General features: G+C 58.4%; 58 protein-coding genes and 1 other RNA gene (2 of these 59 cut by a window edge). 32 read left to right on the top strand and 27 right to left on the bottom strand.

All coding sequences use genetic code 11. The features are described 5' to 3' along the window. From GOW40_RS05885 to GOW40_RS05845, 9 genes are all read right to left on the bottom strand, one after another. Positions 1-1093, bottom strand: partial view of an ABC transporter substrate-binding protein gene (locus GOW40_RS05885; RefSeq protein WP_171133545.1) — the 5' portion only. 494 nt of this gene lie to the left of the window's left edge; only the first 1093 of its 1587 coding nucleotides appear in the window; its start codon is at positions 1091-1093; the stop codon falls past the left edge of the window. 124 nt (positions 1094-1217) lie between these two features. Then, a complete protein-coding gene (locus GOW40_RS05880; RefSeq protein WP_171133544.1) occupies positions 1218-3212 on the bottom strand; it encodes a CocE/NonD family hydrolase in 1995 nt (664 codons plus the stop codon). A gap of 116 nt (positions 3213-3328) precedes the next feature. Continuing rightward, positions 3329-3769, bottom strand: a complete 441-nt coding sequence (dtd, locus tag GOW40_RS05875; RefSeq protein ID WP_171133543.1) for a D-aminoacyl-tRNA deacylase — start codon at positions 3767-3769, stop codon at positions 3329-3331. A gap of 62 nt (positions 3770-3831) precedes the next feature. After that, positions 3832-4923, bottom strand: coding sequence for a TFIIB-type zinc finger domain-containing protein (locus GOW40_RS05870; protein ID WP_171133542.1), 1092 nt, complete (start codon positions 4921-4923; stop codon positions 3832-3834). 30 nt (positions 4924-4953) lie between these two features. After that, positions 4954-6102: an SPFH domain-containing protein gene (locus GOW40_RS05865; RefSeq protein WP_171133541.1), complete on the bottom strand. Its 1149-nt coding sequence runs from the start codon at positions 6100-6102 to the stop codon at positions 4954-4956. A gap of 22 nt (positions 6103-6124) precedes the next feature. Continuing rightward, positions 6125-7075 (bottom strand): DUF2927 domain-containing protein, encoded by a 951-nt coding sequence (locus GOW40_RS05860; protein ID WP_171133555.1) that lies wholly within the window; start codon positions 7073-7075, stop codon positions 6125-6127. 23 nt (positions 7076-7098) lie between these two features. Next, the gene (locus GOW40_RS05855) at positions 7099-8289 is read right to left on the bottom strand and encodes a toxic anion resistance protein (RefSeq protein WP_171101843.1); all 1191 of its coding nucleotides are present in this window, start codon (positions 8287-8289) and stop codon (positions 7099-7101) included. 31 nt (positions 8290-8320) lie between these two features. Further along, positions 8321-9223: a 5-bromo-4-chloroindolyl phosphate hydrolysis family protein gene (locus GOW40_RS05850; protein ID WP_171136693.1), complete on the bottom strand. Its 903-nt coding sequence runs from the start codon at positions 9221-9223 to the stop codon at positions 8321-8323. 174 nt (positions 9224-9397) lie between these two features. After that, entirely contained in the window at positions 9398-10276 is an 879-nt protein-coding gene (locus GOW40_RS05845) for a pseudouridine synthase (protein ID WP_171133539.1), read from the bottom strand. Here GOW40_RS05845 and GOW40_RS05840 point away from each other — a divergent pair. After that, positions 10275-10736 (top strand): nucleoside deaminase, encoded by a 462-nt coding sequence (locus tag GOW40_RS05840; protein WP_171133538.1) that lies wholly within the window; start codon positions 10275-10277, stop codon positions 10734-10736. The two genes, GOW40_RS05845 and GOW40_RS05840, sit on opposite strands and share 2 nt — an antisense overlap. A 10-nt stretch (positions 10737-10746) precedes the next feature. On the opposite strand, the gene GOW40_RS05835 is transcribed toward GOW40_RS05840, so the two are convergent. Then, positions 10747-11439, bottom strand: a complete 693-nt coding sequence (locus GOW40_RS05835) for a metal-dependent hydrolase (RefSeq protein ID WP_171133537.1) — start codon at positions 11437-11439, stop codon at positions 10747-10749. A gap of 57 nt (positions 11440-11496) precedes the next feature. On the opposite strand from GOW40_RS05835, the gene GOW40_RS05830 reads away from it, so the two are divergent. Further along, positions 11497-12153 carry a ceramidase domain-containing protein gene (locus GOW40_RS05830; protein WP_171101848.1) on the top strand — a complete coding sequence of 219 codons (657 nt, stop codon included), beginning with the start codon at positions 11497-11499 and terminating at the stop codon, positions 12151-12153. Here GOW40_RS05830 and GOW40_RS05825 read toward each other — a convergent pair. Further along, on the bottom strand, positions 12150-12713 hold the full coding sequence (locus GOW40_RS05825; RefSeq protein WP_171133536.1) for a DUF4202 domain-containing protein: 564 nt from the start codon (positions 12711-12713) through the stop codon (positions 12150-12152). The genes GOW40_RS05830 and GOW40_RS05825 overlap by 4 nt on opposite strands. Positions 12714-12845: 132 nt before the next feature. After that, entirely contained in the window at positions 12846-13004 is a 159-nt protein-coding gene (locus GOW40_RS05820; RefSeq protein WP_171133535.1) for a hypothetical protein, read from the bottom strand. 230 nt (positions 13005-13234) lie between these two features. Between GOW40_RS05820 and gatC the strand changes: the two genes are divergently transcribed. From gatC to GOW40_RS05780, 8 genes are all read left to right on the top strand, one after another. Continuing rightward, positions 13235-13522, top strand: a complete 288-nt coding sequence (gene gatC, locus GOW40_RS05815; protein ID WP_171101851.1) for an Asp-tRNA(Asn)/Glu-tRNA(Gln) amidotransferase subunit GatC — start codon at positions 13235-13237, stop codon at positions 13520-13522. 3 nt (positions 13523-13525) lie between these two features. Beyond that, positions 13526-15013 (top strand): Asp-tRNA(Asn)/Glu-tRNA(Gln) amidotransferase subunit GatA, encoded by a 1488-nt coding sequence (gene gatA / locus GOW40_RS05810; protein ID WP_171133534.1) that lies wholly within the window; start codon positions 13526-13528, stop codon positions 15011-15013. Positions 15014-15054: 41 nt separating this feature from the next. Continuing rightward, complete coding sequence (locus GOW40_RS05805; protein ID WP_171133533.1) at positions 15055-15753, top strand: hypothetical protein; 699 nt, start codon at positions 15055-15057, stop codon at positions 15751-15753. Continuing rightward, complete coding sequence (locus tag GOW40_RS05800) at positions 15704-16408, top strand: N-acetylmuramoyl-L-alanine amidase (RefSeq protein ID WP_254444275.1); 705 nt, start codon at positions 15704-15706, stop codon at positions 16406-16408. The genes GOW40_RS05805 and GOW40_RS05800 overlap by 50 nt, the downstream gene beginning before the upstream one ends. A gap of 128 nt (positions 16409-16536) precedes the next feature. Then, an RNA gene (gene rnpB, locus GOW40_RS05795) (RNase P RNA component class A) lies at positions 16537-16934 on the top strand. A gap of 219 nt (positions 16935-17153) precedes the next feature. Beyond that, complete coding sequence (locus tag GOW40_RS05790; RefSeq protein WP_171133531.1) at positions 17154-17858, top strand: DUF533 domain-containing protein; 705 nt, start codon at positions 17154-17156, stop codon at positions 17856-17858. Positions 17859-17984: 126 nt separating this feature from the next. Then, entirely contained in the window at positions 17985-18152 is a 168-nt protein-coding gene (rpmG, locus tag GOW40_RS05785) for a 50S ribosomal protein L33 (RefSeq protein WP_037309480.1), read from the top strand. A gap of 206 nt (positions 18153-18358) precedes the next feature. Continuing rightward, positions 18359-18865: a hypothetical protein gene (locus GOW40_RS05780; RefSeq protein ID WP_171101856.1), complete on the top strand. Its 507-nt coding sequence runs from the start codon at positions 18359-18361 to the stop codon at positions 18863-18865. A gap of 54 nt (positions 18866-18919) precedes the next feature. Here GOW40_RS05780 and GOW40_RS05775 read toward each other — a convergent pair whose 3' ends face one another. The 3 genes from GOW40_RS05775 to GOW40_RS05765 form a co-directional block, all read right to left on the bottom strand. Next, entirely contained in the window at positions 18920-19405 is a 486-nt protein-coding gene (locus GOW40_RS05775; protein ID WP_171133530.1) for a GNAT family N-acetyltransferase, read from the bottom strand. Between the two features lie 66 nt (positions 19406-19471). Next, positions 19472-20248, bottom strand: coding sequence for a Bax inhibitor-1/YccA family protein (locus tag GOW40_RS05770; protein ID WP_171101858.1), 777 nt, complete (start codon positions 20246-20248; stop codon positions 19472-19474). A 175-nt stretch (positions 20249-20423) separates the two neighbouring features. Continuing rightward, the gene (locus tag GOW40_RS05765; RefSeq protein WP_171133529.1) at positions 20424-20642 is read right to left on the bottom strand and encodes a DUF1127 domain-containing protein; all 219 of its coding nucleotides are present in this window, start codon (positions 20640-20642) and stop codon (positions 20424-20426) included. Positions 20643-20766: 124 nt separating this feature from the next. On the opposite strand from GOW40_RS05765, the gene GOW40_RS05760 reads away from it, so the two are divergent. Beyond that, positions 20767-21648, top strand: a complete 882-nt coding sequence (locus GOW40_RS05760; protein ID WP_171133528.1) for a LysR family transcriptional regulator — start codon at positions 20767-20769, stop codon at positions 21646-21648. 6 nt (positions 21649-21654) lie between these two features. Here the strand turns inward: GOW40_RS05760 and GOW40_RS05755 are convergent, their stop codons facing one another. Then, positions 21655-22611 (bottom strand): NADPH:quinone oxidoreductase family protein, encoded by a 957-nt coding sequence (locus GOW40_RS05755; RefSeq protein ID WP_171133527.1) that lies wholly within the window; start codon positions 22609-22611, stop codon positions 21655-21657. Positions 22612-22917: 306 nt separating this feature from the next. Here GOW40_RS05755 and GOW40_RS05750 point away from each other — a divergent pair, with 306 nt between their 5' ends. The 3 genes from GOW40_RS05750 (at position 22918) to GOW40_RS05740 (ending at position 25594) form a co-directional block, all read left to right on the top strand. Then, positions 22918-23289 carry a helix-turn-helix domain-containing protein gene (locus tag GOW40_RS05750; RefSeq protein ID WP_171133526.1) on the top strand — a complete coding sequence of 124 codons (372 nt, stop codon included), beginning with the start codon at positions 22918-22920 and terminating at the stop codon, positions 23287-23289. Between the two features lie 63 nt (positions 23290-23352). Further along, positions 23353-24144 carry a histidinol-phosphatase gene (gene hisN / locus GOW40_RS05745; RefSeq protein ID WP_171133525.1) on the top strand — a complete coding sequence of 264 codons (792 nt, stop codon included), beginning with the start codon at positions 23353-23355 and terminating at the stop codon, positions 24142-24144. A 115-nt stretch (positions 24145-24259) separates the two neighbouring features. Then, on the top strand, positions 24260-25594 hold the full coding sequence (locus GOW40_RS05740) for an 8-oxoguanine deaminase (protein ID WP_171133524.1): 1335 nt from the start codon (positions 24260-24262) through the stop codon (positions 25592-25594). 50 nt (positions 25595-25644) lie between these two features. Here GOW40_RS05740 and guaD read toward each other — a convergent pair whose 3' ends face one another. Further along, positions 25645-26934 (bottom strand): guanine deaminase, encoded by a 1290-nt coding sequence (guaD, locus tag GOW40_RS05735; RefSeq protein WP_171133523.1) that lies wholly within the window; start codon positions 26932-26934, stop codon positions 25645-25647. Between the two features lie 139 nt (positions 26935-27073). Between guaD and mgtE the strand changes: the two genes are divergently transcribed. Together mgtE and GOW40_RS05725 are read left to right on the top strand one after the other, a co-directional pair. Next, positions 27074-28468, top strand: a complete 1395-nt coding sequence (mgtE, locus tag GOW40_RS05730; protein WP_171133522.1) for a magnesium transporter — start codon at positions 27074-27076, stop codon at positions 28466-28468. After that, positions 28465-29022 (top strand): 5-formyltetrahydrofolate cyclo-ligase, encoded by a 558-nt coding sequence (locus GOW40_RS05725; RefSeq protein WP_171133521.1) that lies wholly within the window; start codon positions 28465-28467, stop codon positions 29020-29022. The genes mgtE and GOW40_RS05725 overlap by 4 nt, the downstream gene beginning before the upstream one ends. 2 nt (positions 29023-29024) lie before the next feature. Here GOW40_RS05725 and GOW40_RS05720 read toward each other — a convergent pair whose 3' ends face one another. Continuing rightward, positions 29025-29258: a DUF333 domain-containing protein gene (locus GOW40_RS05720; RefSeq protein WP_171133520.1), complete on the bottom strand. Its 234-nt coding sequence runs from the start codon at positions 29256-29258 to the stop codon at positions 29025-29027. Between the two features lie 90 nt (positions 29259-29348). On the opposite strand from GOW40_RS05720, the gene GOW40_RS05715 reads away from it, so the two are divergent. The 3 genes from GOW40_RS05715 (at position 29349) to GOW40_RS05705 (ending at position 32864) form a co-directional block, all read left to right on the top strand. Continuing rightward, a complete protein-coding gene (locus GOW40_RS05715; protein WP_171136695.1) occupies positions 29349-30164 on the top strand; it encodes a TIGR00282 family metallophosphoesterase in 816 nt (271 codons plus the stop codon). An 84-nt stretch (positions 30165-30248) separates the two neighbouring features. Next, positions 30249-32027 (top strand): SLC13 family permease, encoded by a 1779-nt coding sequence (locus GOW40_RS05710; RefSeq protein WP_171101870.1) that lies wholly within the window; start codon positions 30249-30251, stop codon positions 32025-32027. Between the two features lie 99 nt (positions 32028-32126). Continuing rightward, positions 32127-32864 (top strand): YbaY family lipoprotein, encoded by a 738-nt coding sequence (locus GOW40_RS05705; RefSeq protein WP_171133518.1) that lies wholly within the window; start codon positions 32127-32129, stop codon positions 32862-32864. A 5-nt stretch (positions 32865-32869) separates the two neighbouring features. On the opposite strand, the gene GOW40_RS05700 is transcribed toward GOW40_RS05705, so the two are convergent. From GOW40_RS05700 to GOW40_RS05685, 4 genes are all read right to left on the bottom strand, one after another. Continuing rightward, a complete protein-coding gene (locus tag GOW40_RS05700) occupies positions 32870-34531 on the bottom strand; it encodes an FAD-binding dehydrogenase (RefSeq protein ID WP_171133517.1) in 1662 nt (553 codons plus the stop codon). Positions 34532-34542: 11 nt separating this feature from the next. Next, positions 34543-35400, bottom strand: a complete 858-nt coding sequence (locus GOW40_RS05695; protein ID WP_171230899.1) for a bile acid:sodium symporter family protein — start codon at positions 35398-35400, stop codon at positions 34543-34545. A 73-nt stretch (positions 35401-35473) separates the two neighbouring features. Further along, complete coding sequence (locus tag GOW40_RS05690; RefSeq protein ID WP_171133515.1) at positions 35474-36208, bottom strand: glutamine amidotransferase; 735 nt, start codon at positions 36206-36208, stop codon at positions 35474-35476. Positions 36209-36224: 16 nt separating this feature from the next. Beyond that, a complete protein-coding gene (locus GOW40_RS05685) occupies positions 36225-37997 on the bottom strand; it encodes an SLC13 family permease (RefSeq protein ID WP_171230898.1) in 1773 nt (590 codons plus the stop codon). 110 nt (positions 37998-38107) lie between these two features. On the opposite strand from GOW40_RS05685, the gene GOW40_RS05680 reads away from it, so the two are divergent. Both GOW40_RS05680 and GOW40_RS05675 read left to right on the top strand, forming a co-directional pair. Beyond that, positions 38108-38848, top strand: a complete 741-nt coding sequence (locus GOW40_RS05680; protein WP_171101876.1) for a YebC/PmpR family DNA-binding transcriptional regulator — start codon at positions 38108-38110, stop codon at positions 38846-38848. Positions 38849-38941: 93 nt separating this feature from the next. Continuing rightward, on the top strand, positions 38942-40207 hold the full coding sequence (locus GOW40_RS05675) for a permease (protein WP_171133513.1): 1266 nt from the start codon (positions 38942-38944) through the stop codon (positions 40205-40207). On the opposite strand, the gene GOW40_RS05670 is transcribed toward GOW40_RS05675, so the two are convergent. Beyond that, entirely contained in the window at positions 40204-41091 is an 888-nt protein-coding gene (locus GOW40_RS05670; RefSeq protein ID WP_171133512.1) for a LysR family transcriptional regulator ArgP, read from the bottom strand. The genes GOW40_RS05675 and GOW40_RS05670 overlap by 4 nt on opposite strands. Positions 41092-41175: 84 nt before the next feature. On the opposite strand from GOW40_RS05670, the gene GOW40_RS05665 reads away from it, so the two are divergent. The 6 genes from GOW40_RS05665 to GOW40_RS05640 all read left to right on the top strand — a co-directional run bounded on the left by GOW40_RS05665 (position 41176) and on the right by GOW40_RS05640 (position 46979). Beyond that, the gene (locus GOW40_RS05665) at positions 41176-41775 is read left to right on the top strand and encodes a LysE/ArgO family amino acid transporter (protein ID WP_171133511.1); all 600 of its coding nucleotides are present in this window, start codon (positions 41176-41178) and stop codon (positions 41773-41775) included. A gap of 40 nt (positions 41776-41815) precedes the next feature. Next, on the top strand, positions 41816-42724 hold the full coding sequence (locus GOW40_RS05660; RefSeq protein WP_254444274.1) for a DMT family transporter: 909 nt from the start codon (positions 41816-41818) through the stop codon (positions 42722-42724). Between the two features lie 88 nt (positions 42725-42812). Beyond that, positions 42813-43385 (top strand): transcriptional regulator BetI, encoded by a 573-nt coding sequence (gene betI, locus GOW40_RS05655; protein WP_171133510.1) that lies wholly within the window; start codon positions 42813-42815, stop codon positions 43383-43385. Further along, positions 43382-44890: a choline-sulfatase gene (betC, locus tag GOW40_RS05650; RefSeq protein WP_171133509.1), complete on the top strand. Its 1509-nt coding sequence runs from the start codon at positions 43382-43384 to the stop codon at positions 44888-44890. The genes betI and betC overlap by 4 nt, the downstream gene beginning before the upstream one ends. Before the next feature lie 70 nt (positions 44891-44960). Next, positions 44961-46619 carry a choline dehydrogenase gene (gene betA / locus GOW40_RS05645; protein WP_171133508.1) on the top strand — a complete coding sequence of 553 codons (1659 nt, stop codon included), beginning with the start codon at positions 44961-44963 and terminating at the stop codon, positions 46617-46619. Positions 46620-46739: 120 nt separating this feature from the next. Next, positions 46740-46979 carry a YdcH family protein gene (locus GOW40_RS05640; protein ID WP_171101883.1) on the top strand — a complete coding sequence of 80 codons (240 nt, stop codon included), beginning with the start codon at positions 46740-46742 and terminating at the stop codon, positions 46977-46979. Positions 46980-47063: 84 nt separating this feature from the next. Here the strand turns inward: GOW40_RS05640 and GOW40_RS05635 are convergent, their stop codons facing one another. The 3 genes from GOW40_RS05635 to GOW40_RS05625 form a co-directional block, all read right to left on the bottom strand. Beyond that, positions 47064-48464, bottom strand: coding sequence for a short-chain fatty acyl-CoA regulator family protein (locus GOW40_RS05635; RefSeq protein WP_171133507.1), 1401 nt, complete (start codon positions 48462-48464; stop codon positions 47064-47066). A 65-nt stretch (positions 48465-48529) separates the two neighbouring features. After that, positions 48530-49735 (bottom strand): multidrug effflux MFS transporter, encoded by a 1206-nt coding sequence (locus tag GOW40_RS05630; protein WP_171133506.1) that lies wholly within the window; start codon positions 49733-49735, stop codon positions 48530-48532. Between the two features lie 3 nt (positions 49736-49738). Then, positions 49739-49918, bottom strand: a complete 180-nt coding sequence (locus GOW40_RS05625) for a hypothetical protein (RefSeq protein WP_171133505.1) — start codon at positions 49916-49918, stop codon at positions 49739-49741. Here GOW40_RS05625 and GOW40_RS05620 point away from each other — a divergent pair. The 5 genes from GOW40_RS05620 to GOW40_RS05600 all read left to right on the top strand — a co-directional run bounded on the left by GOW40_RS05620 (position 49917) and on the right by GOW40_RS05600 (position 55212). Beyond that, positions 49917-51449 (top strand): acyl-CoA carboxylase subunit beta, encoded by a 1533-nt coding sequence (locus GOW40_RS05620; protein ID WP_171133504.1) that lies wholly within the window; start codon positions 49917-49919, stop codon positions 51447-51449. The two genes, GOW40_RS05625 and GOW40_RS05620, sit on opposite strands and share 2 nt — an antisense overlap. A 105-nt stretch (positions 51450-51554) precedes the next feature. Next, positions 51555-51953 (top strand): DUF6497 family protein, encoded by a 399-nt coding sequence (locus tag GOW40_RS05615; protein ID WP_254444273.1) that lies wholly within the window; start codon positions 51555-51557, stop codon positions 51951-51953. A 124-nt stretch (positions 51954-52077) separates the two neighbouring features. Further along, complete coding sequence (locus GOW40_RS05610) at positions 52078-52437, top strand: hypothetical protein (RefSeq protein ID WP_171133503.1); 360 nt, start codon at positions 52078-52080, stop codon at positions 52435-52437. Positions 52438-52828: 391 nt separating this feature from the next. Next, positions 52829-53032 carry a hypothetical protein gene (locus GOW40_RS05605; RefSeq protein ID WP_171101889.1) on the top strand — a complete coding sequence of 68 codons (204 nt, stop codon included), beginning with the start codon at positions 52829-52831 and terminating at the stop codon, positions 53030-53032. 116 nt (positions 53033-53148) lie between these two features. After that, positions 53149-55212 carry an acetyl/propionyl/methylcrotonyl-CoA carboxylase subunit alpha gene (locus GOW40_RS05600; RefSeq protein WP_171133502.1) on the top strand — a complete coding sequence of 688 codons (2064 nt, stop codon included), beginning with the start codon at positions 53149-53151 and terminating at the stop codon, positions 55210-55212. Between the two features lie 76 nt (positions 55213-55288). Here GOW40_RS05600 and GOW40_RS05595 read toward each other — a convergent pair whose 3' ends face one another. Next, a protein-coding gene (locus GOW40_RS05595) for a DUF4174 domain-containing protein (RefSeq protein ID WP_171133501.1) crosses the window boundary here: on the bottom strand, positions 55289-55297 show its 3' end. It continues 438 nt past the right edge of the window; the window shows 9 of its 447 coding nt (coding positions 439-447); its start codon lies off the right edge, out of view; the stop codon is at positions 55289-55291.

The following is a 55297-nucleotide window of genomic DNA, read 5'->3' as shown; positions in this document are numbered from 1 at the left end:
CAGACTTCTTATAGTGTTCGGCCGCTTTTTCGATGCTGAACTCGCGCTGCGGAATGGTTTCATCGAAAAGCGGATAGGCCGCGTTGATGGGCATGTCGTTGCCGATCGAGCCATAGCCACGCAGAACTTTTTCAACCAGTTCTTCGCGGTTGATGGCGTATTTCAGCGCTGTGCGCAGCTCGTTGTTGTCAAACGGAGCGGTATCGACATGCATGATGAAGACATAATGGCCACGCCCGGCGGTCGAATGCACCGTCAGATTGGGCGCACGTCCCAACAGGTCTGCGACCTTTGGTTCGACACGGTTGATTGCGTGCACCTGACCCGACTGCAGCGCTGCTGTTCGCGCTGTTGCGTCGTTGATAACGATCACTTCGACACTGTCGAAGTTGCCAAAATCGCTGTTCCAGTGGTTTTCGTTTTTGGTGAACAGGTGGCGCACGCCAGGTTCATCAACCTCAACCTTGTAGGGGCCAGTGCCGATACCTGCGCCCGGGTTATCCATACCGCCATCGGGCTGAATGATCAGGTGATAGTCGGCCATCAGATAGGGCAGGTCGGCGTTGGCTTCGGTCAGTGTGACCTGGAAATTGTCGCCATCGGCCTTCATCGACTCGATACCCTTCATGATGCCCAACGCACCTGACTTGGAATCTTCGTTCGAGTGGCGCTCCATCGTCTTCAGCACGTCTTCGCTGGTCATGGTTTTGCCGTTGTGGAATTCCACGCCCTGACGCAGTTTGAATGTCCAGACCTTTGCATCGGCGCTGCCTTCGACGCTTTCTGCCAGGCGCGGTTCGATGGTGCCGTCGGGTGCAACCTCGACAAGCTGATCGCCCCACTGTTTGCCGTTCTGGAATGGCACCGAGCTTGCATAGGTCGCCGGGTCCAGCGAGTTGGTGGATTCGCCGCCTTGCAGACCAAACTTCAGGTCACCGCCTTTTTTCGGACCAGCAGCACGGGCTGCATCTGCGAACATCGTGCTGGCCATGGCAGCCGAGACACCAAAGGCGGCGGCTTTTCCCATGAACTCGCGCCGGGTCAGTTTGCCTGCCGTCACCTGGCTTGTCATGTAATTGAGCTGTTCGTTCATCCATCTATCTCCCAGTTGATTGGATGTGATCCCGTGTTCGGGCTTTTTGTTGACGCATGAGTCAACTTAGGCGCAATTCGGATAGGTGGGCAAGTTATTATCGTTCGACACATGTACCAGTCACCTACATATGATTGCGCGGAACTTTGTCTTCGATCGTCTCTGAAAAGACCATCTCTGCGTTCTCGAAAGCGTTGAGCGTTGCCGTCAGATGGAAATGGGTGGCATCCGACCACATTGCGCAACTTGCTTCGGTACGCAGGTCGATTTCGCCGCGCCGAAGCTCTTGTGTCCAACGGCATTCGCCGCGCGCCGAAAGCGGATCGTCCGGGTGGATTGACCACTTTTCATAGGCTGTGCTGCCAGTGATCAAACCATGCAGGTCATCGCGGGTCTTGCCGAAGTCGTCTTCTATGACCAAATGGATCTCACCCGTATTCATGTCCGTAACCGCCTGCCGGCTGTTCTGCGATTTGCGCAAAACCGTCTGTGGCTTGGGATCTTCCGTTTCGGGTGGTTCAAAGCTCCATTCGTCATCTTGCCCGGAGGGACGGGTCGGAATGGCGATGTCACCAGCGGCCAAATGCAACTCCGCTGCCTCGGGCGCGGGCCAGATGAGAGGCCAATATGCGGTCGAAATCGCAACCCGCAACCGGTGCCCCTTGGGAACACGATAGGCGATGTGATCAAGGGCCAGTTCCACGTCGAACGTTTCGCCAGGTGTCAGTGCCGATGGCTCGGCGTGGCTGTCGCGATGACAGAGGTTCAGCACGCCATATGTGATACGTGTCGAGGCTCCATCGGGGTGCACATGGTTCAACCTGACAGCCAGCTGAGCTTGTGGTTTGTCGGTGCTCAGGCTCAGACGGATTTTCGGGGCGCCCACAATATCCATATGATCTGCGAGCGGTACGCTATCGAAACACGCAGACAGGGCATCGTCGGCGCGTTGATCCCCGGGCATATCGGGGCCCAGCCAGATGGCGCAGTATTCGCCGCCGTCGATGCCGCAGGTTTGCGGTGAGCGCACCCGGCAATCCAATCCGGCACCGTGCCCCAGGCCCGCGTCGGTCAATGCAAGCCGGGTGACCGGCAGATGTGATGTGGCCCCATCTGTTTCGCAGATCCAGCGCCCTGGGCGCTCGGGATACCACCGGGCCGGGCGCACCCCGTCCATCAGGTAAGCACGATAATCCGGGTCCTCTTCAACGCGGTTGTCTTCTCCCTTCAGCCAATGATCCCACCAGCGCAGCGCTTCCTGAAGAAACCCGATACGCGGCTCGGGCACAGCGAAATGCGGGTATTTGTGAACCCACGGACCTACGATGCCTTTGACCGGGGCATGCAACCGTTCCACCAGCCAAGGCACCGTGTTCTTATAGGCATCGCCCCATCCGCCGACGGCAAGCGTGGCGGCTTTTATAGCGCTGAAATCTTCGCAAACCGAACCGTGCTGCCAATATTCATCCCGTGTCTGATGTCTCAGCCAGGTTGATGGCAGGAAAGGTTGGTTTTCCAGCCGGTCCAGCCATAAGGTCCGCCATGTCTCGCGCAGGTCAGGATCCGGCGGGCGAGAGGAATAGGACCACATGGTCGCGCCCCAGCCCAAATTCTCATTCAGCAGGCATCCCTCCTTAAAGTGAATGTCATCGGCATAGCGATCTGCGGTCGAACATAGGGTAATAATCGCTTTCAAGGGTTCGGGCTGCATCGCCGCCACTTGCAACGCATTGAAGCCCCCCCAACTGATCCCCATCATCCCAACAGCGCCATTGCACCAAGACTGTTCGGCCAGCCAATCGATGACGCTCACGGCGTCGTCCAGCTCTTGCTGGGTGTACTCGTCTTCCATCAGCCCTTCGCTGTCGCCATTGCCGCGCATGTCGACGCGGATGCAGGCATAGCCGCGTTTGGCAAACCACGGATGGGTCAGTGCATCCCGCACCGAGGTGCCGTCGCGTTTGCGATAGGGCAGGTATTCCAGAATGGCAGGTACAGGTTTGTCGCTGGCGTCGACCGGGCGCCAAACGCGCGCCGACAGCCGATGCCCATCCGGCATCATGATCCCCAGATCCGGGATGTCCTCGATCTCTCGCAGAGAAGTCTGGCTGGATGACATGCAGTCAGTCTGCGGGGCGGGTTGGGGATTGAAAAGGCGATTCGCGTCAAAAGGCGTAAGATTCGCGACATTTCTTGAGCTGTTTCAGGCAGGTTGAACGGGGCCAAAGCGCAGGTTCAGTCCGTATCCATCCAGATGGTGACCGGCCCGTCATTGACCAGTTCAACAGCCATATCCGCTCCGAAAACACCGGTTTCAACAGAAATACCAAGCGCGGTGAGGTCTTTCACAAAGCTTTCGACAAGCTGTGCGCCCAGCTCTGGGCCCGCTGCGTTGGAATATCCCGGCCTGTTCCCGCGAGAGGTATCGGCAGCCAGGGTGAATTGACTGACCACAAGGGCCGAACCCCCGGTGTCCAATAGCGACCGGTTCATCTTGCCCGCGTCATCCTGAAAAACCCGCAGCTTTGAGATTTTGGTGGCCAGGTGCCGTGCCTGATCCGTCCCATCCCCTTGCATCGCGCAAACAAGGATCAATAGCCCGGGGCCTGATTGACCCACGACGCGGTTATCAACTGAAACCTTCGCGTGAGAGATGCGTTGAAGCAGCGCGCGCATTCTGGTGTTCCTTTTTATTGAGATCAGTGCCTTAGGCCCAGTTCGCAGCTTGCGGGCGTCAACTATTGTTGCCCGGTGGCCATCATGTAGCCGATACCGGCGGCAACCAGTAAGCCCAGCACGACGGCAATTGTGATCTTGAGGGCCGACCATGGGCGCTCGCCCTGAACGCGTCCTGTGCGCCCGTTCACGACAAAACGATAGGTTTGCCCACGGTACTTGTAGGCGGCCAACCAGACTGGCAGCAGGATGTGTTTGAACGTCACGTCGCGCACCTCGGTATCGACGGCATGTATGCGCTGACGATCCCCGCCGATGTCAAACCGCACGTCCCGCTCGATGACCCGTGCCATATACCCGCGCGCCTGCTGATAGCCGTCCCGCAGTGGCACGGTGTAGGCCTCTGCCCGGAATCCAGCCAGATATTCCGGTTGATAAGGCTCGAGTGCGGGCAAATCCCAGGGTTCCAGCGCATCAGTATAAGACTTTGGCAGCGAGGTAGAGGCCAGCACCAGCACATCATCAAAAAACCGCGCAACCCTGCCCGATTTCGGCGACCATCGCACCTTGGCCACCTGTTGCTGAACCCGTTTGCCATCGCGCATGACAGTGTGCGTTTCGTAATAGACGACGCCACGTTCGCCCCGATATTGCGTCTTGGTGTCTGCGTCGAAGGTCCAATAGGGCACATAAATCCCCTGCATTTTCCGACCCTTCCGCGCATAGTCTTTCAACCCATTTGGCGCGAACCAAAGCCGACCCAGCCAATTGCTCATGGCCTTGTGTGCGGCACGTTCGTCCAGGGCAAAAGGCAGAACGCCTTTGGGTTTGATATGACGGTTTGTGCCGGTATCGGTAACCACCGGCGTGGCGCAAAACGGACATTCGGCGGCATGCGTGTTTGGATCGAACTCTACCTGAGCCGCGCAGTTCGGGCAGCTCAGAACACGGGTTTCTTCGATCTCACTGTCTGGAAGCCGGTCGGCGATCGCTGCATCAAAGTTCAACTCGCGCAGAGTGGCCGCTCCCCAGGGGCCAGAACCCACAGGTTTCGAATGCCCGCAATGATCGCAGGTCAGTGTGCCGATGTCGGGATCGAACCGATAATCCGCGCCACATTGGTCGCAGGGAAAACGATGTTCATCCTTGGCCATACCGTCTGTCTCCGGAGCGATCTAACGCAGTTACGCCCCCGGTGGAGGAGGCGGCAGGATCGTGAACAATTGCGCAAGCTCCTGCACATCGCCGGCCTTTTTCCATCCATCCTGGCCAGCGGTCCAGACGTGGGTGTCACGCGTCAGCTCGCCCTCCGTGGCCATGCGCCCCATCTTGGCCTTGGAAAACGGCCCGCTTGTCTGACCGTCCACGGCGATATGCCATACATGCTCGACAGGAGGTGGGGGCGGCGGCGCCGCCTGCGCTGAGGGCTGTGGGGCAACGGGGGCGGAACTGCCCCACGGGCCGCTCGGTTGACCCGCTGCCATGTTCGCCATCTGGTTGGCCATGGCCATTCCCATACCCATGCCAAGACCGGCGCCCATGCCGCCACCCTGGCCGGGATTATTGGCCGCCGCTGTCATCGCTTCAGCGGCAGAATACTGCGTGAACTTGCCCAAATCTCCGGCAAGCCCCATCGAGGTGCGCTTGTCCAGCGCGGCCTCAACCGCGGGTGGCAACGAGATATTCTCGATATAAAACTCGGGCATCTCCAGCCCATAGCCCTCCAGAACCGGCGAGACTTCGGCGGCAATCAGTTTGCCCAGATCCGCCGTATTGGCGGCCATATCCAATACCGGGATGCCCGAGCCTGCAATCACGCGGCTGAACTCTTGGACGATGATGTTGCGGATCTGAAAGCTGATCTCATCCATCGTGAACTCGCCATCTGTGCCCACGATCTCGACCAGAAACTTGGCCGGGTCTTTCACGCGTACCGTATAGGTGCCAAAGGCCCGGATGCGCGTCGGCCCAAATTCGGGGTCGCGCAGCATGATCGGGTTCTTTGTGCCCCATTTCAGATCATTGAACCGGGTGGTGTTGACGAAATAGATCTCGGACTTGAACGGTGACTGAAACCCGTGATCCCAATGTTGCAACGTCGTCAGGATCGGCATGTTGTTGGTTTCAAGCATATAAAGCCCGGGCGTAAACACATCCGCCAACTGTCCTTCGTGGACAAAGACCGCCGATTGCCCTTCACGCACGGTCAGCTTTGCCCCGTACTTGATCTCGTGGCCCTCGCGCTCGAATCGCCAGACCATCGTGTCTCGGGTGTCATCAACCCAATGGATGACGTCAATAAATTCTCCGGTCAGAAAATCGAAAATGCCCATTTGGGGTCTCCTGTCCTTGGGGTCAGAGCGATTGCCCTGTCAATTCACGTGCAATGATCCGCATCACGGGGCGTGCGTCTTCTATGGCAACACCAGATTTGAGGCGAGGATCGTAAAGCATCGTCAGCAATTTCTCATCATGGCTTGTCAAAAGCGCAAACTCATCATCGTCATTGAAGATCGACGGTCTTGCGGCGGGGCTGTCATTTGACAAGCCCAGTCCTTGCGCGATCTCTTCGTGGATACAGCTGAGCCGCACCAGATCCGGCAATTCCGCCCGGATCAATGTGACGGCACGAACGTAGTTGAACGGGTTCTGACTGGTCGCAGAGGCGAAGACAAAACAATCGAAATTGGGTCTTGGGTTAGCCACCAGTTCGAGCGCTGATTGGCTGATGCCGGGAATCAAGCTTTTCAACCGACTGACCACATAGGCGCTGTCATCCTTGCCGGCAAAGAACACCAGAAAATTGCCCCGCCGGTTGACGGTCGAGATCGGGTGGGATGTCAGTTTGGATAAGCGCTGGGCATAGGCTTCGACCCGGGCCTGATCCTGATCACGCACCTCTGGTGCGACAGTGGGACCAAATTCGGTCTGAAGTCGCACAGGCCCAGACCAGCGGCTAAGCTGCCCATTTGTCTGAATTGTACCAATAGAGATCGAATGATCCGGGTATTCGCTGTAAAACGCGATGGCTTCGAAATTCCGCTCAAGATCGCTGGCGTCATAGGGCGTGTCGGGTCCGCCACCATCGGTGCGCAGCAAACCCCGTGTTAACAGATCCCGTTCGACACGTGCATAGAACCGTGCCAGATCCTGGCTGGCGGCAGAGGGTGGAACATAGGCGTTTGCGGGCACTTCCGCAGGTGAAACTGGCTTTGATTCCGGTTCAAAGGATGTGGTCAAAGCCTCATCACAATTGGCCAGCCCCAGACAAGCGGCCAGCCCAAAGGCGAAATTTCGGTATTTCATCAGCGCCACGTTCCGACCGCCTGTTAGCCTGGTACGGCTGTTCCGGCTGTGTCGCCGGTGCCATCCTGGCGTGCCTTGGCTGAGGCCAGTGTGTCGCGCAGTTCGGCTTCCATCTTTTTCAGATCCTCTTCGGCGGCTGCGCGTTTAGCCTTGCCTTCATCTGCGATCGCCAGGCTTTCGTTGATTGTTCCGATCAGATCGGCATTGGCCTGTTTGACTGCTTCGATGTCAAACACGCCGCGTTCCATTTCCTCGCGGATCATCTTGTTGGAGTCTCGCAGATTGGCCGCGTTCGAGGTCAGCAGTTCATTGGTCAGATCATTGGCATCGCGGACCGCAGCCGCGGCCTCGGCGCTGCGCTGAATAGTGACGGCCTGCGCCAGTTGCGTTTCCCACAAGGGCACCGTGTTGACGAGCGTCGAGTTGATCTTGGTCACCAGCGACTTGTCGTTTTCCTGCACCAGACGGATTGACGGAAGCGATTGCATCGTCACTTGGCGCGTCAGTTTCAGGTCGTGAACCCGACGTTCCAGATCGTCGCGGGCGGCACGCAGATCGCGCAGTTCTTGCGCTTTCATCACTTGCTGATCTTCAGGCGAAGCCTGCACCTCGGCTTCTTTCTCGGGGATGTCATGGCTGTCCAGCTCGGTCAGCTTTTCCTCACCCGCCGCGATATAGAGCGCCAGTTCGTCGTAGAAACCCAGCGTCTTTTCATAAAGAAGATCCAAGGACTTGATGTCTTTCAGCAGCGTATGTTCGTGGCCCAGAAGATCGTCCGTGATCCGATCGATCTGGCCTTGTACCTCTTCATACTTTGCGGTGAACTTGGCAAAGGGCGCGGCCTTGCCCAGCAGTTTTTCCCACCAGCTGCGTTCGCGGCGTACATCCAACTCGCTGACCGAAAAGCCGCGGATCGTGGTTACGATGTTGCGCAGGCTGTCCCCCGCGGGGCCTACATCCTTGTTGCGTACATCTGCCAGCATCGCCTGGCTGATTTCCTGCAATTCGGTTTGCGCGCCCGAGCCAAAGGCGATGATCGAATTGGTGTTTTCCATATCAATCTCGGCCATGCGCTTGCGGATCTCGGCGCCGACAGGCTCGTCGGCCTCTTCCAGCGGCACGATGTCCGTCTTCGGTTCAGGCAATGCGACTGCTGTGACTTCCTGCACCAGTGTTTCGGCTTCGACCGCCTTGTTCTTAACTGTATCGGACATGGGGATGATCCTCGCTCAAAAAAATGGCCGGTCAGTCCAACCGGACGCCTTCACGCTGCAGCCTTTCGCGCAGCACATCAATTTCAACTGTCATATCGCTGCGGTCGTCCAGCAGCATCTTACGCGTGCGGGCCGCAAAATTCTGTTCCAGGTCGTCCAACAGGGCAGCGTAATCTGCCAAAGCCTGAGGGTCGCGGGTGCGAGCGTACACGTCTGAAAACTTGATGGTCGCGTCGCGGGCCCCCTGAAGGTAAACCGTCAAATACTTCCGCGCCCCAGCCAAATCGCGGGGGTCTTCCTCGACTGTCCGGAACAGTTCGCGGGCGGTCTCCTGAAACCGTTCCAGGCGCGACTCGATCTGCCGATCGCCCGCGCGTTTTATGGCATCTGTCATTGCCGTCAAATGGGCTTCGGCATCTTCCACGACCCGGGCAACTCGGTCTTGCTGGAAGGTGTCGATCCCCTCCATGCCCTTGTCTTTCATCGGGTCGATACCGAACGAGACGGAATGCAGAACACCAGCGGCAATCCCAAACAGGATCGGAGCTACAAGACCCGCTTGTCCATCAAGGAACTCGGTGCGGTAGGCCGCCAAGGCAATGCCCAGGCCGGTCAAAAGACTGGCGAAAATCTTGCGTGGAAAAGACGGTCGGCGGGCCGTGCGCCGCGCATTATACGCGGCTTCGGCGCGCAGGCCCTCGCGCAACAGAAATGCTGCAGCCGTTAGGACGCCAGCCGCGATCAACCCGATGGTCATGCCAATCGCACCGTCGTTCAGAGACAGAAAAATCAATGGTATTGCAGGTAAAAACAACAGGTTCGCGCGTGCGCCTGCCGGTTCGACGCGGGCGCCCTGGAATTGTCCGCGTTGAGTTTGCGGATCGGATGAGGGCGGACCGTCGGGGCTGTATTTACCGCCAAAGCGCTTGGCCATGGCTCACAACCCTCCCAGAAGGCCGGTGCATACACCGAACATCAGCGCAAGCAGCACCACATAGGTCAGTTTCTGAACTCCGCTTCCGGACATGGCACCCCCCAGCTGTGCGCCTCACAGAAAATTTAGGTGAATCGGAGGCTTGGCGCTAGGGGGAAGGTTCGAAAACTGACCTCAACTGCGAGGTTTCTTGCCGATTTGCGTCCGTTTGCGTTGCGGTCGGGCGGGGCGCTTGGGTTTGTTTTGGGGATCGGTATTGCCATCCAGGCCAAGCTGGTCGCGCAAAACCTTGCGCCGGATTTCTTCAACTTCACCCGGTTTCAGGTTGCCCAGTTGGAACGGGCCATAGGACACACGCAGCAACCTGTTGACCACAAAGCCGATATCTTCAACTGCGCGCCGGATCTCGCGGTTTTTGCCTTCGCGCAGGCCAATGGTCAGCCATGCGTTTGCACCTTGCTGGCGGTCCAGCGTGACGGTCATGGGTTGAAACCGCTCGCCCTCGATCACAAGACCTTTGCGCAGGGGCTCGAAATCTTCATCCTTGGGGCGTCCGTTCACCCGCACCCGGTATTTGCGCAGCCAGCCTGTGGCGGGCAATTCCAGCTTGCGTTTGATGCCGCCATCATTGGTCAGCAACAACAGGCCTTCCGAATTCAGGTCCAGCCGCCCAACGCTCATGACGCGGGGCATGTCCTCGGGCAGTTTGTCAAAAATCGTCTCGCGCCCTTTTTCATCGCGCGCGGTTGTCACCAGACCCGAGGGTTTGTGATAGAGCCACAGCCGCGATGGTTCAGGCTCGGACACAGGTTTGCCGTCGACGGTGATCTTGTCTTTGGTGGTGACATTCAGTGCGGGGCTGCTGATGGCTTTGCCATTCACCGTCACACGACCAGCTTCGATCATGCGTTCAGCTTCGCGACGCGAGGCGACACCGGCACGTGCCAGCACTTTGGCGATCCGGTCGCTGGGAGGAGGGGTATTGGTCATCCCGTGGCCATAGCGCATCCGCACGGCTTGCGAAAGACAGGTTTCTGATGCAGTCAAAGGCATGAGTTTCAAATCGCATATGCATGTGGCCCTGGCCGAGGCCCGCGCCGCTGGTGCGCGCGGCGAGGTTCCGGTGGGCGCGGTCATCGTGGCACCGGACGGGCAGGTGGTGGCCGCAGCGGGCAACCGCACGCGCGAGTTGTCGGACCCAACGGCCCATGCCGAGATTTTGGCCTTGCGCGCGGCTTGTGCGGCGGCCGGGTCCGAGCGTTTGGTGGATCACGACCTCTATGTCACGCTGGAACCTTGCGCGATGTGCGCAGCGGCCCTGGCCGCCGCGCGGATCCGGCGGATTTACTACGGTGCGTCTGATCCCAAATCCGGTGGTGTGGCCCATGGCGCGCGGGTGTTTTCTCATCCCCAGGCGCATCATGTCCCGGAAATTTATGACGGGATCGCGGGCGAAGAGGCGGCAGAACTGTTGCGCGACTTCTTTGCCGCGCGCAGGCCTGCCGCTGACTGAAAGCTATCGGTCAAAGCGTGATCGTCTGCATCACCTCAGGTTCAATGACATCGACCCCCGGCAAGGCATCTGTCAGCTCGTGCGCGGATTGTTCGAGGATCGGGAAGGTTTTGTAGTGACAGGGGATCACCGTTTTGAAGTTGAAATACCGCTTGGCCGCATATGCCGCGCCTTTCATGTCCATGGTAAAGTGACCACCCGCTGACAGGATGCCGATATCGGGTTTGTAATAGTCTCCCATCCAGTCCATATCCGCCATGATGTCAGTGTCGCCCGAAACATAGACTGTGTGCCCCTCGGTGCGGATCATGAAACCTACTTCGGTCCCCCCCGTGCGCAGCCCGTCGGGCGTTGAAAATGTCGAGCTGTGCGAGGCCGGGACCATGCTGACCATCACCCCGTTCAGGTTGACCGTTCCACCCTTGTTGAAGCCGATGGTCTCGATCCCTTCGGCCTCGGCCCAATAGCCCATCAGGTCATATTGCCCGACAACGGGGATCTTCAGATGTTTGGCCAGAGGCAACACATCGACCACATGGTCGAAATGCGTGTGGGTCAGCAGGATATGCGTCGCCCCTTCAACCGCCGTGTCATGGCTGGTTTCCGGTAGAACAGGATTGCCCGTCAGCCATGGATCGATCAGCAGGATTTGCCCTTCTGTTTCAATGCGAAAACTCCCGTGTCCCAGCCAAATGATATTCATAGTTCCACCTCCAACAAATCACTTGGACCCAGCCTAGCATCCGCTATGTAAAAATCTATGGAATGGGCACGACATATCGACGGGTATTGCGAGAGGCTGTCTCCCGATTACTGGTCCGAGCCGGTGAATGCAGTGACAAATGCTGCGTTTCTGGTGGCGGCGCTGATCATGTTTGGCCGTGCGCGCGGCAAGGATGCTCCGCTGGCGATGGGGCTTGTTGCGATATTGGCGGCCATTGGGATCGGCAGCTATCTGTTCCACACCCATGCGCAGGTTTGGGCGGCCATCGCGGATACGACACCAATCCTGATGTTTATTCTGGTCTATATCTACGCCATCAATCGCGACATTTGGGGGATGGGGGTTTGGCCCGCTTTGGGTCTGACCGCACTGTTCATCCCCTATGCTGCAGCCACAGTCCCTTTGTTCCAGTTCATTCCGGGTCTGGGCAGCTCGGCTGGCTATGCGCCGGTGCCGCTGCTCATCTTGATCTATGCCGTCCTTCTGCGCCACCGGACGCCACGCCTGGCGCAAGGATTGACCATCGGCGCCTGTATCCTGATCGCCTCGATCACCTTCCGCGCGCTTGATCTACACGTTTGCAACCAGTTCCCTCTGGGCACGCATTTCATGTGGCACATTCTGAATGCCATCATGCTGGGCTGGATGATCGAAGTGTATTTGCGCGGGCGTTCTGCGCGCGCAGAACCCTAGCTGTCGAACGCAGCGGCCAGCGGTTCTGGTGGCGAGAACTCTTGCAAGACCCGCGCGCGCCCTTCGGCGGACATCTTGCGCGCGGTCTTTTCCACGATGCTTTGTACTTTCTCGTCAGAATGCTTGGCGGCGAAGGGTTCGAAATACCATTTCAGGAAAACGAAACAGATCACATCTTCCAGTGCCTGCACGTCTGCGTTTCGCTTGATGCCCTCTTTCCGCAACATGCTGCCAACGGTTTCAACCTCGGCGCTGTCAAATCCCGCTTGCGACATGAACCCCATGACAACATCGGCGTGATGAACCCCCTGAGCCTTGCGCCAGGCCAGGTAACCAGCGCGGCCCTCGGGGTATTCTGAGCGTTTGAGTTTCCAGCGTTCAACATGTTGTCCGCGCGCCGCGATCTGCAAAGCATCAGAGGCTTGTGGAAACAATCGATCCAGTTCTGCGCTCATGCGCTGCCCATATAACAGTTCGACAGGTTGGCCGTCTTCTTGGTTTGGGTCTTGAGAGTTGGCTGCGTCAATGGCGTCAAGAACCGCCTGTTTGGGTGTGCTCATGTTTCGCTCCGTTGCCGATCCCGCAAACGATACACGGGGGACTTCTCTGTCATGCTAGCGGCAAGTGGCGGCGGGTGCAGCCCCGAAAAACGATTGCCGGGCAGAGGGGGAATGCCCGGCAATCGGACGCGCTCATTTTTTGATCTGCGATTTGTCCTCTGGCTCCGGTTTTGGAGCGGGGTCGGGGAAGGACAGGCTGCGGGTCACGTTCGAGGCGTCAATGTTCTGCGCTACCGCTGGGAAGGAAAGGAAGGCAGTGGATAGGACAAGTGCGATCACAAGCGGTTTCATGTTCGTCTCCATGACTGAAAGGGTCTCTCTGAAAATGAAATGAACAGTACAGTTCACTTTTTCAAGAGCAAAAGTGAACTAATCGGTTTATTTTTTCAAATTCGTATTTGGCAGCAAGTTGTGCAAGGCCGAGACCTTGACTAATGCCTCAAATCAAGAGTGTTGCTCAGCAGTCTTGCGGCTGTTGCGGCAGACGGGTAAACGCCCCCTAACGCTTATGAGGGAAACCGATGTCGATTGACCAAAGTACTGCCGCCAAAGTGGCCAAACTGGCCCGCATCAAGGTTGAAGATGACGCGCTGCCTGCGCTGGCATCAGAATTCAATACGATCCTTGGATTCATCGAGCAACTGAATGAGGTGGATGTCGACGGCGTCGAACCGATGGTTTCGGTGACGCCGATGCGGCTGAAACGTCGTCAGGACGAGGTGACCGACGGCAACCAACAGGACAAGATCCTGTCAAATGCGCCAGATGCCCGCGAAGGGTTTTTCGCTGTCCCCAAAGTGGTGGAGTAAGTCATGAGCGAGTTGAACAAACTGGGCCTGGCCGAAGCCCGTGACGCATTGCGCGCCGGTGATGTGACCTCGGTCGAACTGACCGAAGCGTGCCTGAAGGCCATTGATGACGCGGACGCGCTGAATGCGTTTGTCCACAAAACCCCTGAGATTGCGCTGGAGCGCGCCAAGGCGGCAGACGATCGCATCAAGACAGGCGATGCGCCATCCATGTGCGGATTGCCCATCGGCATCAAAGATCTGTTCTGCACCAAAGGCGTGCCTTCGCAGGCGGCGTCAAAAATTCTGGACGGATTCAAGCCTGAATACGAATCCACAGTCTCGCAGCAATTGGCCGATGCCGGTGCCGTAATGCTGGGCAAACTGAACATGGACGAATTCGCTATGGGCTCGTCCAATGAGACCTCTGTTTACGGCAACGCTGTCAGCCCCTGGCGGCGCGGCAATGACGATGCTCAGCTTACACCCGGTGGTTCGTCGGGTGGGTCGGCTTCGGCAGTGGCCGCCGATTTGTGCCTGGCAGCGACGGGTACAGACACCGGGGGCTCGATCCGTCAGCCTGCAGCTTTTGTAGGCATCACGGGTATCAAACCGACCTATGGCCGTTGCTCGCGCTGGGGCATCGTGGCCTTTGCGTCCTCGCTGGATCAGGCTGGACCGATGACCAAAAGCGTCCGCGATGCCGCGATCATGCTGGAAACGATGTGCGGTCACGATCCTAAAGACTCGACAAGTGCCGAACTCGCTGTTCCGGATTTCGAGGCGATGCTGACCGGCGATATCAAAGGCAAAAAGATCGGTATCCCGAAAGAATACCGCATGGACGGTATGCCCGCCGAGATCGAAAAGCTCTGGGCTGATGGCGCCGAGATGCTGAAAGCTGCTGGTGCCGAAATCGTCGATATCTCGCTACCGCACACGAAATACGCGCTGCCCGCCTATTATGTGATCGCGCCTGCCGAGGCATCTTCGAATCTGGCTCGCTACGACGGTGTCCGCTATGGCCGCCGCGCGCAGCTGGCGCAGGGCGACGGCATCACCGAGATGTACGAGAAGACCCGTGCCGAAGGCTTTGGCCCCGAAGTCCAGCGCCGCGTAATGATCGGCACCTACGTGCTGTCGGCGGGCTTCTACGACGCCTATTACAACCGTGCACGTCGGGTGCGGACGCTGATCAAGAAAGACTTCGAAGATGTCTTCGCCGCAGGCGTCGATGCAATCCTGACCCCCGCCACGCCCTCGGCGTCCTTTGGACTGGGTGAAATGACCGATGCCGACCCCGTTCAAATGTATTTGAACGACGTCTTCACCGTCACAGTGAACCTGGCCGGTCTGCCGGGCATATCCGTGCCTGCCGGGCTTGACGGACAAGGGCTGCCCCTGGGGCTGCAACTGATCGGCCGCCCGTGGGAAGAGGGCGATCTGCTCAACACCGCTTATGCGCTGGAAGACGCAGCCGGTTTTGTGGCCAAGCCCGGGAAATGGTGGTAAGCCTGTCACACAGGCAAACTATTACAAGTCGGAGCAGCCATATGCGCAGATGGATCTTGATCCCCGCTTTTGGAGCGGTCGCGGCATGTAACACAGTGGCCCCGGTGGCCAGCACCGGGTTCAATACCCCAGAGTATCAAGCTCAGCGCGAGGCGCAGCTGTCGGGCCAAGGGCTTGCGGGCAACCCGCTGGACCCTCCGGTGCCGGTTTCGCAACAGCCTCTCTCAGCGCAGGGCACCGTCACACCTCTGCAGGGTGGCTCAAGTGCTGAAGATATTGCCAACCAGACGGCTTTGGCCCTGGCCAATACCTCGGGGCAACCTGTTCCTGCGGCTCCGGTAAGCAATCCCGGTATTTCGGATGAGCAGGATTTCGAGGCCGTGTCCAACCGCCGCAGCATCGAAACTGACGCCGCCCGTATCGAACAGAACCGCCAAACCTACGAGGTCGTCGCTCCCACGGCGGTGCCCGAACGCGGATCCGACGGGCAGCCCAATATCGTACAATACGCGCTCAGCACTTCGAACCCGGTGGGTACACAGCTTTACAGTCGCGCGGGCTTTAACCTGCAGGCCAAGGCCCAACGAAACTGCGCGCGTTTCCCATCCGCCGATCAGGCGCAGATCGAGTTTTTGTCCAGCGGCGGCCCACAGCGAGACCGCAAGGGGCTTGATCCCGATGGTGACGGCTATGCCTGCGGTTGGGACCCGACACCGTTCCGCAGTGCCGTCAACAACTGATCCCCTGACGCCTATCTGGCACCCGTCTCCAAATTTCGGCCCGCGCCGGGATGGGCTGACGCCCACTTTGATTGTTCTGCACTATACCGCGATGGACAGCGCCAATGCCGCGCTGGATCGGCTTTGCGACCCAGAGCACGAAGTCTCGGCGCATTATCTGATCGGAGCAGATGGTGCTTTGTGGCAGATGGTCGAAGAAAAGGACCGCGCCTGGCATGCCGGGGCAGGGGAATGGCAGGGTCAAAGCGACATCAATTCCCGCTCCGTCGGGATCGAGTTGGACAATAGCGGCGCGCAGCCCTTTTCTGAGCCCCAGATGAGTAAGCTAGAAGACCTTCTGCGCCAGATCATGACTCGCTGGTCCATCCCACCCTCAGGCGTCATAGGTCACTCGGACATGGCCCCCGGTCGCAAGACCGACCCGGGCCCAAAATTCGACTGGCTGCGGCTGGAACGCCAACACCTGGCCGAACCGCGCGCGACCAATGCCCCGCTCGAACCCTTTACGCAGGAAGAGTTTCGTCGGTGCGCCAAAGCCGCGGGTTTTTCCGCGCCCACAGACGACCAGACCCTGCTCGACGCGGTGCGCCTGCGATACCGACCCTGGGCCAAGGGCCCGCTCTGCGCCAAAGACTTCTCGGTACTGAGATCTTAAGCCTGATCCCTCTTCTTCTGTTTAGAAATACCTCGGGGTTGAATTGGCCGCAGGCCAAGAAGGGGCTGGCCCCTTCGCACCCCAGCCGCTCTTGACGTCGCTGGGCGTAGCGCATACCCCGCCTCTGCGCGGAGGGCCGGATGGCCGCTGGGGCATCCGCCCGAGAGGAAAGTCCGGACTCCACAAGGCAATGGTGCCGGGTAACGCCCGGGCGGGGAAACCCGACGGAAAGCGCCACAGAAATCAAACCGCCTTTGGCCTTGGCCATGGGTAAGGGTGAAACGGTGGGGTAAGAGCCCACCGCGCTCCTGGCAACAGGGGTGGCACGGCAAGCCCCACCAGGAGCAATGCCTAATAGGGTCCCCGCGCGGGCCGGTCGGCGCCTGCCGATACCGCCGCTAGGCACGCCTTGGCCGAGAGGGACCGGGTTGGCAGCTTGAGCCGCGCAGCAATGTGCGGCCTAGAGGAATGGTCATCAAAGGGGGCAACCCCTGAACAGGATCCGGCTTACAGGCCCTCCGCGCGTCATGTCCCGATGGCTTCCACACAGGCGACGCCCGGTCGCTGATTGATCAGATCTTGAATCTTGCTCTGCCTTCTGTGGACTGTTCGAAAAATGCGGGAAACTGGTATACATCTTGGCACAGACAAGGTGCAGGGCGCTGACACCCGTTTTATTCGCTGCATACTGGGGACGCACGATTGGCGTGACCAAGCGGATGCAGACAAAAGAGGGAGGAACACAATGAGCTTTATGAAAGCACTGGCCTCGGTCGCAGTCGGATTTGCGGCTGCCAAGGGTTTGGAGAAATACAAGCAAATGGGCGGAATGGCCGGTCTGCAGGACATGATGCAGGGCGCCGGTGGTGGTTTCGGCATCGAACAACTCGGTAAGATGGCCGAACAGTTTGGCATGCCCGGCGGGGCCTCGGGCCTGCAGGACATGCTTGGCAACATGGGCATGACCAATGCCGCAGGCGCAGCTGGCTTGGGCGGTCTGATGAATGCGATCCAGGGTGCAGCGCGTACTGGCGGGCAGCATAGCGCCGAGATGATGGACACGGTTATGCGTGGCACCCCTGCTGGCGCCGCGATGGAGGAGCAAGCCAAACTGATGCTCAGGGCGATGATTCAGGCGGCCAAATCAGACGGCGAGCTGGACGCGCAGGAAAAGGAAACCATCCTCGGAGAGCTCGGCGATGACATCAGCGCAGAAGAGCGCGCTTTTGTACAAGAGCAATTGAACGGCCCGATTGATGTGATGGGGCTGGCGGCAGATACCGCGGCTCCGATGCGGACCCAGATCTATGCGACTTCGCTGGCAGCGATTCGTCTGGATAACGCACAAGAGGCAGCTTATCTGCGGCAGCTTGCCACCGCGTTGGGATTATCCAAGATCGATCGAGACCAGATTCACACCTATATGGGGGTGCCAAACCTCAAGGATTAGCCTGGCACGCCATTGTACGTCTGACAGGCGCGAATGTCCTTGACATGGCTGGCGCAGGGCGTAAAAGCGCACGCTCATAGGAATTCAACCGAAAGGCCCCTGCCTTTTCGGACGCAGGAGATAATCATGGCGAAGCCGACGACCATCAAGATCCGTCTGAACTCGACCGCGGGCACGGGCCACTTCTACGTGACCAAGAAAAACGCGCGCACCATGACCGAGAAAATGACCATTCGTAAATACGATCCGGTTGTTCGGAAACATGTCGAGTACAAGGAAGGCAAGATCAAGTAATCTGCCTGTCCGCTTGGACGAATGTACAAAGCCCGGCTGAAAAGCCGGGTTTTTTGTTGCATCAGGTCGACCTTTTGACCGGTCTTGCTGAACTGGGGCCGTTGCAGAGGCGCATCAGGGGTGGAATCATTCTTTTGCGCAGTGGCTTGCTTTTTGACGCATCGTGACTTTACGGTCGGCCCAATCGTTCCAAAATGTTGAGCGTCATGAAAAAACTCTTGATCCCCGTACTCGCCGTTGCGACCCTCGCAGCCTGCGAAGACCCCTTTAATCGTGAAGGTGTTGGTTTTACCGGCATTGATGGTGAGCCGCGCACAATCTCGGATGTCGAAGGCGCCGCAGCCTTTGTGCCACCCGCAACCAACGTTCCCGCCGAATTGGCAGAATTGCCGACCGTCGCGGTAAGCTCTGACCAGACCGAAATGGTCAAGGTCGCTGGCGTTGCGATCGACAATGGCGGTCGTACCCCAGGTGATGCGGTCGAGCTGGTTGGCAGCAGCACACCGCTTTTCCTGAGCACGGTAAGTGTGAACGGGACATTGTTTGGTGTGGTCAGGACCAGCAACAACAGCGTCAAAGTTGACAACACAGTCGGTTCGAACTTTGGCAATTTGACCGAGCAATTCACCGGTTGTCTGCCCGCAGGTGACGTGTTCCGCAAAGGATCATCGTCGCGCAGCTCGGGCTTTGCTGTGCCGCTGAACTGCAGCTGATAAGGCTGCACCCGAGATTTGAAGCACAGGCCCGCGCGATATCGCGGGCCTTTGTCATTTCAGGTAGTCGTCTGCGCGCCACTCTGCAAAATACATAACTGGTTGCAAGCCCGCACGAGACATGAGTTGCGCCGAGGCTGTGTTGAAGGTGGCGAAAGTTGTGGCAAGAACCTGTACGCCTGCAGCGCGCGCTCTTGACCGGGTTGCATTCATCAGCGCCAGGCCAATGCCTTTCCTGCGGTGCGCGGCATCGACGCAGATCTGATGCACCATGGCGCGCGCCTCGGCAGTACGGAACGGGGTCGCAGGGCGGTGTTCGATCTCGTAGACGACATAGCCCAACAGATCACCAGCTTGCAGATAGCCCAAAGCGTACACATCAGGCATCGACAGCCAAGTTTGCATGTGGGCCGCCATCTGCCGATCACCGGGCAGTTTGGCATAACGCGCAGGCTGATGTGCCAGATGCAGATCATGAACCTGATGCAACAAAGGCAGCAAGCGATGGGCTTGGGCGGGGAGTAACCGTCGGACGGGCATATAGCGTCTCGCAAAAAAAGGGCGGGTCTATTCGGACCCGCCCTTTGTCTTGGAAAGTAAGCCGCGTTATTCGCGGTTGCCGAAGAGCTGCAGCAGGAACATGAACATGTTGATAAAGTCCAGATACAAGCTCAGCGCGCCCATGATGGCGGCTTTGCCCAGCCATTCCTGATCGCCCGAATGGGCCATTTGCAGGTATGTGGTCTTGATGTTCTGGGTGTCATAGGCTGTGAGGCCCGCAAAGATCAGAACACCGATCACCGAGATAGCGAAGGCCAGAGCCGACGACGCCAGGAAGATGTTGACCACCATGGCGACAAGCAGGCCGATCACACCCATGATCAGGAAAGTTCCCATCGCCGACAGGTCTTTCTTGGTCGTGTAGCCGTAAAGCGAAAGGCCGGCAAAAGCGATCGAAGTGATCAGGAAGACCTGAATGATCGACTGACCTGTGAAGACGAGGAAGATCCAGCTGATCGACACACCCATAACGGCAGCGAACACATAGAACACCAGCTGTGCGGCGGCAGCCGACAGGCGGTTGATGCTGGCGCTAAAGCCAAAGACAAACAGCAGCGGGGCGAACATGATGACCCACTTCAGGGGCGACGCGAACAGGCTGTATCCAAACGATGTCAGATAGGTATTTGCGTTCAACTGAGCAGCCGCCGCCGACGGGTCGGTCGTTGTCGACAATCCGGCAATGGCCCAGGCCGCTGCAAATGTGATCAGCATGCCCACGGACATCGTGCCGTAGACTTTGTTCATATGGGCGCGCAGGCCCTCATCAATCTCGGCAGCGCGCGCGCCGGCCGCCGTCCGGATCGTGTCGAATTGTGCCATAAAAGGGTCTCCCTTCAAATTGTTCCAGCCCCGCCCGCTTGTGCGACCAGGTTTCTCGATAAATATCGGAGAGTAGGATACATGTTTCAAGGGTTTTAGGTTTAATTCTTACTGAAATGGTGGAGAAATCCGGTGGCAGCGTTCCGGCTGCCACAAGACTGTTTCGATACGCTGATTAATACAGCTCTTTGAGCCAGTTATCCGGCACATCCCAGATGGGACGTTTCGCCTCTTTGCAGGCTTCATCGCGCGTCACGCCAATATCTTCGAGCGCGTGTTCATCCAAATGCGCAAGGGCGCGTCGTTGCCGGGCAAGGCTCAGCAGGCTCCAGAGGCTCTGCAACGTCCATACACGGCGCGCGCGAACGGCTTTTGAAAGCGTAAGTTGTGTCATGGTCTGCTTCCTTTCGTCCTTGTGATATTTTCACCGATTTAAATCAAACCTATTGATGTATATGCGGTGATCTGTGATATATTGAAAACGAATGTTTTTGATGTGACCCATAAAGGATTGTGAAATGAGAAATCTGGATATCACCACCTTGCGCTCATTCGTTGCCGTGGCCGATCATGGCGGTGTGACGCGCGCCGCCGGGTTTCTGCACCTCACACAATCGGCAGTTTCGATGCAGTTGAAACGTCTGGAAGAACTGTTGGGGCTTGAGCTTTTGGACCGCAGTGGACGTACAATTGCTCTGACCGCATCAGGCGACCAACTGCTGGCCTATGCGCGCCGTATGGTCGCCTTGAACGATGAGGTCATCTCAAAGCTGACAGACCAGGCCTTTGAAGGTGAGGTGGTGCTGGGGGTGCCGCATGATATTGTTTACCCAGCAATCCCCCGCGTGCTTCAACGTTTCAACGCAGACTTTCCGCGGGTTCGGGTGCAACTGGTCTCGTCTTATTCTTTGCAACTGAAAGACATGTTCAATCGCGGTGAATGTGACTTGATCCTGACCACCGAGCCAACGTCCGCAGATGGTGCGGAAACCGTTGCCGAACTGCCGTTGCGATGGATTGGTGCTCCGGGCGGAACTGCGTGGCGCAAGCGCCCGATCCCGCTGGCTCTGGGGCGCCGCTGTTTGTTCCGGCCACAGGTAATTGCTGCCTTGGATGAGGCAGGCATATCGTGGGAACTGTCAGTCGAAACCGAAAACGACCGCACTATTGAAGCGACCGTTGCAGCCGATCTTGCGGTCCATGCGATGCTTGACGGGACCGAGGCTGCCCATTTGGAGCAGATCGACTCGGGTGGGATCCTGCCGGATCTGCCCGCCCACAAGATCAACCTCTATGGTGGTGAGAACAAGCGTGGCGCGGTTGTCGATGCTTTGGCCGCTCTGGTGCGTCAGAACTTTCGGATGCTGGGAGGGACTCTGTTGCGCGCCGTCGTTGGGTGATGCTGGTCAGGGAGTGATGACAACTTTGCCTGTCGATTTGCGTTCGGCCAGCAATTGCAGGCCCTGCGCTACCTCTGACAGGGGCAGGACATGGCTGATATGGGGTTTGATCTTCCCCTCGCTATGCCAGCGAAACAGGGTGGCCAGGCTGTCTTGAATGATCTGCGGGCGGAATTTCAGATAGCCGCCAAAATAGACCCCGATGACCGAGAGGTTCTTAACCAGCAAGTGATTGGCCGGAATCTGCGGCACCGCGCCACCGGCAAACCCAATCGGCAAAAGGCGACCTTCTGAGTTGGTCGCCCGAAACGCTGCTTTGAACACATCGCCGCCGATCGCGTCATAGACCACATCTGCGCCCCCCAGCGCCAGGACGCGTTCGCGCAAGTCCTCATCGGCGTCAATCAAGTGATCTGCACCGGCCTGTTGGGCTATGGCAAGTTTCTCGTCCCCGCGTGCCTGAGCGATCACCGTGGCCCCCATCAGCTTGCCGATCTCGACGGCGGTCAATCCGACACCGCCCGAAGCGCCGGTGACCAACAAGGTCTCACCCGGTTGCAATCGCGCACGGTGATGCAAAGCAATGTGACCGGTGCCATAAGCGATCTGGATGGCTGCAGCGTCCTCGAAACTCATCGAATCGGGGATGCGCGTGACCCTGTCGACATCAAAAACCCCAAACTCGGCAAGCCCGCCCTGACCGGAAAACACAGCGACCCGGTCACCAACGCTGAGATGCTCAACCCCAAAGCCAACCTCATCCACCACACCCGAAATCTCCATGCCCAGTGTGAAGGGTGCAGGTGGCGTGTCCTGGTAGGTTCCCTTCTGCATCAGCAAATCTGCGAAATTCAGCCCGCAGGCTTTGATCTCAACCCGCACCTGTCCGTGTTTCGGGCTGGGTGTCGCTAGGGTGCTTAGAGTTGGCGTCTCACCCTGCGCGCTGATCCGATATGCCTGCATCGTGCTCCTCCGGTTGCGCGTATAGGCAGATGACCGCGTGCAAATGTCAATTCCCTCAACTCCTTCCTTGGTGCGCAAGCGGCGATCTGAGGCAGCTTTCGCAAGGTACAACCGCAAACAACTATTCTGTGATTGCGACTCAACCTTCTTGAAAAATATTCAGAATTCGGCAATATTGTAGCGTGGTGCCGAACGGGGGGGTACGTTCCGGGTTTGGACGTTCTTAAGCGGTCGCCTGCATGTTTTGCAGGAGGGGGCTCTGTCGTGTTTGCCGTGCGGTTGTTTGAGTAACAAAGGAGAATACCAATGACCCATCACGTTGATGTCCATGTGGGCAAACGCGTCCGGCATCGCCGCTGGCTGATTGGCATGACCCAACAACAGTTGGCGCAGCAAGTTGGTATTAAGTTTCAGCAGATCCAGAAATATGAAACCGGGGCCAACCGGATAAGCGCATCGCGCCTGTGGGATATTGCCGAAGCTTTGGATGTCCCGGTCAGCTTCTTCTTTGAAGGGCTTGAAGAATCCGCCAAAGATGATTCGCCCAAGAAGTCTGTTCCAGCAGATTTGATGGGTGACAAAGAGGCACTTGATCTGGTGAGGTCCTATTATTCGATCCCAGAAAACCAGCGCCGTCGTCTGTTTGAACTTGCGCGGGTGCTGAGCGACGTCGCCTGATCCTTTTGATCTACGCCGTCTGGCGGGGTTGACAACGCAGCGCGGTCACCGCACGGCTTGTGGATGACGATAGCTCATCCAAACGATCTTGAGATCGCCCATAAAATGGCCGACGCAGCCCGCGCGGCCATTCTTCCTTTCTTTCGTCAGCCAGATCTTGCGGCTGACAACAAACTTGAGACTGGCTTCGATCCCGTCACCGCAGCAGATCGCGAGGCTGAAAAGGTGATGCGCGCGATTCTGGCACAGCATCGTCCAGATGACGGCATTCTGGGCGAGGAATTTGGCGCCAGCGAAGGCACGAGTGGGCGGACCTGGGTGCTGGATCCAATCGACGGAACTCGTGGATTTATCAGTGGCACACCCACATGGGGGGTTCTGATCGCCTTGGGGGACGGTTCAGGGCCCAGCTTGGGGGTGATCGACCAACCCTATATTGGTGAGAGATTCGCAGGTTTTCAAGGGCAGGCCGTTCTGGATGGTCCCGCAGGGCAACGCAGACTTGCCACACGTCAGACGCGGGATCTGGATCAAGCCATTGTGTTCACAACCTTTCCCGAGGTCGGAACACCCGCAGATCGTGATGGGTTTCGTGCTATTTCGCAGCAGGCCAAACTGACCCGCTATGGCATGGATTGCTATGCCTATGCTCTCTTGGCCGCAGGGCAGGTGGATCTGGTAATCGAGGCGGGACTGAACCCGCATGACATTCAGGCCCCAATCGCGCTGATCGAGGCGGCGGGCGGGGTGGTGACAGATTGGCAGGGTAACCCCGCCCATCTCGGAGGGCGCGCACTGGCCGCGGCGAACCCTCAGATCCATGCCAAAGCATTGGAGATCCTGCGTCAATACTGAAGCCATTGCCGACGAAACCGGCACGCGCTACGCTGGCCTAGGCTGGTTCTTACGCCCGTTTTCCACCAGCCACGCACTCCATCTTATGAGGCGGGCACAGCATGGAGCGCGCGAAATGACCGAAATCCTGATCCGAAACGCTGATGTCATCCTGACGATGAATGACGCGCGGGAAGAATTGACCGGCGCGGATCTGCTTTTGCGCGACGGTAAGATCGCGCAGATCGGCCATGGTTTGACCACCAACGGTGAAATCCATGACGCATCGGGTTGCGTCGTGACCCCGGGTCTCGTGAACACCCATCACCATCTTTATCAAACCCTGACCCGCGCGGTGCCGGGCGGGCAGGATGCGCTGCTCTTTGGGTGGCTCAAGACGCTCTATCCGATTTGGGCCAGATTTGGGCCCGATCAGATGTTTACCTCGGCGCAGATTGGATTGGCAGAACTGGCGCTATCGGGATGCACGCTCAGCTCAGATCACCTCTATCTCTACCCCAACGGCGCGCGGCTGGACGACACGATCGCGGCGGCAACCGAGCTGGGCCTGCGCTTTCACCCCACACGCGGCGCCATGAGCATCGGTGAAAGCAACGGTGGTTTGCCGCCCGACAGCCTAGTGGAAGCCGAGCAAGATATCCTGACCGACATGGTCCGCGTGGTCGATGCGTTTCATGATTCAGCAGAAGGATCGATGTGCCGCGTCGGGCTGGCACCATGCTCGCCATTCTCGGTCAGCCGCGAATTGATGCGCGATACAGCGTTACTGGCGCGCGACAAGGGAGTCATGCTGCACACCCATCTGGCCGAAAATGACGAGGATATCGCCTATTCTCAGGCGCAATTTGGCTGCCGACCGGGGCAATATGCCGAAGATCTGGGCTGGACGGGCTCGGATGTCTGGCACGCCCATTGCGTCAAGCTGGACGGGGCCGAGATCGATCTTTTTGCGCGCACCGGTACCGGTGTCGCTCATTGCCCCTGTTCGAACTGCCGCCTGGGCTCGGGCATCGCTCCGGTACGTGCTATGCGTGATCGCGGTGTCAATGTGGGGCTGGGGGCGGATGGTTCAGCGAGCAATGACAATGGCAGCCTCATCACCGAAGCGCGGCAAACGCTGCTGTTGCAACGGGTTGTCAACGGCGCCGATGCCATGTCTGCCCGTGAGGCGCTTGAAATCGCCACCCGTGGCGGCGCCGACGTCTTGAACCGCCCCGACTGCGGCCGCCTGATGCCAGGCAAGCGCGCCGATATTGCGATCTGGGATGTCAGCGGTATCGAAAGCGCCGGCAGCTGGGACCCGGCAGCGCTGCTTTTGGCAGGTCCAACACAAGTCAAACACCTGTTTGTTGAAGGTCGACAGATCGTGCGCGACGGGGCCATAGCCACAATTGATCTGCCCCGCGTGGTCGAAACCCAGAACCGCATGGCGCGCGCGCTGGCCAACTAGCGGGGTTCCTACTTCATCTGGCCAAGACTACTCCCGCCGCAGGCCCGTTTTCACGCCCCAACGCGCGCACCGCCGATCCAGACATCAGAAATGGCCCGATCATCCCCCATCATGATGGTCGGAAACACCGCCTCCCAAAACTCGCTGGCATGGGCCTCGCGTTGGGCAATATCCGGCGTAGAGGCCAGATCCAGAACAACGAGATCCGCTTCCATCCCGACAGCGACATTCCCGATACGATCTTCCATACGAAGGCTGCGTGCCGACCCGGCAGTGCCAAGCCACAGCAACTGCGCGGGATGCAGCGGACGCCCCCGCAGCTGCCCGATCTCATAGGCCGCTGCCATGGTTCGCAACATGGAAAAACTTGACCCGCCGCCGGTATCGGTGGCCAGCCCGATCCGATGGCCGTCTGCGATCAACCCGTTCATGTCGAAAAGGCCCGAACCAATAAATGTATTCGATGTCGGGCAGTGGATCAGCGCCGCATCAACCTCGCGCAACCGGTCTCGCTCTCGCGGCTCCAGATGGATCACATGACCATAGAGCCCGCCGCGCCCCAGCAGGCCAAATTTCTCATAGGTATCCAGATAATCGCGCGCGTCCGGGAACAGGGACCGGACCCATTCGATTTCATCGGTCTGTTCGCTCAGATGCGTTTGCATTAGACAATGCGGGTATTCGGCCCAAAGTGCCCCCAGCGCTTCCAACTGCTCAGGCGTAGATGTGGGGGAAAAGCGCGGCGTGATGGCATAAGACAGCCGGTCGACCCCATGCCATTTCTCGATCAGGGCTTGCGATGCGTCATAGGCGGTTTTCGGTGTGTCGCGCAGCCCTTCGGGTGCGTTGCGATCCATGCAGGTTTTCCCGGCCACCACTCGCTGGCCACGCGCCTGCGCTGCGGTAAAGAACGCATCCACGCTTTCAGGGTGAATGGTGCAATAGCTGCACATGGTGGTGGTGCCATGCGCAGTTGTCAGGTCCAGATACCGGTTGGCGATCATCGCGGCATAGTCGGGATCGCCGAACTTCATCTCTTCTGGAAAGGTATAGCTGTTCAGCCAGTCGATCAGGCGCTTTCCCCAGCTGGCGATGATTGCGGTCTGCGGGTAGTGCACATGCGGGTCAACAAAGCCGGCCATGATCAGATGGTTCCCATAGTCACGGACATCTGCCGTTGGGTGCGCGGCTGACAATGCGTCAATTGTGCCGAGCGCGGCGATACGTCCGTTTTCGATCAGAACTGCCTCGTGAACCCGCGCTGCTGCATCCGGGTCTTCCTCAAAAGGCGACGCCTCGAAACTCAGGATTCGCCCCTTCAGCAGCGTCGATTGCGCCATGGACCGTGCTCTCCGAACAAAATTGAACCGGGCTTTACCATAAGGGTGCGAAACTTGCGGGTAAATCGAAGCATTGTCATTGTTTTCCCGTAGCTGCTTCTTCTATTTAGACAGCAATCACCAACGTAAGGGGCAGCGTATGACGACAGGCAATGACGAAGTCAGACCCGACCTGACCCGAGAGGACGACGCCTATGCGCTGGATCGTCGGACCGTAGCAGCGATTCTCTATGCTGTGGACGTTGAAGATCGCGACAAGCTGATCGAATTGATGGAGCCGCTGCACCCAGCCGACATTGCCGACCTTCTGGAGCAGATCAACCCGTTTGATCGGGCACGTCTGATCCGGCTCTATGATCAGGAGTTCGATGGCGACATCCTGTCGGAACTGGACGAATCGGTTCGCGAAGAGGTCATCAGCGTGTTGCGCCCCGACGTTCTGGCCGACGCGGTGCGTGAGATGGAAAGCGACGATGTCGTTGACCTTCTCGAAGACCTGGAAGAGCCGCAACAGGAAGCCATCCTTGGCGCTCTCGAAGATTCCGAACGGATCGCCGCAGAACAGGCCCTGTCTTACCCGGAAAACTCGGCCGGTCGCTTGATGCAGCGGGAAGTGGTGATGTCGCCCGAGCATTGGACCGTAGGACAAGCTATTGATTTCATGCGGGCCAACGACGATCTGCCGGACCAGTTCTATCATGTGGTTCTGGTGGACCCACGCCTGAAACCCGTGGCGCAGGTCGCGCTGGGCAAGCTGATGGCGACGCGGCGCGAGGTTCCTTTGGTGGATATCGTGGCCGATGAATATCACACCATTCCTGTCGATCAGGATGAGGAAGACGTGGCCTATGCCTTCAACCAGTACCACCTGATCTCGGCTCCTGTGGTGGACCCGGACGGGCGTTTGGTGGGCGTGATCACCATCGATGATGCCATGGCTGTGCTGGATGAAGAGCACGAGGAAGATATCCTCAGGCTGGCTGGTGTCAGCGATGAAAGCTCAATCTCGGACAGCGTGGCCGCCACCAGCCGACGGCGCTTGCCCTGGCTGGCGGTCAACCTGTGCACGGCGATTTGTGCGTCGTTGGTGATTTCTCAGTTCGAGGCGGCCATTGATCAGTTGGTGGCGCTGGCCATCCTGATGCCGATCGTGGCCTCGATGGGGGGCAATGCGGGCACACAATCCCTGACCGTTGCCGTGCGCGCGCTGGCGACACGCGACCTGACCGGCTCAAACGTGATGCGCGTGATCCGGCGCGAACTGCTGGTCGGATTGCTGAACGGTCTGTGCTTTGCGATTGTTCTGGGCACGGTGGGTATGTTGTGGTTCGATTCACCTTTGTTGGGGGTGGTGATCGGCTCGGCTTTGGTGGTGAATATGATCATCGCGGGCTTTGTTGGGACAGTGGTCCCGGTTGTTCTTGATCGCTGGGGCGCGGATCCAGCACTGGCCTCGGGGACCTTCGTGACGACAACCACCGACGTCATGGGCTTTTTCCTGTTCCTTGGGCTGGCCAGCGTGGTGCTGCTGTGATGGACCTGATCGAAATCAAAGCCGCTGCCCGGAAAGAGGCGTTTGCCCGTCGCAAGGCAGCCTTTGATGCGCGCGCGCCCGGAGGAGCAGGGCGCCTGTCCGAAGTTCTGGCGGGCTATCGCGGCGTGCCGCTGTCAGGCTATATTCCCATTCGGACCGAGATTGATCCCTTGCCCGCCATGGCCGAGGCCTCGGCTTATGGGCCCGTTGGCGTGCCCGTTATTCAAGCGGCAGAGCAACCGTTGAAGTTTTCCCGCTGGACGCCAGAGGGGGCTTTGAAAGACGGGCCGTTTGGAGCGAAAGTGCCCGAGCGGGACGACTATTTCGAACCCGAGATTCTGATCGTTCCGCTGGTGGCCTTTGACGCAAGGGGCGGTCGCCTGGGCTATGGCGGTGGATTTTACGACCGCACGCTTGAAGGACTGCGTAACAAACGAGCCACGCTGGCCATCGGCTTTGCCTTTGATGTGCAAGAGGCTGCGGGTTTGCCGCTGGAGCCGACGGATCAGCCCCTGGATATGGTGGTCACCGAAAGCCGAGTGCTGACGTTCTAAAGCTATTGCATGTTTTCGGCGCGGAAAAAGTCCCAGGCGTCCTGCTGTGTCCCATCCGCCAATGTGCAAGTTCCGGTCTGACCGTCTGCGCCGTCCGTGATCTCATACTGACCGCCTTGTTCGATGCAGTAGGTTGCAGCCGGGTTCGCCAGTCCCGTCGCATTGTCATCAGAGGCTGGTTGATCACAAGCGGCCACGGCCAAAAGGGCCAATGTAAGAAGGGCACTGCGCAGCATCGAGGTTCTCCTGAAATACAAATCTGAATACGTATCGGTTTTCAGTATAACGACTTGTGATTGCACAAGACCACACTTAGGACAGTTTCTATGAGAATTTTGTTTTTGGGTGATGTCATGGGCCGCGCCGGACGCGCGGCGGTGCAGCAGCATTTGCCGCGTCTGCGCGACGAATGGCGGCTGGATTTTGTCATTGTGAACGGCGAAAACGCGTCGAACGGGATGGGTCTCAGCGGTGATCACGCCAAGCTGTTGCTGGATGCGGGCGCGGATTGCCTGACCCTTGGCGATCACGCGTTCGACCAGAAAGACATGCTGCAATTCATCGAAAGCGAGCCGCGTATCGTGCGCCCGGTCAACTTTGCCAAGGGCGCACCGGGCCGGGGGCACCGGCTGTATACGGCCCCGGGTGGGCGAAAGGTATTGGTGGTGCAGGTCTTGGGGCAGGTCTTCATGAAGCGGCCCTTTGATGACCCGTTTTCAGCCATCGAGCCGATCCTAAAATCCCATCCGCGCGGCGGTCAGGCGCAGGCGATTATCGTCGATATGCATTGCGAAGCAACGTCCGAGAAAATGGCAATGGGCCATTACTGCGACAAGCGCGCGAGCCTCGTTGTTGGAACACATACCCATGTCCCTACGGCCGATGCTCAGCTCTTACCCGGTGGGACAGCCTACCTGACGGATGCAGGCATGTGTGGGGACTACGACTCGGTTATCGGGATGGACAAGCAGGAACCGATGCGTCGCTTTATCACGGGAATGCCCAAGGCACGGTTCACCCCGGCGAATGGCGAAGCGACGCTCAGCGGTGTTTTTGTGGAAACCGATGACACCAATGGGCAGGCCAAATCTGTTCAAATGGTACGCGTTGGCGGACGATTGCAGCAGGCGGGGCCGGAATAGATCACGCAGGGCTTGCTCTGACATCTGCAATGCAGGACACTATTGGGCAGGCACGTAGGCCCGGGTTTGGACTGAAAACCAAGAATGCAATTCCTTCAACTGACAGAGACAGGCAGCGCAATTCTGGCGCTGGTCGTTGTCGCGGGCATGTTCATCATGTTCCTCCGCGAGGTCTATCCCACCGAGGTCGTTGCCATCGGAGGTGTCGCGCTGATGCTCGTGACAGGGATTTTGCCCTATCAGGATGCTTTGCAAGTATTGTCAAACCCCGCGCCTTGGACCATCGGGGCGATGTTTATCATCATGGGCGCTTTGGTGCGCACCGGTGCGTTGGATGCGTTTACCTCGGTTGCGCAGAAACAGGCGCAGGTGAACCCGAAACTGGCCATAGCCCTGTTGATGAGCTTTGTGGTCTTGGCCTCAGCCGTGGTGTCCAACACACCCGTGGTCGTCGTGATGATCCCTGTGTTCGTTCAGATCGCACGGACTCTTGGTGTGTCTGCGTCCAAGCTTTTGATACCGCTCAGCTATGCGGCCATTCTGGGCGGCACGCTGACCTTGATCGGAACGTCGACAAACCTGTTGGTCGACGGAGTGGCGCGGGCACAGGGCCTGACGGCGTTTTCGATCTTTGAGGTCACACCACTTGGAATCGCACTGGTGATTTATGGCATGTTCTATCTGCGTTTTGTCGCTCCTCGCCTGCTGCCGGATCGTGACAGTATGGCGACGATGCTGAGCGACCGCTCCAAGATGAAGTTCTTTACCGAAGCCGTCATCCCCCCCGACAGCAACCTGATTGGCCGCGAAGTAAGCGGTGTGCAGTTGTTCAAACGTCCCGGCGTGCGTCTGATCGATGTGATCCGGGGTGACGCGTCACTGCGGCGCAATCTCAAGGGTGTGACCCTTGAGGTTGGCGACCGCGTGGTCTTGCGCACCGCAATGACCGAGTTGCTGAGCCTGCAGAGCAACCGCGAACTGAAACGTGTCGATCAGGTGTCAGCGGTCGAAACCAAGACAGTCGAAGTTCTGATCACACCGGGTTGCCGCATGGTCGGGCGGACCTTGGGGGCCCTGCGTTTGCGGCGTCGCTACGGTGTTTACACTTTGGCTGTGCATCGCAGAAACCAGAATATCGGTCGTCAGTTGGATGAGCTGGTGGTTCGGGTAGGTGACACGCTGCTTTTGGAAGGTGCGCCTGCTGATATCCAGAGGTTGGCAGCGGATATGGATATGGTTGACGTCTCGCAACCATCGGCCCGTGCGTTCCGGCGCAGCCATGCTCCGATTGCAATCGCTGCCCTGACCGGGATCGTGGTTTTGGCGGCTATTGGAGTGGCACCGATCCTGTTGCTTTCGATCCTAGCCGTCGCAGTGGTTCTTCTGACCCGGTGCATCGACGCGGATGAGGCGTTTTCCTTTGTCGAAGGGCGGCTGTTGGCGCTGATCTTTGCCATGCTGGCCATCGGGGCCGCGCTGGACGCCTCGGGTGCGGTCTCGTTGATCGTCGAGGCAGTGGCGCCGGGTTTGGGTATGTTGCCCCCGTTCCTGATTGTTTGGGCGGTTTACCTGCTGACCTCGGTCCTGACCGAGCTTGTGTCGAACAACGCTGTGGCCGTTGTTGTCACACCCATTGCGATCGGGCTGGCGCAGGCCGTTGGAATCGACCCCAGGCCGCTGGTCATCGCAGTCATGGTGGCTGCGTCCGCTTCGTTCGCAACGCCCATTGGGTATCAAACCAACATGATGGTTTATGGCCCCGGCGGGTATCGGTTCACCGACTTTCTCAAGGTCGGTGTGCCGCTGAATCTGACCGTTGGGTTGCTGGCCTCGCTTTTGATCCCGCTGATCTGGCCGCTTTGAAACCGGCGCGGAATTGCCGATTTTCGCATCCGGGGGTTGTAGTTCTTCATATCATCACAATCTGTTTGCCATATGTATCGGCAACTGAAGGGTCCAAAGATGAAACGTCCCCTAGCGCAAGCGACAAGCACAGCAGTTTTTGCGGCTTTGGCGGGTTCTGCTTTTGCCGGAACAATCGAAGGTTCGGCATCCTATCGTGAACGCATCGCCACACCCCCGGATGCCACGCTTTATGTCGAGTTGCAGGACATCTCTCGGGCGGATGCGCCGTCAGTTACCCTGTCGGCCAAGCGTTATGCTCTGACCGGAGTACCGGTACAATATGAACTCAGCTTTGATGACGCCCTTATCAAAGAAAACCACAGCTATGCGGTTCGAGGCTCGATCTTTGTCGGCGACCAGTTGTTGTTTACAACAGATACGGTCTATCCGGTGCTGACGAACGACAATGGAACCGTCGCCGACCTGATGCTGGTGCAAGTGCAGGGACAAGAGGTGGCATCGCTCGACAATACGAAATGGTCACTGATCGGGATCGACGGCGTTGCGCTTGAAACTGACAGGCACCCCGAACTTATGTTTGACACGGATGGACAATTCGGCGGCACTGGCGGCTGCAATCGCTTTACCGGCCAGGCTGAGATTTCCGGGCAAAACATCACGTTCCCGGACAACCTTGCCGCCACTTTGATGGCGTGCCTACCCGAACTGGAAGAGGTCGAACGGCAGTTCTTTGTCACCCTGCAAAAGGTCGCGACCTACGCGCAAGCCGGGGACAGCCTTGTGATGCTGGACCGCAGCGGTGCACCCGTGCTCAATTTCGTCCGCATCCCATAGCCCGCTTACGCAATGGCGCGCGACCGGCCCGCGTTGCGACCCGAGAAGATACAACCGCCCAAAAACGTGCCTTCCAGCGCGTTATACCCATGGTATCCGCCGCCGCCAAAGCCTGCGACCTCACCCGCCGCAAACAGGCCGGGAACAACCTGCCCATCAGCACCGATCATCTGACTGTCCAGATTGGTTTGCAAACCGCCCAGGGTCTTGCGGGTCAGGATATGCAGTTTCACTGCGATCAACGGGCCGTTGGCCGGATCCAGGAACCTATGGGGTTTGGCCGTACGGATCAGCCGGTCACCGCGATAGTTTCGCGCAGCCAAAATGGCCATCATCTGCGCATCTTTCGAGAACGGGTTGTCGACCTGAGAATCCCGGGCTTCGATCTGCGCTCGCAGATGGGCTTCATCGATCAGGCCGCCCCCAAGGTGGTTCATTCCATTGACCAACTCGGTCAGTGTATTCGCCACAACGAAATCTTCGCCCTTTTCCTTGAACGCCTCAACCGGGGCCGTTGCTTTGGACCCGGACAGGATGCGCTGGCGGATCACTTCTTTCCAACTGCCCGAGGTGAAGTCGGGGTTCTGCTCTGACCCGGACAAGGCGAATTCCTTCTTGATCACCTTCTGTGTCAGAACGAACCAGCTGTATTCGTAGCCTGTTTTCAGAATCTCGCGCAACGTTCCCAACGTGTCAAAGCCGGGCAGGCAGGGCGGTAGCAGCCGGTTGCCGCGTGCATCGAACCACATGGAGCTTGGGCCGGGCAAAACGCGTATGCCATGCGAAGGCCAGATCGGATCCCAATTGCGCACACCTTCGGTGTAATGCCACATGCGGTCGCCATTGATCACATGCCCGCCCGCCTTTTCCGAGATCGGGATCATCCGACCATCCACATGGAACGGAACTCCCGCGACCATATCCTTGGGCGGTGCGCCAAGCCGCTCGCGCGGCCAGTTCTTGCGCACCATCTCGAAATTGCCGCCAATACCGCCAGAGGTCACGATGACTGAGGGTGCATAAACCTCGAACTCGCCGGTCTCATCGCGGTTGGTCTTGGCACCCTGCGGGGCGGTATCGTCCGCCAGAACCTCGCCCGAGACGCCTTTGGCCGCACCGTTTTGCATTATGATGTGGCTGACCTGATGACGAAACCGCAGTTGGATCAGCCCGGCACTGACATGTTCACGCACGCGGCGGATGAAATGTTCCAGAACACCCGGACCCGTGCCCCATGTGATGTGAAACCGGGGCACCGAGTTTCCGTGACCGTTGGCATAGGATCCACCCCGTTCAGCCCAACCCACAACTGGGAACCAGCGCAGGCCCATCTGGTGCAGCCAGGGGCGCATTTCGCCCGAGGCAAACTCGACGAAGGCCTCGGCCCATTTGCGTGGCCATGCGTCTTCGTCGCGATCAAACTGTGCACTGCCCATCCAGTCACGCAAAGCCAGATCCTGGCTGTCGCGAATACCCATGCGGCGTTGTTCGGGCGTGTTTACCATGAACAGGCCGCCCAGGCTCCAGAACGCCTGACCACCCAGAAAGTGTTCCGGCTCTTGATCGACGATAATCACCGACTTGCCGCGATCCCCAAGCTCGGCAGCGGCAGCCAGCCCGGCCAGTCCAGCACCAACGACAATCGCATCTGCAGAGTTATTGGTCATCGCGTGTCCTTTCAGCGATTGCGGAACCAGGCAAGGAAAGGCAACACGACCACATACATGGTTATCCCGTAGACCGCCGAGGGCAGCGCCAGCGGGCTGAACCCGCTTTCGGTGCCCGTTATCAGCGCGGCCAGTGTTATGCCCAGCGTCGAGTTTTGAATCCCCGTTTCGATCGAGATTGTTTTACTCTCGGTCCACGACAGTTTTGCGGCACGTGCCAATCCAAGCCCGATCAGCAAAAGCGCGATGTTCAGGGTGATTAACCCTGCGCCCATTATGCCCAGGTTTTCAACGAAAAGCTGCCAGTTCCCGGCCAGCGCAGCGATCACGATCAGCACAAACAGAACCGTTGCCGCTTTTGACAAAGGGGCATCAACCCGGTCAGCAAAGCTGCGCGCGAAGTGGCGCAGGCTGACCCCGATGGCGACGGGCAGCGTTGTGATCAGGAACATGGCGACCGCCAAACCGGTGATCGAGACCTCAGGCGCGTCAGACCCCATGAAATGGTTGATCGACCATGCCGCCAGAATAGGCACGGTCAGGATCGACAACAGGCTGATCACCGCCGTCAGGCTAACGGACAGCGCCACATCAGCCTTCGCCAGCTTTGACAGAATGTTGCTTGTCACGCCGCCCGGACACAGGCTGAGGATCATAAAGCCAACCGCGATCTCGGGCGGCAATGCGAACAGCGTGACAGTGATGAACGCCGCAATCGGCAACAGCAGAACCTGACACACCGCGCCAATGGCAAAAGCATGACCTCGCTGCAGAACGCGGCGAAAATCGGCGACCTCAAGCCCGATCCCCAAAGACAGCATGATGATCGCCAGAGACAGGGGCAGGCCCACGCCAATCAACAAGTCCACGTCCCACTCCTCCCAAAGCCACGTCAGGTCAGCCTATGCGAGGGGGGAAGGCTCAGGCAACAGCGCCGTTAGGTCAGCCGTAGCGTTGCACGAAACGGCGCAGGATTTCGCCGGGCTGGGTGACGGTCGCTGAATGGCAAAGGTCGATCAGCTTTTGCGCATCTTCAGGAGGGAAATAGCCGTAATTTTTGTAGATATTGATGCGGTGTTCGAAATCGGCAGCATCGGCTTCGGGGTGAAACTGAGTGGCATAGACGTTTTGCCCCCAACGGATCATCTGAAACGGGCAGGGGTCGGACGCGACCAGATGCACGCAGCCATCGGGCAGGGCTTGCACCGCCTCTTTGTGGCCGACAAAGGCCTCGAAACTTGAGTGTAAACCGGCGGTCAGCGGGTCTTGGGCCCCGTGTTCCGTCAGTCGGCATTCAGAGGGGCCCACCGGCTCGCCATATTGACGTTTACTAACGTCACCACCTAGATGCGCGGCGAGAATGCCCAGACCATAACAACATCCCATATACGGGTGATCCTGCACCGTGATCTGAGGCATCAACCCCATGATCGCCCCTTCGATCTTGGCATCCAACGCAGATTTACTGGCCGGGTCGTCGCTGACGCAGCCTGGCCCGCCCCCAACGATCACACCGGCATAATCCGTCACGTCCAGCCCGGCGGGCAAGTCTTCACGGTCCAGCCGAATGCGATGGGCGCGCTTGGCGTCCAGACCCGCGCGGTTCAGGATCGACGCAAACTCGGCATCAGACGCATCGGTTTCCGGGCGCAATTGCAGGATCAGGAATTTTTTCATGTTTGGCTCATACTTGTCACAGCGGCCAAAACACAAGGATGGCGGGGACTGAGACGGCGATGATCAGGATCTCAAGCGGTAGGCCCATGCGCCAGTAGTCGCCGAAATGATACCCGCCGGGCCCCAGAACCAAGGTATTGTTCTTGTGCCCGATCGGAGTAAGAAACGCGGCTGAGGCCGCCACAGCGACAGTCATCAGGAACGGGTCGGGCGAGACACCCAGCGTTTGCGCCATCTGGATACCGACCGGGGCCGCGACGATGGCCGTGGCCGTGTTGTTCAACAAATCCGAAAGCGTCATCGTCACCACCATCAGAACGGTCAGAATGGCCCAGGCGGGCAGGCCGTTTGTGATCTGGATCAGCGCGTTTGCGATCAACTCGGTCCCTCCCGAGGTCTCAAGCGCGCTGCCCAGCGGTATCATCGAGCCCAGCAGTACCACCACCGGCCATTCGATATGGTTGTAGATATCGGCGATTGGCATGATCTTGGTCAGAACATAGGCAATGACCACCAATCCCAATGCAATGGGTAGGTAAATCAACCCGATACTGGCGGCCAGAACTGCCGCAGCAAACAGCCCGATGGCCAGCCCTGCTTTGTCATTGGCGGTTACGTTCAGGCCACGCGTCGCCAAGGGCAGGCATCCCAGCCATTCGGTCACATCCGTGCCGCGATCTCGGGGGCAGAGCAATAGCAAGATATCGCCCGCCTCAACCTCGGTCTTGCGGACCTGTTCGGTGATCTGGCGCCCCTGACGCGATATCCCCATCAACACCGTGCTTTGCCGCCAGGCCAGCCCCAGCCCCTGCGCAGTGCGCCCGGTGATGCGGGCGTTTTCAGTGGCGACGACTTCGATTACTTCAACCCCGTCGCCCTCGGCCGTGAGCACCTCCTGGCGCCGCGTGTCCGAGAAATCGAGATTCAGGGCTGCGCGGAACTCATCCAGCGCTTCGGGGCGGGCTTCCAACACCAGCGCGTCGCCCTCTTTCAACGTCGCATGGGCCGAGCGCCCATATCGCCGCTTGCCATCACGGATCAGGCCGATAATGGCCACATCCGATTTTTCAGCAGCTTCGTAAAGCTCGCTGACGCGCTTGCCGATATGGGCGGACTCGGCGGGTATCGTAAGCTCGGCGATATATTCCGCCAACGCTTCGGAGGTTTCTTTTTGCGGCCCTCGGTTGGGGATCAACCGCCAGCCGATCAATGCCACAAAGGCCAGCCCTGCGATGGCCGCCAAGCCACCGACAGGCGCGAAGTCGAACATCTTGAAGGGCTCGCCCAGCGTTTCCTGCCGGATCGAGGCGATGATGATGTTCGGTGGGGTTCCGATCAACGTGGCCATACCACCCAAAATCGTGGCGAAACTCAGGGGCATCAGCGTCAGGCCTACGGAACGCCCCGCTTTGCGTGCGGTCTGAATGTCGACGGGCATCAGCAGCGCCAGCGCAGCCACGTTGTTCATGAAGGCCGACAGCACCGCACCGATCCCGCCCATCAGCGCGATATGGGCACCCAAGCCGCGCGAGGCATCCACCAGACTGCGCGTGATCAAGAACACCGCGCCCGACCGGACCAGGCCGGCAGAGACTACCAGAACCAAAGCGACAATGATTGTGGCAGGATGACCAAATCCGGCAAAGGCGTTGTCGACGGGCACAACGCCCAGAACAACGCCGATCATAAGCGCCGCAAAAGCCACAAGGTCATACCGGAAGCGACCCCAAAGCAACATTCCAAAAACAGTGATGAAAAGGGCGAAAAGAATGATTTGATCTGTCGTCATGGCGCTACCATACCCGCAAGGGGACGTCTCGCAAGCCGCTCTCTTGATCCTGCCCCCCGCAAACGTCTATATGAGCGCCGAATACGCAATCACGATGACGAGGACGCACCATGGCAGGCCATTCCAAATGGGCCAATATCCAGCACCGCAAGGGACGTCAGGACGCCGCGCGGTCCAAGCTGTTTTCCAAACTGTCGAAAGAGATCACCGTCGCCGCCAAGATGGGCGACCCCGATCCCGACAAGAACCCGCGCCTGCGTCTTGCGGTGAAAGAGGCCAAGTCCAATTCTGTCCCCAAGGATGTGATCGACCGCGCGATCAAGAAGTCGGTTGCGGGCGAAGGCGATGATTACGAAGAAATCCGCTATGAGGGCTACGGCCCCAATGGCGTCGCGGTCATCGTCGAGACAATGACCGACAACCGCAACCGCACCGCCTCGACCGTGCGTTCGACCTTTTCAAAAAATGGCGGCAATCTGGGTGAAACCGGTTCGGTTGGCTTCATGTTCGACCGCAAGGGCGAGGTGGTATATCCGGCCACGGCGGGGGATGCCGATACCATCTTTGAAGCGGCCATCGAGGCTGGTGCCGAAGATGTCGAAAGCTCGGAAGACGGCCACATCATCTGGTGCGCGGATACTGATCTGAATGATGTATCGAATGCGCTCGAGTCTGCGCTGGGCGAGTCTGAGTCCACCAAGTTGATTTGGAAGCCTACGACCACGACCGAGCTGGGTCTGGAAGATATGCAAAAGCTGATGAAGCTGGTGGACGCGCTGGAAGACGATGACGATGTGCAGCGCGTAACCACAAACTTCGAGGCCACCGACGAGGTGATGGCACAGCTCTGAGCCACGTCCGACAGAATTATTGTTCAAACCCGGCCTGTTGAGCCGGGTTTTTCATTTGCACCGCTTTCGCCCGCGCGCTTAGAGTTCAGGTGCATGGCAGACGAACAACAAGATCTCAAGCGACGCAACCTGCCGGTTCTGGCCGGGCAAAGCATTCTGTCTCAGGTGGCGTGGACACTGGGCAGCCCGTCGGTTGTTCTGCCGTTTCTTGCCGTGTCTCTTGAAGTTCCAATGTTCCTGGCAGGCGCGCTTGTGTCCGTGCGCATGGTCGGCAGCATGATCTCGGACGTGTTTCTTGCGCAGCCCATCGCGGCGCAGAGACGAAAGAAGCGTGGTATTGCGCTGACTGAAATTGCAATCGGCTGCTGTTTGTTCATGGCCATTCTGATTGCATCCGTCGGGCATGTTCCGCTAACGGCTGTTGCCTTTGTCGCCGCCTTTTTCCTGATTGGGCTGATCGAAGAAGGGCAGGCACTGATGTTTTCGGATGTCATGGGCGATCACCTGAGCTCCAAGGCCCGTATGGTCGTGAACTACCTGCAGCTTGGAGTTGGCGGGTTGGGGGCGATCGGGATCGCTTTGCTGGTCCACCAAATCACCAAAGACAACCCGCCATTCTCGCGCCATTCGACGGTCATCGCCGTATCCATCGCATTCTTTTCGCTGTCTGCGCTTTGCATTCTGGCGATGGCGGAAAGGGCTGTGGATCAGGATAAAGAAAACGCGGCCCCAAAATCGCGCCGAACACTGCGGCAGGTTGTTGGAGGTATCGTGGGGATGTTCGAGTACCCTTGGTTCCGCCGGTACATGGTAATGCGCCTGCCACTGGTTGCGGTCACGCTTTCGGTTCCGTTCTTCGCTCTGATCGCCGCCGAAGCGCATCACACATCGGCCAAAGGTCTGACAGCCATGATCGTATCGTCTGCATCAGGTTATTTGGTATCTGCGCCTTTGTGGCAGTTCATCAACCTCAAGTCGCACCGGGCGGTTATGGTGACAGGGACACTCATGGTCGCTGTCACGGGAATAGTCCTATTGGCTTTTCACTACTTGCACATAGACCACCAAGTTCATCTGCATGCGGTTGCGTTATTCGTCGTCTCGGTCGCGGTGACTGGGGTCGGCAGCGCACGAAAACTGTACTTCTTGGACGTCGCCCCCAAGGACCAGCGAATCCAAGGTGCAGCGGCCGTCAAAAGCATATGCCGACTGGTCGGAGTGGTGCTGTCGGCGGCTTTGGCTGCAGTTGCGCATACGAATGAAGTCGCGCTGGCGATCGTGTTTATCGTACTTGTCAGCCTGTGGGCCTCTTTTGCCTGTTTCTGGATCGTGGATCCCAAAGCGTCAAAGGCCGTTTAAGTCCGAGGTCTAAGTGCCTGGACTGCCTGCTTTTTCACGGCTTGGGTCAAGGGTTTCAAAGCGGGCCCTAGGATGCGGCCAACCTGCCAGCTCAGGGCAACGTCCAGCGGGCTCTCTGGTATGATCTCGCACAGGGTGCCATTGCTCAGCCCCTTTTGCACAAGGCGTTCCGGGTTCATACCCCATCCCAACCCGGCGGTTGCGGCTTCTACAAAGCCTTGGGTGGACGGCACAAAATGGGTCGGGGGCGACAAGCGTTTTCCTGTAACCTGCGTGACCCACTTTTTTTGCAAATTGTCCTTGCGGTTGAATGTCAGGCAGGGCGCGACCTGCAGAGCTTTGGAAGTTACACCATCTGGAAACCATTTGTCTGCAAAGCTCGGGCTGGCCGTCGCCAGGTAACGCATCTGCCCCAGCGAGAATGTGTCGCAACCTGTTATGGTCTGCCCGCCCACAGTGATTGCTGCGCTGACCTCACCGCGTCTGAGCCATTCAGCGGAATGGTCCTGATCATCGATCACCAGATCAAACAGCAGCCCGTCAACCGCGGCCATTGCGTCCATGAACCAGGTGGCGAGAACGTCAGCCGGAACAGCTATGCGCACGCGCGCTGCACCGTGGTTCTGGTCCAGCGACAGATCACGGTTCAACTGCGCCTCAAGCAGGTCGATGCTGCTGGCATGTTGGGCGATCCTCAACCCCGCAGGCGTACCGGTGCACGGGGTGCCCCGACGTACCAGCGTCACGCCAAGCCTGTCTTCTAACGCTTTGATGCGTTGAGAGATCGCGGAGGGCGTAACCGACAATTCATCGGCAGCAGCATCGAAGCTGCCATGGCGCAGGATCGCCGCCAGGGCAGACAAGTGGTTGGGATCGAATTGCATTAGCTGTACTTAATCTGAGTAAGAAACATTAATTTGATAGAAGTCCACCAACCCTCTAGTCAACACGGCAATCAAGGGGGTGGCATGTCCGTACCGTTCATCGCAGGTTTTGTTCTGGGCTTTAGCCTTATCCTGGCCATTGGCGCTCAGAATGCGTTTGTCTTGCGCCAGGGGTTACGGCGTGAGCACGTCCTTCCGATTTGCCTGACATGCGCCGTTTCGGATGCCGTCTTGATCGCTGCTGGCGTCGCCGGGTTCGGAACCCTTGCTCAGGCCGTTCCTTGGTTTGAGACCGTCATGCGTTATGGCGGTGCGTTGTTTCTGACCTGGTACGGGCTGCGCAGTCTTGCGTCGGCCTGGCGCGGCGGCGCGGTGATGGAGGTGGGCGCGGGCAAGGGTATTAGCTTGCATACCGCCTTGCTGACCGTTCTGGCATTCACTTGGCTGAATCCGCATGTTTATTTGGATACCGTGGTTCTGATTGGGTCTATCTCGGCCCAATATGAGGACCGTTTCAGCTTTGCCGTAGGCGCCATGGTTTCAAGCTTTGTCTTCTTCTTTTCGCTGGGCTTTGGAGCGCGCCTTTTGTCGCCGATCTTTGTGCGCGAAAAATCCTGGCAAATCCTCGATTTGATCATCGGGGCTGTCATGTTGGCGATCGCCTACAAACTTGTTGCCATGTGAAGGGTTGTTGCCCGCTCGGTTTAGGTGTTCAAGCACAGGCATGAATGTATCACCCGCTCCAAACCGACCCGCGGTCGGCATGTTCTGGATGCTGTCCGCAGGGCTGTGCTTTGTGGTCATGACTGCGCTGGTCAAGTCCTTGGGGACCACCGTGAACCCGATTCAAGCAGCGTTCTTGCGGTTCGTGTTTGGTCTGGTCTTCCTCTTGCCTGCATTGCAGGCCATTCGAGCAACGCAGCTTACACCCCGTTTGCTGACCCTTTTCGGACTGCGCGGCGTGGTGCATGCCTTGGCTGTGATGCTGTGGTTTTTTGCGATGACGCAGATCCCTTTGGCTGAAGTGACCGCAATGAACTATATGACGCCGATCTATGTGACCTTGGGTGCCGCGCTGTTTCTGGGTGAAAAACTCGCCTTCCGTCGCATCGCTGCGATTGGGGTGGCGCTGATCGGTGTGCTGATCATCCTGCGCCCTGGTTTTCGCGAAGTTTCGATAGGTCACCTGGCGATGTTGGGAACAGCTTTGATGCTGGGGGCATCCTATCTTTTGGCCAAGCTCTTGGTGCGCGACGTCAAACCGGCGGTCGTCGTCGCACATATGTCGATCTGGGTCACGATTGCGCTCATCCCTTTCGCGCTGGCGGTTTGGGTCCAGCCCAGCTTGCGTGATCTGGCAGTGCTGTTCCTCGTTGCCAGCTTTGCAACGGCGGGCCACTATTTCATGACACTTGGGCTTCAGGCCGCACCGGTGGCCGTAACCCAACCGGTCACCTTCCTGCAGTTGATCTGGGCCACGGCGCTGGGCGCGTTGGTCTTTCACGAAAGCGTCGACATCTGGGTCGTAGCGGGTGGAACAGTGATCGTCGCTGCGGTCAGCTTTATCTCGTGGCGCGAAGCCAGATTGAACCGCAAGGCCGTGACACCGCCCGACGTCGAAACCAAATTCTAGTGACACCCACTGACGCTCGGTTCTTGATTGACGAGTCAATAAAAACGCCGTAGCGTTTTGACACGTTGCCTGTGTCTGAGGTGTAGCAATGCCAAAACTCGGAATGGAGCCACTGCGCCGGGACGCGATCATCAAAGCGACGATCGCCGAGTTGGGTGCGGCCAAATCCCTGGATGTTACTGTCAGCCAGATCGCTAAACGCGCAGGCATGTCCAGCGCGCTGGCCCATCACTATTTTGGTGGCAAGGATCAGATATTCCTGGCCGCGATGCGACGCATCCTGTCCGATTTTGGGGCCGAGGCGCGGGCCGAATTGAAGAAAGCCGCTCCGGGTGAACGGGCCCAGGCCATTATCCGGGCCTGTTTTGCACCGTCCTGCTTTACGCCCAACGTGATCACGGCATGGATGACCTTCTATGTTCTGGCTCAGACCAACCCGGACGCGTTGCGTTTGTGGCAGATCTACCAGGCGCGGATTCGGTCGAATTTAGTCGACGCTTTGCGCGACAAGCTGCGCGACCCTGTCGAGGGTGCTGAAAACATGATCGCCTTGATTGACGGGCTCTATATCCGCGCGGCTCTGACTGCACCAAAAGAACCGCAACTGGCGGTGAACCACGCGATGCGGGTTCTCGACACCTTGCTCGAGGCGGAAAAATGACACAACCCAACATTCTGATCCTGATGGTGGATCAGCTCAACGGAACCCTCTTTCCTGACGGTCCCGCCGAATGGCTGCATGCTCCTAACCTCAAGAAACTGGCCGCCCGTTCGACCCGTTTTGCCAATGCCTATACGGCATCACCGCTCTGCGCGCCGGGACGGGCCAGCTTCATGTCCGGGCAACTGCCCTCGCGCACCGGGGTTTATGACAACGCGGCCGAGTTCCGCAGCGATATCCCCACATATGCGCATCATCTGCGCCGCGCGGGCTATTACACCTGCTTGTCGGGCAAGATGCATTTCGTCGGCCCCGATCAGATGCACGGGTTCGAGGATCGCCTGACCACGGATATTTACCCGGCCGATTTTGGCTGGACCCCGGACTACCGAAAACCAGGTGAGCGGATCGACTGGTGGTATCACAACATGGGATCGGTCACCGGCGCCGGTGTCGCCGAAATCTCGAACCAGATGGAATATGATGACGAGGTCGCCTATCACACCAAGGCCAAGCTTTATGATCTGGCGCGCGGCAAGGACGACCGCCCATGGTGCGTGACCGTCAGCTTTACCCATCCGCATGATCCCTACGTGGCGCGGCGCAAATACTGGGACCTGTATGAGGATTGCGACCATCTGCTGCCTGAGGTGGCGGATCTGGGATATGACAATCAAGTCCCGCATGCGCAGCGTATTTTCGACGCCAATGACTGGCGCTGTTTTGACATCACCGAAGACGACATCCGCAAATCCCGCCGCGCTTATTTCGCCAATATCTCCTACCTCGACGACAAGATTGGTGAGATCCTCGACGTGCTCGAGGCAACCCGGCAGGACGCGATCATCCTCTTCGTCTCAGATCACGGCGATATGCTGGGCGAAAAGGGGCTGTGGTTCAAAATGAACTTCTACGAAGGGTCGGCCCGCGTGCCCTTGATGATCTCGGCGCCGGATCTTCCACCTGGCCGGATCGAAACGCCGGTGTCCACGATTGACGTCACCCCGACTCTGGGTGCGCTAGCCGGGGTCGACATGGCTGAAATCGCTCCGTGGACAGATGGAGAAGACCTTGTGCCGCTGGCGCAGGGCTCCGAGCGTACTGCGCCCGTGGCGATGGAATACGCAGCCGAAGCCTCCTATGCGCCTCTTGTGTCCTTGCGCTATGGCAAATGGAAATACAATCGATGCGCGCTGGATCCCGACCAACTGTTTGATCTGGACAGTGATCCGCATGAGTTAACCAATCTGGCCGACCGCCCCGAACATGCAGGCACGCTGCAATCGTTGCGGGCCAATTCCGAGGCGCGCTGGGATCTGGATCAGTTCGATGCCGATGTGCGCGCCAGTCAGGCCCGCCGCTGGGTGGTCTATGAGGCGCTGAGACAGGGCGGCTATTACCCGTGGGACTACCAGCCGCTGCAAAAAGCATCCGAGCGTTACATGCGGAACCATATGGACCTGAACATCGTCGAGGAAAGCCAACGCTTCCCGCGTGGCGAATGACCTCTTCATCTTTTCGAAAATACTCCCGCCGGCGGCGTAAGGCTGTCCCAGCGGGCAAGGAGCTATGAGAATGGAAGCAGATTTTGTCATCGTTGGAGCCGGGTCCGCCGGATGTGCGATGGCTTACCGGCTTAGCCTGGCCGGGGCCTCGGTTTTGGTGATTGAACATGGTGGGACTGACGCAGGCCCGTTCATTCAGATGCCTGCGGCGCTGAGCTACCCGATGAACATGCGCCGGTATGACTGGGGTTACCTGTCCGAACCCGAACCTCATCTGAACAATCGCCGTCTGGTTTGTCCGCGCGGAAAGGTCATTGGCGGGTCGTCTTCGATCAACGGCATGGTCTATGTGCGCGGCCACGCGCGTGATTTTGACACCTGGGCCGAGATGGGGGCCGACGGATGGTCCTATGCCGACGTGCTGCCCTATTTCAAACGCATGGAGTCCTGGCATGATGGCGGGCACGGAGGGGATCCAGCCTGGCGGGGCACAGATGGTCCACTGCACGTGTCGCGCGGCCCAAGGGAAAACCCTCTGTTTCAGGCCTTTGTCGATGCCGGGCGACAAGCCGGGTATGAGGTCACAGGTGACTATAACGGGGAAAAGCAGGAAGGCTTTGGGCCGATGGAGCAGACGGTCTGGAGGGGCCGACGCTGGTCGGCGGCAAATGCTTACCTGAAGCCCGCGCTCAAACGCGACAATTGCGAGATCGTGCGCGGCCTGGCAGCCCGCGTCGTCATGGAACATGGTCGGGCAGTTGGGGTCGAACTGATCCGAGGCGGGCGGAAAGAGGTCATCCGCGCGCGGCGCGAAGTGGTTCTGGCGGCATCCTCGATCAACTCGCCCAAGCTGCTGATGTTGTCAGGAATTGGCCCTGCAGCGCATCTGGCCGAACATGGGATCAAGGTGGTCGCAGATCGCCCGGGCGTGGGGGCAAATCTTCAGGATCATCTTGAGCTTTATATCCAGCAGGCATCCCTGCAGCCAATTACGCTTTACAAATACTGGAACCTGATCAGCAAAGGGCTAATCGGCGCGCAATGGCTGTTTACAAAAACCGGGCTGGGGGCTTCGAACCAGTTTGAAAGCGCGGCCTTCATCCGGTCGGCGGCCGGGGTCGAATATCCCGATATCCAGTATCATTTCCTACCGATGGCGGTGCGCTATGACGGGCAGGCCGCGGCAGAGGGGCATGGGTATCAAGCCCATGTCGGGCCCATGCGTTCGCCGTCGCGCGGGGCAATCACTTTGCGCTCAGCCAAGCCAGAAGATGCGCCGATGATCCGGTTCAACTATATGAGCCACGAAAAGGATTGGGAGGATTTCCGCACCTGTATTCGCCTGACCCGCGAGATATTCGGTCAGGATGCGTTCAAGCCCTACAAAGGCAAGGAAATTCAGCCCGGTGAAGCTGTTCAAAGCGATGACGAGCTGAATGCATTTATCGCGGAACATGCCGAAAGCGCTTATCACCCTTGTGGCACCTGCAAGATGGGGCGGGCTGAAGACCCTTCAGCGGTGGTTGATCCTGAAGGGCGCGTGATCGGGGTGGACGGGTTGCGTGTGGCAGACAGCTCGGTTTTCCCGCAGATCACCAATGGCAATCTCAACGCGCCGTCGATCATGGTGGGTGAGAAGATGTCGGATCATCTTTTGGGCAAGGAGGCTTTGCCGAAAGCCAATGATCGCCCCTGGATCCATCCAAATTGGGCAGTGGCGCAACGTTAGGTGTCTGCTGTAAGGAGTATCGTGAAAGGGCAATGTATCGCATCCGTTTGATCCGCGTCAAAGCCGGTTGGAATAGACGCGCCTAGTCTGCAGTGAAACTGCAATCAAGGAGCGAACAGAATGTCCCATACACCGCATGAACTGGCGGAAGAATTTCCAGACAAAGTCGAAGCGATGAGCCAGTTGAAGCAGACAGATGCACATTTCGCGCGTCTGGCGGACGAGTATCACGAAATCAACCGCGCGGTTCACCGGGCTGAAACCAATGTCGAGCCCATGGAAGAGCTGGCCGAGGTCGAGCTGCGCAAAAAACGCGCGGTATTGAAGGATGAGATCTGGGCGATCCTGTCGAAAGCCTGATTATGTGTCCGAGACCGGGGTGGGGGCTCTGCCCCCGTCGCGGCAGGCCGCGACTCCCCCGAGGTATTTTTGAACAGAAGAAGATTAGGTGACTGTGTAAGGCAGGGTCTTTCGGGTATGGGTGTCGATGGACAAGCGGCGTTCCAGTGGCGGGACCGAGCGTTGATGGCAGTTTTGCCGTTCGCAGATGCGGCAGGAAATGCCGATTGGCTCATAGGAACTGGCGTTATTGAGGTCGAGGTTGTCGGCATAGACCAGCGCTTCGGCGTGGCGCACCTCACATCCCAGAGCTATGGCGTAGCGGCGAACGGGTGAACCAAAAGAACCGCCGGATTTCGATACATCACGCGCCAAAGAGATATAGCGCACGCCATCCGGAGTTTCTGCCAGTTGCTGCAGGAAATGGCCCGGCGTCTCGAAGGCGCGGTGGACGTTCCAAAGGGGGCAAGCACCGCCGAAGCGGGCAAATTGCAACCGTGTGGCGGAATGGCGCTTGGTGATAGTTCCCGCCTGATCGACGCGTACAAAGAAGAACGGAATACCTTTTGCACCGGGCCGTTGCAGAGTCGAGAGCCGATGGGCGACCTGTTCGATCGAGGCGCCAAAGCGGTTGCTGAGTATCTCAAGATCATGGCGGCAGTCCTGCGCGGCGGCAAGGAAAGTGCCGTAGGGCATCAGTGATGCCCCTGCAAAGTAGTTTGCCAAGCCGATTTTGGCGATGGCACGGGCTTCTTCGCTGTGGAATTTTGCGAAGTCCAGTGTTGCCTCAAGCAGCTTATCCTGTTGGATCAGCGCTACTTGCAGCAGAATTTGGAACGCTTGCGTAGACGAGGCGGCCCGCGACGAAATCCGCAGACTTTTGCCAGCGGCATCATAGCTGCGGAGGGTTTCGGTATCAGCGAACGTGACCTGAATGCCTTGGCGTGACAGGCTGGCGATCGCGGCTTGACGGATCCCGCCTGTTTCATCCGCCTGTCTGGCGAAATTTTCGGCGGCGCGGTCGACGGCGTCGATATAGTTGTCACAATAATGGAAAAAGTCCCGCACCTCTTCCCATGGGCTGGCTTGCACGCGTGCGTCTTCGCGTCCCAGCGCTTCGTCCAGCGAGGCCAGGCGCTCGTGGGTTTGTCGATAAACGCGGTGCAATTCGATAAAGGCGCGGGCCAAGGCGGGGGCGTTCGACGCGGTCAGGCGCAAATCGGCCAGGGGTGGTATCGCGTCGGCAAAGGCCGGATCCGCGAGGGCCTCGCGCATATCCGAGACCAGGCGCTCGCTGTCGCCGGTGCTGAGTTCGGTCACGTCCATACCAAACTCTTGCGCCAATGCCAGAACAACCGTGGTCGAGATTGGACGGTTGTTGTTCTCCATCTGGTTCAGATAGGGCAGGGAGACGCCGAGTTTGGCTGCGAATTCCTTTTGTGTGAGGTTCAGACGCGTGCGCATTTCGCGCAGTTTGGCGCCGGCATAGAGTTTTTGGGTGGCCATGCATCGCCTTTGCAGTTTTTCTGATCTGAAAAACTAACTTTGCAAACCTCTTGTGGCAAGCCGGTCTACAGACCCAATTGCTTTTCGCGCCAGATTACCGCGTTGATGGCGCAGATCGCCAGGATGGCTGTGATCAGCATCAGCCAGAGCAGCGGCATGGCGCCGGTTTCTACGGTTAGCAGCGCACCGGCCAAAGCGCTGAGCGCAGCGCCTCCACCCAGCATGATTGCGCCGCTTAGGCCGGATGCGGTTGCGGCCAGATGGGGCCGGACGGAAAGAGCGCCCGAAGTGGCGTTGGGGATCGACATGCCATTCCCGAGCCCGACAAAGGTCATCAATCCAAAAAAGCTGATTGCAGTTCCAAGCCCTGTCAGAACCAGCGATGCGGACATGATCACGCCGACAGCGTTGAGCAAGCAGCCCCAAAGGACCATCCGGTTGACGCCGAAGCGTACCGAAAATCGGCCGCTGATGAAATTGCCGAAGAAATACCCCAAGGCAGGAGCACCGAAATAAACACCAACCTGGGCGGCGCTCAGGCCGAAGACTTCGGTTCCGACAAAAGGGGCTCCGCCCAGATAGGCAAAGAAAGCCCCAGAGGAAAACGCCGACGACAGGGAATAGCCCCAGAACCGTGGTGAGGTGAGCAATTCGGGGTATTCACGAAACTGTTGAAGCAAGGTTTTGCCACTGGTCGCTGCGGTTTCGCCGAAATCCCTGTAGGTCAGAATCAGCGTCAGGGCACCGAGCGCGAAGGGCATCCAGAAATTGGCCTTCCATCCAAAGGTTTCTTCCAGCACTCCACCAATAGCCGGGCCGATCATAGGGACCACCGCCATGCCCATGGTCACATATCCGATCATCGAGGCCGCCTGGTCCTGGTCATACATGTCTCGAACAGCAGCCCGGCTCAGGACCATGCCTACGACGATAATCGCCTGACACATGCGGAAGGCCAGAAAAACCTCGACATTTGGGGCGTAGATGCAGCCCAGTGTCGCCAGCAGGAACAGGCTTAGCCCCCACATCAAGACAGGGCGCCGTCCGGCCTTGTCGGCGACCGGGCCGATCAGAACTTGCAGCACCGCATTGACCAGAAGGTACAGAGCGACCGAAAGCTGCATGACCCGGTAATCAGTCTCAAAGTAGACCGCCATATTCGGCATGCTGGGCAGATAGACATTCATGCTCAGAGCCGAGAGGCCAGAGAGCAGGACCAGCGTCGCAATCGTTGGGGGCGTCCGGCTGACAGCCGATGTTCTGAACTGCATGGTTCACCCATAGAGTCTTGTTTTGAGAATTGCCATGGGCGAATTTGGCCTGCTGTAAGATTTGCTGATTTGCAATTTTACGACGATATATTGCTGAAGATTTGCAAATTTGCCGAATATCGCTTTGGAACCGGCTGCACTGTCGGTATGTTCGCGGCAAATTTCATAGGGGAATACCGTCATGAAAGATATCCTTTCCGAACTCGAAGACCGCCGGAGCAATGCGCGGCTGGGCGGTGGGCAGAAACGGATTGAGGCTCAGCATGCTCGTGGCAAGCTGACCGCGCGCGAGCGGATCGAGCTTTTGGTCGATGAGGGCAGCTTTGAAGAGTTCGACATGTTTGTCAGCCATCGCTGCACTGATTTTGGAATGGAAAAACAAAGGCCCGCTGGCGACGGGGTGGTGACGGGCTGGGGCACGATCAATGGCCGTATGGTCTATGTGTTCAGTCAGGATTTTACCGTGTTCGGCGGGTCTCTGTCGGAAACCCATGCGCAGAAGATTTGCAAGATCATGGATATGGCCATGCAGAACGGCGCGCCTGTGATTGGCATCAACGACTCGGGTGGAGCCCGGATTCAGGAAGGCGTGGCGTCACTTGCAGGCTATGCCGAAGTGTTTCAGCGCAACATCATGGCCTCGGGCGTGGTGCCGCAGATCAGCGTGATCATGGGCCCTTGTGCCGGGGGTGCGGTCTATAGCCCGGCGATGACGGATTTCATCTTCATGGTCAAAGACACATCCTACATGTTCGTCACCGGGCCAGATGTGGTGAAAACAGTCACCAACGAGGTGGTCACCGCCGAGGAACTAGGTGGTGCCTCGACTCATACCAAAAAATCCTCGGTCGCCGATGGCGCGTTCGAAAACGATGTCGAAGCGCTGGCCGAAGTGCGCCGACTTGTCGATTTCCTGCCGCTCAACAATCGTGAAAAGCCACCCACGCGGCCTTTCTTTGATGATCCAAGCCGGGTGGAGACGTCACTGGACACATTGATCCCCGATAACCCGAACACGCCCTATGACATGAAAGAGCTGATCACCAAAGTGGCGGATGAGGGCGACTTTTATGAGATTCAGGAAGACTATGCCAAGAACATCATCACCGGTTTTATACGGCTTGAAGGCCAGACGGTCGGCGTAGTCGCCAATCAGCCGATGGTTCTGGCAGGCTGTCTGGATATCGACAGTTCGCGCAAGGCAGCGCGGTTTGTGCGGTTCTGCGACTGTTTCGAAATCCCGATCCTGACGCTGGTGGATGTGCCCGGGTTCCTGCCGGGGACATCTCAGGAATATGGCGGCGTGATCAAGCACGGAGCCAAGCTGTTGTTTGCCTATGGTGAAGCGACGGTGCCCAAGGTCACTGTCATCACTCGCAAGGCTTATGGCGGGGCCTATGACGTTATGGCGTCCAAACACCTGCGAGGTGATTTCAACTATGCCTGGCCCACCGCTGAAATTGCCGTGATGGGCGCTAAAGGCGCAACCGAGATCATTCACCGCGCCGATCTGGGCGACAGTGAAAAGATTGCGCAGCACACGCAAGACTATGAAGAGCGCTTTGCCAACCCGTTTGTTGCCGCTGAACGTGGGTTCATCGACGAGGTGATCATGCCGCATTCAACACGTCGCCGGGTTTCGCGCGCCTTTGCCAGCCTGAGGAACAAGCAGCTGACGAATCCGTGGAAAAAGCACGACAATATTCCGCTCTGACGCGCACAGAAGGCCTGTTAGCCCCCGATGATCCGCACCAAAAGACATATCCCCGCGCAAGCTTTGAGGCGCGCGCGCGCGACCCCGGAAAGAGGAGGCCGCATTATGCGGTTCCGGGGTCGTGGATGTGTTTTGGCGATCATGTTGTGTTGTCCGGCCTTTGCGCAAAACCTTCTGCCTGTCCCCTCGGGCCAGCCGGTCGAGTTGAACGACGTTTTGCTGGACAACAACCCCGGTGAGCTTTGGGTGCGGTTCCGGTTTGTTGCGCCCAAAATCGGCGCGACCGTCGGGCGTATCACCTATGACATCGCGGCCATAGACATGGCACATCTATGCGAGGCTTTGGCCGTACCCTACGTCGCGCAGCATGGTTTGGATCCGGCCCGTATCGTGATTTCATTTGCAGACCGCGCGCTGGAGTTTGGCGCGTCGACGCCCGAGGCCACTCAGTTCTTTGAAGCCTACCGGTTGGATGACAGCCAGTGTATCTGGGAAGGGCTCTGACCATGACCACGGTTCATGTGCCACAGGCAATCTATTCCACCCCTAGCTCCTCGGAGAATTCAATGGCTTGCCCAGCCTTTTCACCCTTGCGTCGAAATTCGCAGATGTTGATCGGAGAAACACCATGCTGAAGCATCGTGGTTTTCCTGGGCGTCTGACCGGCACCGACTTCCAGTTCACCATTCGTCGCGCGAACCCGAAAGGCGCAACGCTGCTGACCCGGAGAGAGCGTTTTCGGGATCGCAAACCCGCCGACAGACGCGCGGATGCCGCTTTTGTCGAGGCGCTTTGGCTACATTTCGGCGATCAGCCGTTCGAACGCGGAAACCTGGATGCGGGGCGCCTCAGCTGGCTCTTTGGACGCGAAGTGATAGCGGCAGAGGAGCCTTTTGATCCAACAAGTTACGAAGCGCTTCTGGTGATCGACCCGGTCGTTTTGCAGCAATCTTTCCCTGATGTTTTTGATCGGGCCGGGCAGGCGTGACCTTTGCCAGGGGACATATCAATGGGCCAGGCATGGACCGTTTCGGCGCAAATCTGCGCGTGTCCCAACGGAATGGGCGGGATTCAGCCGGAAAGCAATGCGCTGAAATAACGATGTTTGTTTGCTCGGAGGGCGGATGCAACCTACACGTGCCGTGCGGCTCTGTTTTGCCTGCGTCGCACATGCACCTACTATTCCGTACCCCTTCCTTACGCGGGCAGGCATGTGTCCCCCACATTCACCTGCCCGCGCTTTTCTTTGCGCACAAGCTTGCTTGTCGGCGGCGCAAGTTTGCGCATCTGCCTGAAATTGAGCGCGTGTTATTGAATATCAACGCGGATTTCGTGCATCTGACGGCCCAATCGACAAGACAACCAGAAGGGCAGTCATCATGCGTATCTCGCGATTCTTCTTTGTGGCAGCAACCTGCGCGGGCCTTGCGGCCTGCGGCGACTCGACCGGCGAACAGGCCTTGCTGGGCGGTGGCGCCGGGGCCGTTGGGGCGGCTGTTCTCAACGCTGATCCGATTCTCGGCGCGGCCGTCGGGGCTGCCGGTAACGTGCTTTACTGCAAAACCCAAAACAACTGTAACTGACACAGCTATTCGAGGCGCTCGGCGTCTCAATTCTATTCACACGCAACGCCGCCGCGGGGTTCATGCCCTGGGGCGGCGTTTTTGCGTTTCCCGAACACCAAGCCAAAGGACGTTCCATGTTCAATAAGATCCTGATCGCCAACCGGGGCGAGATCGCCTGCCGAGTCATTAAGACCGCGCGCAAGATGGGTATCGGCACCGTCGCCATCTATTCCGATGCGGACAGGAATGCGTTGCATGTGTCGATGGCGGATGAAGCCGTCCATATCGGTCCGCCCCCGGCCAACCAGTCTTATATCGTGATTGATAAGGTGATGGACGCGATCCGCCAAAGCGGCGCGCAGGCGGTGCATCCGGGCTATGGCTTTCTGTCGGAAAACGCCAAATTCGCCGAAGCGCTAGAGGCCGAGGGCGTCGCCTTTGTCGGCCCACCCAAAGGTGCGATCGAAAGCATGGGTGACAAGATCACCTCAAAAAAGATCGCGCAGGAGGCGGGCGTGTCCACTGTGCCCGGCTATATGGGACTGATCGAGGATGCGGATGAGGCCGTCAGGATTTCCAACGAGATCGGCTATCCGGTGATGATCAAGGCCAGTGCCGGTGGCGGTGGTAAGGGGATGCGGATCGCCTGGAATGATGAGGAAGCGCGCGAAGGGTTTCAGTCTTCCAAGAACGAGGCTGCGAATTCCTTTGGGGATGATCGGATCTTTATCGAGAAATTTGTCACCCAGCCGCGCCATATCGAAATTCAGGTGCTCTGCGACAGCCACGGCAACGGCATTTATCTGGGTGAGCGCGAATGCTCGATCCAGCGCCGCAATCAGAAAGTGGTTGAAGAAGCCCCGTCGCCTTTCCTTGATCCCGAAACACGCCGCGCGATGGGGGAACAGGCCGTCGCCCTGGCCAAGGCGGTGGATTACGCAAGCGCCGGAACGGTCGAGTTCATCGTTGATGGGGACAAGAATTTCTATTTCCTGGAAATGAACACTCGCCTACAGGTTGAGCATCCGGTGACCGAGCTGATCACAGGCGTCGATCTGGTGGAACAGATGATCAGGGTGGCTGCGGGCGAGAAGCTTTCGATCACGCAGGATGACGTGACCCTGACCGGCTGGGCCATCGAAAACCGCCTTTACGCCGAAGACCCCTATCGCAATTTCCTGCCTTCGATCGGGCGTCTGACCCGTTATCGCCCACCGCAGGAGGTTGCTGCTGGCCCTATGGCCGAAGCCCGCACATGGCCGGATATCGAGCCTGGCTGGCTTTTGACACGGGAACAAGACGCTGCCGTTCGCAATGACACTGGCGTCTATGAAGGCGGTGAGATCAGCATGTATTACGACCCGATGATCGCCAAGCTATGCACCTGGGCTCCGACCCGCGAGCAGGCGATCGAGGCGATGCGCGTGGCGCTCGACAGTTTTGAGGTCGAAGGCATCGGCCACAACCTGCCGTTTCTGTCGGCGGTGATGGATCACCCGAAATTTGTCAGCGGCGACATGACCACCGCGTTTATCGCAGAGGAATACCCAGACGGGTTTGACGGAGTGATCCTGCCCGAAGGCGACCTCCGCCGCATCGCTGCGTCTTGTGCGGCCATGCATCGGGTTGCCGAAATCCGCCGCACCCGCGTGTCTGGCCGGATGGACAATCACGAACGCAAGGTGGGCAAACGCTGGAATGTCGCGCTGCAAGGCCAGGAGTTTGATGTATCGGTCGAAGCAGACAAGCAAGGTGCCACGGTTGAATTTGCTGATGGGGAAGCTTTGCGAGTCGCCTCGGATTGGACGCCTGGGGATCAGCTGGCTGAGTTGGATGTCGACGGCTCTCCGCTTGTGATGAAAGCCGACAAGATCTCGGGTGGGTTCCGCATCCGCAATCGGGGCGCAGACCTGAAAGTGCATGTGCGCCGCCCACGTCAGGCCGAGCTGGCCAAGCTGATGCCCGAGAAACTGCCGCCTGATACTTCGAAGATGCTGCTTTGTCCCATGCCCGGCCTCATCGTGAAGGTCGATGTCGAAGTTGGGCAGGAAGTGCAGGAGGGGCAGGCGCTGTGCACCGTCGAAGCGATGAAGATGGAAAACATCCTGCGCGCCGAGAAAAAGGGTGTGGTCGCCAAGATCAACGCAGGCCCAGGCGACAGTCTGGCCGTAGACGACGTGATCATGGAGTTTGAATAACCTTGTTCGCCGCTTTGCCATACCATCCGGGGACGCTAGCGCATGACGCTGGCGCCTTGGGGCGTGGCAATCGCGCTCAACCGCC

The organism is Ruegeria sp. HKCCA6707 (genome assembly GCF_013033515.1).
Taxonomy (GTDB): domain Bacteria; phylum Pseudomonadota; class Alphaproteobacteria; order Rhodobacterales; family Rhodobacteraceae; genus Ruegeria.
This window is presented reverse-complemented; position numbering and strand designations above follow the sequence as displayed.

Bases quoted from the DNA above. Each gene is read 5' to 3' on its own strand.
- GOW40_RS05770 (WP_171101858.1), bottom strand. From the start codon at position 20,248: ATGGCACAATTCGACACGATCCGGACGGCGGCCGGCGCGCGCGCTGCC.
- GOW40_RS05660 (WP_254444274.1), top strand. From the start codon at position 41,816: ATGAATGTATCACCCGCTCCAAACCGACCCGCGGTCGGCATGTTCTGG.
- GOW40_RS05865 (WP_171133541.1), bottom strand. From the start codon at position 6,102: ATGGGCATTTTCGATTTTCTGACCGGAGAATTTATTGACGTCATCCAT.
- GOW40_RS05800 (WP_254444275.1), top strand. From the start codon at position 15,704: ATGCCTGCGGTTGGGACCCGACACCGTTCCGCAGTGCCGTCAACAACT.
- GOW40_RS05720 (WP_171133520.1), bottom strand. From the start codon at position 29,258: ATGCTGCGCAGTGCCCTTCTTACATTGGCCCTTTTGGCCGTGGCCGCT.
- GOW40_RS05620 (WP_171133504.1), top strand. From the start codon at position 49,917: ATGAAAGATATCCTTTCCGAACTCGAAGACCGCCGGAGCAATGCGCGG.
- GOW40_RS05670 (WP_171133512.1), bottom strand. From the start codon at position 41,091: ATGCAATTCGATCCCAACCACTTGTCTGCCCTGGCGGCGATCCTGCGC.
- GOW40_RS05825 (WP_171133536.1), bottom strand. From the start codon at position 12,713: ATGAGCACACCCAAACAGGCGGTTCTTGACGCCATTGACGCAGCCAAC.
- GOW40_RS05780 (WP_171101856.1), top strand. From the start codon at position 18,359: ATGAAAAAACTCTTGATCCCCGTACTCGCCGTTGCGACCCTCGCAGCC.
- GOW40_RS05755 (WP_171133527.1), bottom strand. From the start codon at position 22,611: ATGCAGGCATATCGGATCAGCGCGCAGGGTGAGACGCCAACTCTAAGC.
- GOW40_RS05750 (WP_171133526.1), top strand. From the start codon at position 22,918: ATGACCCATCACGTTGATGTCCATGTGGGCAAACGCGTCCGGCATCGC.
- GOW40_RS05635 (WP_171133507.1), bottom strand. From the start codon at position 48,464: ATGGCCACCCAAAAACTCTATGCCGGCGCCAAACTGCGCGAAATGCGC.
- betC (WP_171133509.1), top strand. From the start codon at position 43,382: ATGACACAACCCAACATTCTGATCCTGATGGTGGATCAGCTCAACGGA.
- GOW40_RS05860 (WP_171133555.1), bottom strand. From the start codon at position 7,075: ATGAAATACCGAAATTTCGCCTTTGGGCTGGCCGCTTGTCTGGGGCTG.
- GOW40_RS05710 (WP_171101870.1), top strand. From the start codon at position 30,249: ATGCAATTCCTTCAACTGACAGAGACAGGCAGCGCAATTCTGGCGCTG.
- GOW40_RS05615 (WP_254444273.1), top strand. From the start codon at position 51,555: ATGCGGTTCCGGGGTCGTGGATGTGTTTTGGCGATCATGTTGTGTTGT.
- GOW40_RS05775 (WP_171133530.1), bottom strand. From the start codon at position 19,405: ATGCCCGTCCGACGGTTACTCCCCGCCCAAGCCCATCGCTTGCTGCCT.
- GOW40_RS05610 (WP_171133503.1), top strand. From the start codon at position 52,078: ATGCTGAAGCATCGTGGTTTTCCTGGGCGTCTGACCGGCACCGACTTC.
- GOW40_RS05790 (WP_171133531.1), top strand. From the start codon at position 17,154: ATGAGCTTTATGAAAGCACTGGCCTCGGTCGCAGTCGGATTTGCGGCT.
- GOW40_RS05665 (WP_171133511.1), top strand. From the start codon at position 41,176: ATGTCCGTACCGTTCATCGCAGGTTTTGTTCTGGGCTTTAGCCTTATC.
- guaD (WP_171133523.1), bottom strand. From the start codon at position 26,934: ATGGCGCAATCGACGCTGCTGAAGGGGCGAATCCTGAGTTTCGAGGCG.
- GOW40_RS05700 (WP_171133517.1), bottom strand. From the start codon at position 34,531: ATGACCAATAACTCTGCAGATGCGATTGTCGTTGGTGCTGGACTGGCC.
- GOW40_RS05630 (WP_171133506.1), bottom strand. From the start codon at position 49,735: ATGCAGTTCAGAACATCGGCTGTCAGCCGGACGCCCCCAACGATTGCG.
- gatA (WP_171133534.1), top strand. From the start codon at position 13,526: ATGAGCGAGTTGAACAAACTGGGCCTGGCCGAAGCCCGTGACGCATTG.
- GOW40_RS05715 (WP_171136695.1), top strand. From the start codon at position 29,349: ATGAGAATTTTGTTTTTGGGTGATGTCATGGGCCGCGCCGGACGCGCG.
- GOW40_RS05760 (WP_171133528.1), top strand. From the start codon at position 20,767: ATGAGAAATCTGGATATCACCACCTTGCGCTCATTCGTTGCCGTGGCC.
- mgtE (WP_171133522.1), top strand. From the start codon at position 27,074: ATGACGACAGGCAATGACGAAGTCAGACCCGACCTGACCCGAGAGGAC.
- GOW40_RS05805 (WP_171133533.1), top strand. From the start codon at position 15,055: ATGCGCAGATGGATCTTGATCCCCGCTTTTGGAGCGGTCGCGGCATGT.
- GOW40_RS05625 (WP_171133505.1), bottom strand. From the start codon at position 49,918: ATGACGGTATTCCCCTATGAAATTTGCCGCGAACATACCGACAGTGCA.
- GOW40_RS05845 (WP_171133539.1), bottom strand. From the start codon at position 10,276: ATGCCTTTGACTGCATCAGAAACCTGTCTTTCGCAAGCCGTGCGGATG.
- GOW40_RS05855 (WP_171101843.1), bottom strand. From the start codon at position 8,289: ATGTCCGATACAGTTAAGAACAAGGCGGTCGAAGCCGAAACACTGGTG.
- hisN (WP_171133525.1), top strand. From the start codon at position 23,353: ATGACGATAGCTCATCCAAACGATCTTGAGATCGCCCATAAAATGGCC.
- GOW40_RS05880 (WP_171133544.1), bottom strand. From the start codon at position 3,212: ATGTCATCCAGCCAGACTTCTCTGCGAGAGATCGAGGACATCCCGGAT.
- GOW40_RS05765 (WP_171133529.1), bottom strand. From the start codon at position 20,642: ATGACACAACTTACGCTTTCAAAAGCCGTTCGCGCGCGCCGTGTATGG.
- GOW40_RS05835 (WP_171133537.1), bottom strand. From the start codon at position 11,439: ATGAATATCATTTGGCTGGGACACGGGAGTTTTCGCATTGAAACAGAA.
- betI (WP_171133510.1), top strand. From the start codon at position 42,813: ATGCCAAAACTCGGAATGGAGCCACTGCGCCGGGACGCGATCATCAAA.
- GOW40_RS05675 (WP_171133513.1), top strand. From the start codon at position 38,942: ATGGCAGACGAACAACAAGATCTCAAGCGACGCAACCTGCCGGTTCTG.
- GOW40_RS05600 (WP_171133502.1), top strand. From the start codon at position 53,149: ATGTTCAATAAGATCCTGATCGCCAACCGGGGCGAGATCGCCTGCCGA.
- GOW40_RS05680 (WP_171101876.1), top strand. From the start codon at position 38,108: ATGGCAGGCCATTCCAAATGGGCCAATATCCAGCACCGCAAGGGACGT.
- GOW40_RS05850 (WP_171136693.1), bottom strand. From the start codon at position 9,223: ATGGCCAAGCGCTTTGGCGGTAAATACAGCCCCGACGGTCCGCCCTCA.
- rpmG (WP_037309480.1), top strand. From the start codon at position 17,985: ATGGCGAAGCCGACGACCATCAAGATCCGTCTGAACTCGACCGCGGGC.
- GOW40_RS05830 (WP_171101848.1), top strand. From the start codon at position 11,497: ATGGAATGGGCACGACATATCGACGGGTATTGCGAGAGGCTGTCTCCC.
- GOW40_RS05690 (WP_171133515.1), bottom strand. From the start codon at position 36,208: ATGAAAAAATTCCTGATCCTGCAATTGCGCCCGGAAACCGATGCGTCT.
- gatC (WP_171101851.1), top strand. From the start codon at position 13,235: ATGTCGATTGACCAAAGTACTGCCGCCAAAGTGGCCAAACTGGCCCGC.
- GOW40_RS05705 (WP_171133518.1), top strand. From the start codon at position 32,127: ATGAAACGTCCCCTAGCGCAAGCGACAAGCACAGCAGTTTTTGCGGCT.
- GOW40_RS05820 (WP_171133535.1), bottom strand. From the start codon at position 13,004: ATGAAACCGCTTGTGATCGCACTTGTCCTATCCACTGCCTTCCTTTCC.
- GOW40_RS05840 (WP_171133538.1), top strand. From the start codon at position 10,275: ATGAGTTTCAAATCGCATATGCATGTGGCCCTGGCCGAGGCCCGCGCC.
- betA (WP_171133508.1), top strand. From the start codon at position 44,961: ATGGAAGCAGATTTTGTCATCGTTGGAGCCGGGTCCGCCGGATGTGCG.
- GOW40_RS05605 (WP_171101889.1), top strand. From the start codon at position 52,829: ATGCGTATCTCGCGATTCTTCTTTGTGGCAGCAACCTGCGCGGGCCTT.
- GOW40_RS05685 (WP_171230898.1), bottom strand. From the start codon at position 37,997: ATGACGACAGATCAAATCATTCTTTTCGCCCTTTTCATCACTGTTTTT.
- GOW40_RS05870 (WP_171133542.1), bottom strand. From the start codon at position 4,923: ATGGCCAAGGATGAACATCGTTTTCCCTGCGACCAATGTGGCGCGGAT.
- GOW40_RS05740 (WP_171133524.1), top strand. From the start codon at position 24,260: ATGACCGAAATCCTGATCCGAAACGCTGATGTCATCCTGACGATGAAT.
- GOW40_RS05640 (WP_171101883.1), top strand. From the start codon at position 46,740: ATGTCCCATACACCGCATGAACTGGCGGAAGAATTTCCAGACAAAGTC.
- dtd (WP_171133543.1), bottom strand. From the start codon at position 3,769: ATGCGCGCGCTGCTTCAACGCATCTCTCACGCGAAGGTTTCAGTTGAT.